This is a genomic window from Flavobacterium sp. ZB4R12 (assembly GCF_048276375.1).
Taxonomy (GTDB): Bacteria; Bacteroidota; Bacteroidia; order Flavobacteriales; family Flavobacteriaceae; genus Flavobacterium; species Flavobacterium gawalongense.
Map to the genome: position 1 here is coordinate 57,672 of NZ_JBLNKS010000017.1, position 48,777 is coordinate 106,448.

The 48,777-nt window shown below is 34.8% G+C and carries 40 protein-coding genes; 11 read left to right on the forward strand and 29 right to left on the reverse strand.

Annotation, left to right across the window (positions count from 1 at the left end; translation table 11 throughout):
• Nucleotides 1–173 precede the first annotated feature (173 nt).
• The 3 genes from ACNO7W_RS13200 to ACNO7W_RS13210 form a co-directional block, all read right to left on the reverse strand.
• Nucleotides 174–314 carry a phage integrase N-terminal SAM-like domain-containing protein gene (locus ACNO7W_RS13200; RefSeq protein ID WP_417938521.1) on the reverse strand — a complete coding sequence of 47 codons (141 nt, stop codon included), beginning with the start codon at nucleotides 312–314 and terminating at the stop codon, nucleotides 174–176.
• Nucleotides 315–907: 593 nt separating this feature from the next.
• Nucleotides 908–1,831 (reverse strand): DMT family transporter, encoded by a 924-nt coding sequence (locus ACNO7W_RS13205; protein ID WP_417938488.1) that lies wholly within the window; start codon nucleotides 1,829–1,831, stop codon nucleotides 908–910.
• Between the two features lies 1 nt (nucleotide 1,832).
• Nucleotides 1,833–2,696, reverse strand: coding sequence for an SDR family NAD(P)-dependent oxidoreductase (locus tag ACNO7W_RS13210; RefSeq protein WP_417938489.1), 864 nt, complete (start codon nucleotides 2,694–2,696; stop codon nucleotides 1,833–1,835).
• A 472-nt stretch (nucleotides 2,697–3,168) separates the two neighbouring features.
• Between ACNO7W_RS13210 and hflX the strand changes: the two genes are divergently transcribed.
• Nucleotides 3,169–4,398, forward strand: a complete 1,230-nt coding sequence (hflX, locus tag ACNO7W_RS13215) for a GTPase HflX (RefSeq protein WP_417938490.1) — start codon at nucleotides 3,169–3,171, stop codon at nucleotides 4,396–4,398.
• A gap of 269 nt (nucleotides 4,399–4,667) precedes the next feature.
• Here hflX and ACNO7W_RS13220 read toward each other — a convergent pair whose 3' ends face one another.
• From ACNO7W_RS13220 to ACNO7W_RS13250, 7 genes are all read right to left on the reverse strand, one after another.
• A complete protein-coding gene (locus ACNO7W_RS13220) occupies nucleotides 4,668–5,516 on the reverse strand; it encodes a DUF3078 domain-containing protein (protein WP_417938491.1) in 849 nt (282 codons plus the stop codon).
• A gap of 50 nt (nucleotides 5,517–5,566) precedes the next feature.
• Entirely contained in the window at nucleotides 5,567–6,079 is a 513-nt protein-coding gene (locus tag ACNO7W_RS13225; protein ID WP_417938492.1) for a DUF2480 family protein, read from the reverse strand.
• A gap of 87 nt (nucleotides 6,080–6,166) precedes the next feature.
• The gene (locus ACNO7W_RS13230; protein WP_143386920.1) at nucleotides 6,167–6,490 is read right to left on the reverse strand and encodes an SUF system Fe-S cluster assembly protein; all 324 of its coding nucleotides are present in this window, start codon (nucleotides 6,488–6,490) and stop codon (nucleotides 6,167–6,169) included.
• A gap of 69 nt (nucleotides 6,491–6,559) precedes the next feature.
• Nucleotides 6,560–6,973: a GxxExxY protein gene (locus tag ACNO7W_RS13235; protein WP_417938493.1), complete on the reverse strand. Its 414-nt coding sequence runs from the start codon at nucleotides 6,971–6,973 to the stop codon at nucleotides 6,560–6,562.
• 154 nt (nucleotides 6,974–7,127) lie between these two features.
• On the reverse strand, nucleotides 7,128–7,547 hold the full coding sequence (locus ACNO7W_RS13240) for a SufE family protein (protein ID WP_143386922.1): 420 nt from the start codon (nucleotides 7,545–7,547) through the stop codon (nucleotides 7,128–7,130).
• A gap of 23 nt (nucleotides 7,548–7,570) precedes the next feature.
• Nucleotides 7,571–8,005: a hypothetical protein gene (locus ACNO7W_RS13245; RefSeq protein WP_143386923.1), complete on the reverse strand. Its 435-nt coding sequence runs from the start codon at nucleotides 8,003–8,005 to the stop codon at nucleotides 7,571–7,573.
• Between the two features lie 142 nt (nucleotides 8,006–8,147).
• Entirely contained in the window at nucleotides 8,148–9,362 is a 1,215-nt protein-coding gene (locus ACNO7W_RS13250) for an aminotransferase class V-fold PLP-dependent enzyme (RefSeq protein ID WP_417938494.1), read from the reverse strand.
• A 254-nt stretch (nucleotides 9,363–9,616) separates the two neighbouring features.
• On the opposite strand from ACNO7W_RS13250, the gene ACNO7W_RS13255 reads away from it, so the two are divergent.
• Nucleotides 9,617–10,978, forward strand: a complete 1,362-nt coding sequence (locus tag ACNO7W_RS13255; RefSeq protein WP_417938495.1) for a serine hydrolase domain-containing protein — start codon at nucleotides 9,617–9,619, stop codon at nucleotides 10,976–10,978.
• A 36-nt stretch (nucleotides 10,979–11,014) separates the two neighbouring features.
• Complete coding sequence (locus ACNO7W_RS13260) at nucleotides 11,015–11,563, forward strand: hypothetical protein (RefSeq protein ID WP_417938496.1); 549 nt, start codon at nucleotides 11,015–11,017, stop codon at nucleotides 11,561–11,563.
• A gap of 256 nt (nucleotides 11,564–11,819) precedes the next feature.
• Here ACNO7W_RS13260 and sufD read toward each other — a convergent pair whose 3' ends face one another.
• The 6 genes from sufD to ACNO7W_RS13290 form a co-directional block, all read right to left on the reverse strand.
• Complete coding sequence (gene sufD / locus ACNO7W_RS13265) at nucleotides 11,820–13,136, reverse strand: Fe-S cluster assembly protein SufD (RefSeq protein ID WP_417938497.1); 1,317 nt, start codon at nucleotides 13,134–13,136, stop codon at nucleotides 11,820–11,822.
• Between the two features lie 80 nt (nucleotides 13,137–13,216).
• Nucleotides 13,217–13,969 (reverse strand): Fe-S cluster assembly ATPase SufC, encoded by a 753-nt coding sequence (gene sufC / locus ACNO7W_RS13270; RefSeq protein ID WP_417938498.1) that lies wholly within the window; start codon nucleotides 13,967–13,969, stop codon nucleotides 13,217–13,219.
• Between the two features lie 12 nt (nucleotides 13,970–13,981).
• Complete coding sequence (locus ACNO7W_RS13275; protein ID WP_417938499.1) at nucleotides 13,982–14,254, reverse strand: Txe/YoeB family addiction module toxin; 273 nt, start codon at nucleotides 14,252–14,254, stop codon at nucleotides 13,982–13,984.
• Nucleotides 14,245–14,442: a DUF2683 family protein gene (locus tag ACNO7W_RS13280; RefSeq protein ID WP_417938500.1), complete on the reverse strand. Its 198-nt coding sequence runs from the start codon at nucleotides 14,440–14,442 to the stop codon at nucleotides 14,245–14,247. The genes ACNO7W_RS13275 and ACNO7W_RS13280 overlap by 10 nt, the downstream gene beginning before the upstream one ends.
• Nucleotides 14,443–14,461: 19 nt before the next feature.
• The gene (gene sufB, locus ACNO7W_RS13285) at nucleotides 14,462–15,910 is read right to left on the reverse strand and encodes a Fe-S cluster assembly protein SufB (RefSeq protein WP_417938501.1); all 1,449 of its coding nucleotides are present in this window, start codon (nucleotides 15,908–15,910) and stop codon (nucleotides 14,462–14,464) included.
• Nucleotides 15,911–15,928: 18 nt separating this feature from the next.
• Nucleotides 15,929–16,258, reverse strand: a complete 330-nt coding sequence (locus ACNO7W_RS13290) for a HesB/IscA family protein (protein WP_039108447.1) — start codon at nucleotides 16,256–16,258, stop codon at nucleotides 15,929–15,931.
• 165 nt (nucleotides 16,259–16,423) lie between these two features.
• Here ACNO7W_RS13290 and ACNO7W_RS13295 point away from each other — a divergent pair, with 165 nt between their 5' ends.
• The 4 genes from ACNO7W_RS13295 to ACNO7W_RS13310 all read left to right on the forward strand — a co-directional run bounded on the left by ACNO7W_RS13295 (nucleotide 16,424) and on the right by ACNO7W_RS13310 (nucleotide 22,797).
• Nucleotides 16,424–17,284: an MBL fold metallo-hydrolase gene (locus tag ACNO7W_RS13295; RefSeq protein WP_417938502.1), complete on the forward strand. Its 861-nt coding sequence runs from the start codon at nucleotides 16,424–16,426 to the stop codon at nucleotides 17,282–17,284.
• 73 nt (nucleotides 17,285–17,357) lie between these two features.
• Nucleotides 17,358–18,983, forward strand: a complete 1,626-nt coding sequence (locus ACNO7W_RS13300; RefSeq protein WP_417938503.1) for a S8 family peptidase — start codon at nucleotides 17,358–17,360, stop codon at nucleotides 18,981–18,983.
• A gap of 186 nt (nucleotides 18,984–19,169) precedes the next feature.
• On the forward strand, nucleotides 19,170–20,780 hold the full coding sequence (locus ACNO7W_RS13305) for a S8 family peptidase (RefSeq protein WP_417938504.1): 1,611 nt from the start codon (nucleotides 19,170–19,172) through the stop codon (nucleotides 20,778–20,780).
• Between the two features lie 142 nt (nucleotides 20,781–20,922).
• Entirely contained in the window at nucleotides 20,923–22,797 is a 1,875-nt protein-coding gene (locus tag ACNO7W_RS13310; RefSeq protein ID WP_417938505.1) for a M1 family metallopeptidase, read from the forward strand.
• 71 nt (nucleotides 22,798–22,868) lie between these two features.
• Here ACNO7W_RS13310 and ACNO7W_RS13315 read toward each other — a convergent pair whose 3' ends face one another.
• Entirely contained in the window at nucleotides 22,869–23,807 is a 939-nt protein-coding gene (locus tag ACNO7W_RS13315) for an L-threonine 3-dehydrogenase (RefSeq protein WP_417938506.1), read from the reverse strand.
• Between the two features lie 313 nt (nucleotides 23,808–24,120).
• On the opposite strand from ACNO7W_RS13315, the gene ACNO7W_RS13320 reads away from it, so the two are divergent.
• The gene (locus ACNO7W_RS13320) at nucleotides 24,121–24,738 is read left to right on the forward strand and encodes a hypothetical protein (RefSeq protein ID WP_417938507.1); all 618 of its coding nucleotides are present in this window, start codon (nucleotides 24,121–24,123) and stop codon (nucleotides 24,736–24,738) included.
• On the forward strand, nucleotides 24,731–28,096 hold the full coding sequence (mfd, locus tag ACNO7W_RS13325) for a transcription-repair coupling factor (RefSeq protein WP_417938508.1): 3,366 nt from the start codon (nucleotides 24,731–24,733) through the stop codon (nucleotides 28,094–28,096). Before ACNO7W_RS13320 ends, mfd begins: the two co-directional genes overlap by 8 nt.
• A 205-nt stretch (nucleotides 28,097–28,301) precedes the next feature.
• On the opposite strand, the gene ACNO7W_RS13330 is transcribed toward mfd, so the two are convergent.
• The 12 genes from ACNO7W_RS13330 to ACNO7W_RS13385 all read right to left on the reverse strand — a co-directional run bounded on the left by ACNO7W_RS13330 (nucleotide 28,302) and on the right by ACNO7W_RS13385 (nucleotide 46,375).
• Nucleotides 28,302–29,189 (reverse strand): PorP/SprF family type IX secretion system membrane protein, encoded by an 888-nt coding sequence (locus tag ACNO7W_RS13330; protein WP_417938509.1) that lies wholly within the window; start codon nucleotides 29,187–29,189, stop codon nucleotides 28,302–28,304.
• Nucleotides 29,190–29,209: 20 nt separating this feature from the next.
• Nucleotides 29,210–31,684 (reverse strand): gliding motility-associated C-terminal domain-containing protein, encoded by a 2,475-nt coding sequence (locus ACNO7W_RS13335; protein ID WP_417938510.1) that lies wholly within the window; start codon nucleotides 31,682–31,684, stop codon nucleotides 29,210–29,212.
• Nucleotides 31,685–31,796: 112 nt separating this feature from the next.
• Nucleotides 31,797–33,956, reverse strand: coding sequence for a glycoside hydrolase family 97 protein (locus ACNO7W_RS13340; RefSeq protein WP_417938511.1), 2,160 nt, complete (start codon nucleotides 33,954–33,956; stop codon nucleotides 31,797–31,799).
• Between the two features lie 341 nt (nucleotides 33,957–34,297).
• On the reverse strand, nucleotides 34,298–35,680 hold the full coding sequence (locus ACNO7W_RS13345; protein ID WP_417938512.1) for an alpha-amylase family glycosyl hydrolase: 1,383 nt from the start codon (nucleotides 35,678–35,680) through the stop codon (nucleotides 34,298–34,300).
• A gap of 130 nt (nucleotides 35,681–35,810) precedes the next feature.
• Nucleotides 35,811–36,887 (reverse strand): SusE domain-containing protein, encoded by a 1,077-nt coding sequence (locus ACNO7W_RS13350; RefSeq protein WP_417938513.1) that lies wholly within the window; start codon nucleotides 36,885–36,887, stop codon nucleotides 35,811–35,813.
• 13 nt (nucleotides 36,888–36,900) lie between these two features.
• Entirely contained in the window at nucleotides 36,901–38,394 is a 1,494-nt protein-coding gene (locus tag ACNO7W_RS13355) for a RagB/SusD family nutrient uptake outer membrane protein (protein ID WP_417938514.1), read from the reverse strand.
• Between the two features lie 10 nt (nucleotides 38,395–38,404).
• Nucleotides 38,405–41,668 (reverse strand): TonB-dependent receptor, encoded by a 3,264-nt coding sequence (locus ACNO7W_RS13360; protein WP_417938515.1) that lies wholly within the window; start codon nucleotides 41,666–41,668, stop codon nucleotides 38,405–38,407.
• A gap of 129 nt (nucleotides 41,669–41,797) precedes the next feature.
• Nucleotides 41,798–42,967, reverse strand: a complete 1,170-nt coding sequence (locus ACNO7W_RS13365; RefSeq protein WP_417938516.1) for a FecR family protein — start codon at nucleotides 42,965–42,967, stop codon at nucleotides 41,798–41,800.
• Nucleotides 42,968–43,208: 241 nt separating this feature from the next.
• The gene (locus ACNO7W_RS13370; RefSeq protein ID WP_417938517.1) at nucleotides 43,209–43,772 is read right to left on the reverse strand and encodes an RNA polymerase sigma factor; all 564 of its coding nucleotides are present in this window, start codon (nucleotides 43,770–43,772) and stop codon (nucleotides 43,209–43,211) included.
• 276 nt (nucleotides 43,773–44,048) lie between these two features.
• The gene (locus ACNO7W_RS13375; protein WP_035669162.1) at nucleotides 44,049–44,705 is read right to left on the reverse strand and encodes an aspartate kinase; all 657 of its coding nucleotides are present in this window, start codon (nucleotides 44,703–44,705) and stop codon (nucleotides 44,049–44,051) included.
• Nucleotides 44,706–44,812: 107 nt separating this feature from the next.
• Nucleotides 44,813–45,172 carry a YraN family protein gene (locus tag ACNO7W_RS13380; protein ID WP_144064602.1) on the reverse strand — a complete coding sequence of 120 codons (360 nt, stop codon included), beginning with the start codon at nucleotides 45,170–45,172 and terminating at the stop codon, nucleotides 44,813–44,815.
• A 306-nt stretch (nucleotides 45,173–45,478) separates the two neighbouring features.
• A complete protein-coding gene (locus ACNO7W_RS13385; RefSeq protein WP_235891741.1) occupies nucleotides 45,479–46,375 on the reverse strand; it encodes a S66 peptidase family protein in 897 nt (298 codons plus the stop codon).
• A gap of 269 nt (nucleotides 46,376–46,644) precedes the next feature.
• Between ACNO7W_RS13385 and ACNO7W_RS13390 the strand changes: the two genes are divergently transcribed.
• A complete protein-coding gene (locus ACNO7W_RS13390; protein WP_417938518.1) occupies nucleotides 46,645–47,754 on the forward strand; it encodes an endonuclease/exonuclease/phosphatase family protein in 1,110 nt (369 codons plus the stop codon).
• Nucleotides 47,755–47,940: 186 nt separating this feature from the next.
• The gene (locus tag ACNO7W_RS13395) at nucleotides 47,941–48,471 is read left to right on the forward strand and encodes a 3-hydroxyanthranilate 3,4-dioxygenase (RefSeq protein ID WP_417938519.1); all 531 of its coding nucleotides are present in this window, start codon (nucleotides 47,941–47,943) and stop codon (nucleotides 48,469–48,471) included.
• Nucleotides 48,472–48,777 lie beyond the last annotated feature (306 nt).

Consider the following 48,777-nt stretch of genomic DNA (forward strand, 5'->3'; position numbering starts at 1 on the left):
ATTTTCTTCTGTTACCTTTTAAATAACCACTAACTTTGGCACGTTTTGGACGATGGATTTGTTCAATCTCCATTTTTTTGAATCCAACTGGTCTTGAAAAATAGTTTTATCGTATTTACAATTTGGTTTTGATAGAATGCCGATAAATTGTTTTTAAGGATGAAGTTAGTATTCTAAAGTATCACATCCTCGGTGATTTCGGCAACTGTCTTTTCATTGAAGAAAACCAAAAACGACTTTAATGCATTAGTATAAGTTTTTATCGTGCTGTAACTATAGCATTTGGATAGTAACCAGTGTTTAAATTTTTCTATTTGTGTCCTTACTTTCTATAGATGGAAGTTTAGGACTTTTCTTCTATATCTTGAAAATAATTTTATTATCGGATATATCGGGCAAGTGCTAAGCACCTAAAGTCAGGCTCCATCTTGCGCCTTATTGTCGTCTCATACTTGGAATCAAATCCGCTTTTTTTTAAATAAACGGCAATCCGACTTTCACTTCAGTGTTTTATAGGTTTCGCTGTTGGTACTTTTTTTGGTTTTGGCGTATTAAAGTTAGTGAATTTTTTGTTTAGGATCGTTGCTTTTCTGATAAAAATGGATAAAAAAGAAGCCAAAAAAAGACTTCCCAATTAAAATCGTAATTTAATAGTTGCAAAATTTAAAATACGATTGATGAAAATAATTATTTTTCCCGTTTGTTTTTTGGGATAATAAGTCGATTTTGCGTCAACTTATTTCAGGACGGGACATTTTAGAAAATCCAAAAAGATTGGATTATTGATAAAGCTGAATGACACCTTGTTTTGGGGAAAAATAAAACGCAAATAGCTAATTAAAAAATAGATATAAATTTAGAATCATCGAATTTTATTTTATCGGTCAATAATGACAAATAATATATTTTATTTACGGCCTTTTCTCAAGGAATAATTCACCATATACAATCCGCTTAATGTAACTGTGCCACCTATTGCAATGGCAGTTGTAAGCGATTCACCAAAAATTACAGAACCTAAAATTACTGCAATAATTGGATTGATGTATGCGTAGATACTACTTATTTCTGCAGGTAGGTTTTGAAGCGCATAGATAAAGGCAATGAAAGTAAGCACAGAACCAAAAACAACTAAATAAGCGATGGACCACCACGAAATGGCTGGAATAGAACTTAAACTGACAGATGTGCCGGTTGCTCCTGTATAAGCAAAAAGCAAAATACTGGACAGGAACATTTGTAATCCTAAACTAAAATAAGGATTAAAACTAGCTGCTTTTTTCTTAGTGTATAAAGATCCAAATGCCCAGGTTAGAGTAGAAATAATCGAAATGAAAATCCCAAATCTAAAATCAGGAATCAAGAAATCATTTAAATGGTCGTAGAAGATAACACAAACGCCACCAAAACTGACGATCAAACCAATAACGGCTAATCGTGCCAATCGTTCGCCTCTAAAAAAAGTAATAATCACAATCCATAAAGGGACAATAGCCCCAATGATAGCTCCCAGTCCGCTACTGATGTATTTTACACCCCAAGTGCTTAATCCGTTACTTAAAACAAAATTAAGAACGCTTAAAATAATGATGGTTTTCCATTGTTTCCCTTTTGGCCAAGGTGTTTTCTTGAATAAGAAAAACGAAATATACAGAAACCCGCCAATGAATTGTCTGATGGCGGCAAGTTGTAATGCAGGCATGTGTTTTACGCCTTCTTTTGAAGCAATCCAGGTGGTGCCCCAAAAAAAACTGACCCAACACAAAGCTAATATGGGTAATCCAATGGCGTTAACTTTAGACGAAAAAGCGTTTTTAATTTTAGTTCTCACGTTATAAATTTGGTTTGGTAAAAGTATAGCCCAAAACGGTTTCAATTTTTTTACTTAAAATGGTTTTCCCAATTGATGGTTTCGAATGATTAAAATTTGGTAAAGCCAAATTCAAATCAATTGCTTTTTGCGTATAATAAACGGAACGGGAAGGATGGGAGGGAGCTACTGCATTGAAGGTTTCGTTCCAAGAATTGTTTTCAATAATTTTCAGAATAATACCTATACAATCTTTCTGATGAATTAGATTTATTGGGGCATCTGGATTATCTAGGTTTTCTCTTCCCGATAAAAATTTTACAGGTTGACGATCTTCACCGATCAAACCACCAAAGCGAAGAACAGTAGTTTTGAAATGTTCATTGCTTTGCAAGAGCTGCTCTGTCTCTAGTAATTGTTTGCCGCCTTCGGTATCCGGTTTCGGAATTGTTTCTTCAGTTACAAATGGTTCGGCATCATTATAAACGGATGTGGAACTGATGAAAAGCACGTTTTTAACAGATGATTTTTCTATAAACGGAATTAAGATTGCTATTTTCTTAACGAATGTCTTCTCGAGCGCTCCCGAAGCGTCGGGAGAGAGACCTTTAGCGTTTCCTCTCAATTTGGGTGGAATATCGATAATCAAAGTCGTACTTTTCTGTAAAAAAGAGTCAATAGTCCCCGAAATACTTTTGCTGTCAAGCGCCCCTTCGACTGCGCTCAGGGTGACATTTATTAAAAAAGGATTAATCCCAGAATTTTTTAATCCTGAAATTTTCTCCACCGTAGTCGTCGATCCATTCACGGAAAAGCCATTTCCTAACAAGGCTTTCGCCAAAGGTAAACCCAACCAACCACAACCCAGAATGCTAATTTTTGTCATTTCTATTTTAAATTTTTTAAATCACGGCTCGTCATTCCATCTGGTTTGTCATCCTGTGTTTGTTCTTTGAAAGAATTGAATTGATTTGAAGTAAATTCATCATAAACGTTTCAACAGTAGAAAGGAAAAGATAAAAATTAAAACGTGTCATTGGTCAAAAGTACTGTCCACAATGCTTGCTCCTTTCTCTATCTGCGCTAAACTTGGACGATTTATTAGACATTGTAGCCTGTATTTTGGATTGATAAGTCAAAAGTAGTTTTCTTACGTTTACTCTTTTTTTCTAAAAACAAAGTTATGATAAAAACAATTATTATGCTGGTATTGACATCTCAAAATTAAGTTTTGATGTTTCCATTTGTCATAGTGCTTTCGCAAAAAAACTATCATTATTCACGCCTTCTGACTTTTTATAAACTCAGAACTCCATAAGTCCCTCACAAATCATTAAATTTGTAGCTTATTCAAAGACATGTTAGAAAAAGAAGTAATAAATTTCGAAAAAACGGCTATAGTTGGTATTGTAACTCAAAATCAAAGTGAAGAGAAACTAAACGAATATCTTGACGAATTAGAGTTTTTGACCTTTACCGCTGGGGGCCAAGTGGTAAAACGTTTTTCGCAAAAAATGGAACGCCCAAATCCCAAGACTTTTGTTGGAACAGGAAAAATAGAGGAAATCAATCTTTTTGTAAAAGAGAATGATATCTCGACTTTGGTATTTGATGATGAATTGTCACCTTCCCAACAAAAAAATATATCTAAAATTATCGATTGTAAAATCCTAGATAGAACGCACCTAATCCTTGATATTTTTGCACAACGTGCCGAAACTTCGTATGCGAGAACGCAAGTAGAATTAGCGCAATGTCAATATTTATTACCAAGACTTTCGGGAATGTGGACTCACTTAGAGCGTCAAAAAGGGGGAATTGGAATGCGTGGACCCGGGGAAACCGAGATTGAAACAGACAGACGTATCGTTCGTGATCGGATAGCTTTATTGAAAGATAAAATAAAAACCATCGACAAACAAATGGGCGTGCAACGCGGCAATCGTGGCGCCATGGTTCGTGTCGCTTTAGTAGGTTATACCAATGTTGGGAAATCAACCTTGATGAATGCAGTTGGGAAAAGCGATGTTTTTGTAGAGAACAAACTTTTTGCAACACTGGACACAACCGTTCGAAAAGTAGTCATCAAAAACTTGCCTTTCCTGCTATCGGATACGGTAGGATTTATTAGGAAATTGCCAACACAATTGGTAGATTCTTTCAAAAGTACGTTGGATGAGGTTCGTGAAGCCGATTTGTTATTGCATGTGGTTGATATTTCGCACCCTGAATTTGAAGACCATATCGCATCGGTAAACCAAACTTTATTGGATATCAAAGCGAATGACAAACCGGTAATTATGGTTTTCAATAAAATAGATGCTTACAAACCGCTGACTATTGATGAGGATGATTTAATGACCGAAAAAACGCCAAGACACTACACATTAGAAGAATGGAAATCGACATGGATGAGTCGCGTAGGTGAACAAAATGCTTTGTTTATTTCGGCAACAAAAAAAGAGAATTTTGAGGAATTTAGGGAACGTGTTTATGAAGCGGTAAGACAAATTCACATCACCCGTTTTCCTTACAATAAGTTTTTATATCCTGATTATAAAGACGCGGTTGAAAAAGAGGAAGAATAATCCTCACCCCTCCCGACGCTTCGGGACTCTCCAAAGGAGAGGGAGAAAGAGCAAAAAAAATCCCTTTTGACTATTTCAAAAGGGATTTTTTTGTCAAACGCTGTTTTTTAGAAACCATAATTACCCCACTGGTGCTCGTTTATCCACGTTCTCTGGTGCTCGTCTGTGACGAGTGCCTACTTAAATTAAAAGACAAATTGTAGCGTTTGCAACGCGGATGGCTAAAACAGGAGTAACTCTAAAGGTCTTTTTTATAAAAATGCGTTTTTTTAGAAACCGTAATTTACCCCTAAACCAAAGACTTCTCTTACCTGAACTGCTTGTATGGAATTGTCATCATATATTGCCTGTACGGCTACATTAGCCGACAAGTATTTGTTGATTCTCATAATCACATTCATTTGGTAATCGACATCAACATTTTGCGGATTTTCCAAATAATTAGAATATAAATTTAATCTGTTTTCTATGGACACATTTGTCATTACGTTAAATTTATAATATGCTGAAATACTTGCACCAAATTCAAATCGTGAAGAGTCGCCTTGTAATACACCAAAGGAAGAGCCAAATTCAGTAAAATGGGGGTGAACTAAAATTAATTTTGCGGTAGCTGGAGAAAAATTAACACTTAAGTTATTGCTTTTTTTCCACCACATTCCGGGTCCAAATTGAAAATAAGCAGGGGAGAAAAAATGAGAAATTCGTGTTCCATTTTTATCAAAGCCAGAATCCATTTGGGTCTTGAAATTAAAAAAAAGGGAATAGTACCATTCTCCTTTGGTCTTCTTACCCCAAAGCGAGTTCAATTCTAAACGATCATCCGTCTTAGCTGTTTTTTCGGCTCCTTTTATTTTGCTTAAACCGTAAGCCAGGATGAACTTATTATCCCAGACTACATCACCATTTTTATAATTGAAATCGTAATTAAGACCAAAATTTCCCGCAACGTTTGAAGTTCCACCGCCAAGCCATTGTTTGTTGTAAGAGGATTGATTAAAAAGCAAAGAAAAATTTCCTTTTTTTATCCAAAGTTTCGTGGTGTCTGTTGCCGTTTCCTGTGCATTAATAGCAATTACTACTAAAAATAACACTAAAGAAAACACTGTTTTTTTCATGTCTTTATATTTTAAATTCTATCGTCAAAGTATAAAATAAACGTAATACACTACTCTTTTTTATTCGCTTTGTACAATGGAACGGCAGAACACGCTTCGCCATACATAATACTTCGTGCAAAAGGTTGTAAATAGTGTGCTGCCAAAACATAAGCCCGCATTGGAACCGGTTTTCTGGAGCATCCTTTAATAATAATGGGCTTATTTTTATAAACGGAATAATCAATTTTAGACAACAATTCTTCATAAAGAGAAGCGTCTAAATCTTCCAAAGTTCCGTTGATGATTTTCTTTGCAAATGGTGCTAATTGAATGGCGACTAAAATAGATGCCCAAGCAGGAACAATCGCATCAGTACTGCAATTAATAGCTACATACTGATCTTGATATTGTGACCAATCGTGATTTTTCAGCTGCTCTCTGAAGTCTTTTTCTTTCAATAAAAATCCTTCTAAAAGCCATTGCGAAATATCTATTTGCGTACGAATCCCTTTTGGATAATAATCTTCGAGATCGAAGACTTCCAAAACGCTATTCGCAACTTTATTTATTATTTCTTCCATTTTTTAAATATTCAGTGTTCAGTGTTCGGTTTTTTAGTATTCAGTTAGTAACTGACCACTAAAAAACTGAACACTGAACACTTTTTGCTAAAGCATTCCCAATTCTAATTTTGCTTCTTCGCTCATTAAATCTTTACTCCAAGGCGGATCGAAAGTAATTTCTACTTCAGCATCTTTTACATTGTCGATTGATTTTACTTTTTCTTCCACTTCTCTTGGTAAACTTTCTGCAACTGGACAGTTTGGTGAGGTAAGCGTCATCAGGATTTTTACTTCGTAATCTGTGTTTACCATTACGTCATAAATCAATCCTAATTCGTAAATATCTACAGGAATCTCCGGATCGTAAATAGTCTTTAATATTTTTACGATTGATTCTCCTAATTCGGCAGTGTCTATTTGTTGTTCCATGTTTTTTAACAATTTATTTTTTATTATTTTTTTAAACCATATAAGGAAAATAAGTTCATTAAAGGTTTTTTATTCTTCCTCTAATCTTCTGTATAATTCGTTAACGTAGGTTTTTTGTCCTTCATTGTAAATATTTACAACATTATAATTTATCATTAATCCAATTGGTGATTCCAAAAGATTCATATAAGACATTAATTTTGCAACGTGAATTGGTAAAACCTTGTCAGAGGCTTTAAGTTCTAATACCAAACATTTTTCAATAAATAAATCACATCTTAAATCAGATTCTAATTCTAAACCTTTGTATTCAATTGGAATTGTTAATTCAGATTGAAAATTAATTCCTCTCAAAGATAATTCCTTAATCATACATTTATGATAAATACTTTCTAAAAGACCAGATCCTAAATGTTTATGCACTTCTATTGCAGCTCCATTAACTCGGTAAACTAAATCTTTCAAGTATTTTTTTGTAACCATATATAACTAATTTTTTTTTAAAGCAATGTGATTTTATTTAACATTATGATATTAAAAACCTTCAGACGATTTCTATGGTACAATGAAAATTTAAAGCACTAACTTAAATGACCTTAAATTACTTATATGTTTAAAAAATCTAAATGGTTTAGAATCAATTCTTCGTGTTGAATGCCAAAGCATACATTTTTATATTTTTTATCATGGATACCAATCCATTGGCACGAGTAGGGGATAAATGCTCTTTTAAACCTATTTCGTCAATAAAACTCATGTCGGCTTCCAGAATATCGGAGGCTTTTTGATTCGAAAAAGTGCGGATTAATATCGCAATAATCCCTTTGGTTAAAATGGCATCGCTGTCGGCAGTGAAAACAATTTTATCGTCTTTTTTCTCTCCCTGCAACCAAACTTTTGATTGGCAACCTTTAATCAGATTGTTTTCTGTTTTGAATTCTTCTTTTATCAAAGGAAGATTTTTCCCTAATTCGATGATGTATTCATAACGTTCCATCCAGTCGTCAAACATAGAAAACTCATCAACGATTTCTTCTTGTATGTCTTTAATTTTCATAGTATGCTGAATTTATTTCAGTATTATTCTTTTTTAGCAAATGAAGTTATTTTATTTACGAATTTCTTAATTTGTTTCGGTGGGAAACCATGATCAAAACTAGTCGTTTCATAGGCTTTGTCTTTGTAGGTGATTTTCAGATTGGCGATGGCGGCACCGTCATAAAAACGTTTTTCAGTAGGCGCTTTTAATCTTGCCAAACTATCCAATTCTACTGTTTTAAAACATTCTACTAGTTCTTTCCAGTCGGCATCAGCTATTTTTGTTGGTACCGGTTTGTCGTTTCCGCTTCTATCTTTTGAAACAGTGACCATCTGATTTTTCACTGTTATTTTTTGATAAAAACCTCTGGTATTGGCTTCATATTCAATTACAGCATTGCTAATTTCTTGTGCTTTGGCACTGTCACAACCTTTTCCAAGAAAAATAGTCAGGAACAATAAAGATAGTATTTTCATGTGTAGATAATATTTGTTTTTTATAGGAACATGGTATCGCCATTCTTCGTTATTGTTTATCTCACAGCACTTTTATTATTAGCTGTGTTCGATGATTTTCAATTGTGATTTCGAATCATGGCGATTTCATGATTTAAAATTTTTAAGACAACATGAGTTGTGCTTTTTTAATAGCTTCAACCATAACGTCAATTTCTTCTTTGGTATTATAAAAAGCAAATGAAGCTCTTATCGTTCCTGGAATACAAAAGAAATTCATAATCGGTTGTGCACAATGGTGACCCGTTCTTACGGCTATTCCTAATTTGTCAATTATCGTACCAATATCATACGGATGAATTCCTTCAATATTAAACGAAACTACAGAAGTTTTTGCTGCCGATGTTCCAAAAATCTTCAAACCTTCAATTTCCAGTAAGCGTTGCGTTGCATGCTCCAGTAATTCTTTTTCTTGTTGTTGAATGTTTTCAAAGCCAACTTCATTCAAATAATCAACTGCAGTTCCCAGAACAATTCCTCCGGCAATATTTGGGGTTCCGGCTTCAAATTTATGGGGTAAATCAGCATAAGTCGTTTTTTCGAAAGTCACTTCCTTAATCATTTCACCTCCACCTTGATACGGCGGTAATTTATTCAACCAAGCTTCTTTTCCGTATAAAATTCCAGTTCCTGTTGGACCACACATTTTATGTCCTGAAAAAGCATAAAAATCACAATCCAAATCTTGAACATCGGGTTTCAAATGCGGAACGGCTTGTGCTCCATCAATCAAAATCGCTGCTCCAACTTCATGTGCTTTGTCAATCATGTATTTAATTGGATTGACAGTTCCTAATGCATTCGAAATATGGTTTACGGTTACAACTTTAGTTTTATTCGAAAGTAATTTATCATATTCTGACATCATCAATTCGCCATCGGCATTCATTGGAATTACGCGCAAAGTCGCTCCTGTTTTCTCACATAACATTTGCCAAGGCACAATATTGCTGTGGTGTTCCAATGCTGAAACTAAAACTTCATCACCCGGTTTTAAAATCGAAGCAAAACCATTGGTAACCAAATTAATTCCGTGTGTTGTTCCCGAAGTAAAAAGTACTTCATGGGCAAATTTGGCATTGATATGATTTTGAATTTTACCACGGGAAGCTTCATAGGCATCGGTTGCTAGCTGACTCAACGTATGCACGCCGCGATGAATATTGGCATTAATTTCCTGATAATATTTTGAAATCGCATCTATCACAACCTGTGGTTTTTGCGAAGTAGCTCCGTTGTCAAAATAAACCAATGGTTTTCCGTTTACTTTCTGGGAAAGAATAGGGAAGTCGGCTCTAATTTTATTGATATCTAACATTTAATCTGCTTGTTTTTATTGTTTTTTATTGGTCAGATAGAACGCCAATAATGACAATCTTTTAAAATAATCAAAATTCTAATTTGCGTTTCTTTATTTAGAATTTTTCTAAATACAAAAGTAATAAAAACTAAATTGTTTTAGCCATGAATTAACCAATTTACTTCTGTTAATTTCGGTGTTTCATTAAAATAGAATTCTTGAATTTGTGACTAAAAAAATAATTATATTGCATTGTTTTACAATTAGCTACTATGAAAAAACTCTTCAAGTTTGTTGGTTTTGCGTCTTTTATCGGAATCTTTTATTTTGGATTCACGACCTATCCAAAACTGGATTTAATTTCTGGCTTTTCAGCCAAAAGTATCGCTTCGGGACATTTTATTGATAATCGTTCTCAGGAAATGATTGAGAAAGGCGACAATGATATCGATATGATTGATTTGGCCAACAATAAAATTGAAGCTGTCGGAAAATATGCAGCCGCTTCGGTTTATGGTTTGAAAGAGCGAAAAGCGATTTACCGTGAAGGTTTGGGAGCGACTTTGATCAACGATGATTTTGATGTTTCAAAACGATATGAAGTTCCCAAAAGAATAAAATTGAACAATAATTTGCCTTTTCCGTATGGCAATAACGAACCCAAAGACACTGTTTTTAGCAATGTTGATTATACTAAATTAAATGCGGCTGTCGCCAATGCTTTTGATGCAAAAGGCGAAATCAAAAAAAGAACCCGTTCTGTTTTAGTAATTTATAAAGGCAAAATCATAGCCGAAAAATATGATCGGGGTTTCGATAAAAACAGTAAATTATTGGGATGGTCCATGACTAAAAGTATCACGAGCGCGTTATTTGGAATCCTTCAAAAACAAGGAAAATACGATATTTACAAACCGGCTCCCATTGTGGAATGGCAAAATGACGAGCGCAAAATCATCACCACAAACGATTTGCTTCACATGAATTCCGGTTTGGAATGGGAAGAGAAATACGATAAAATTTGCGATGCGACCAAAATGCTTTTTCAGGCCGAAGATATGTCACGCGTACAACTGGAGAAACCTGCCGCATTCAAACCGAATACCCATTGGAATTATTCTTCGGGAACGACGAATTTACTTTCTGGGATTTTGCGGAAGCAGTTCAAAACATATAAGGAATACTTAGATTTTTGGTATTCGGCATTGATTGATAAAATAGGAATGAACTCCATGATTGTAGAAACCGATATGGTGGGGAATTATGTAGGCTCTTCTTACGGTTGGGCAACGACTAGAGATTGGTCAAAATTTGGGTTGTTGTATTTGCACAAAGGCAATTGGAACGGAAATCAAATTTTGGACGAAAGTTGGATAAAATACACAACAACTCCCACAAATACGTCAAACGGAAGATACGGCGGACACTTTTGGCTCAATGCGGGAGGAAGATACAAAGATGTTCCTAGAGATATGTATTACTGTAGCGGGTATCAAGGACAGATGGTTGCGATTATCCCGTCATTGGATCTAGTAATCGTCCGAATGGGTTTGACCGAAGAACCTGAATTTGATTTTAATGGAATGTTGAATGGGATTGTGGGGTGTTTGAATAAAAAAATTCTTACATATTAATTAAATTCTTATTTTTGTCAAATTATTACTTATTATATGTCTGAAAACAAAAGACCTCGAATTAAAAAAGAAATTTCTCAAGCCATTATCGACGAGGATGCCTATATTGAAAATGCATGTTCCAAAAATGCTAAAAAAATTAAGCATATCTCTGACAACATAATAACAGAGTTTTGGATTGATAAACATTATTCTATAAGAAACCAACATGGGGATGATTTTGGGAAAAGAGAAGGAATTGATATAGAAACTGTTGAAAACGTCATAAGCAAGTCGTTTAAAATGTTGAAATTCTTTAATTTCAAAAACGAAAAATTTCTTTTTGTTAATTTTCCACCAAAAAAGACTAGACCTTTAAGAATAGTTTTAAAACAAGTTTTTGATGACGACGAAATCTTAAATATTATTGTTGAATATAACTTTATTGAACTCAATGTATATGAAGTTACTGTAGTTACTGCTTTAAGAAAAGAGAACTTTACATTATCCGATGGTCAATATGGTATAGTTTTTGAATTAGATAGGGTAAAATTAATTTTTAATGTGAGAGGAAAACATATTCTTGTTGATGAATATATTTATTGAAAATAGATTTTTTATATACAAATCCTATTTCACATAATAAAAAAGTATTGTTTTCGTTAAATTAAATTACAAAGTTGCCTTAACTTTGCTTTAAATAAAGAGCAGGATAATACTCTGGGAAGTCGAAAGACAGGACAAAAATCTGGGAAGCTCTTAATAAAAAAATAAAAACTACTCTTTCGAGTGGTTTTTTTTTATATAAAAACCCGACAGATTTCTAAAGTCTGTCGGGTTTTTAAAATTAAAATTAATAATATTACAAATCAAATCCCAATTTTACGCCCAATTTATTGGCGATAATTGTGGTAATTCGTTTTTTGAGTTCCGGTATTTTGATGTTTTCGATAACAGCATTCGAGAACGCATACATCAATAATGCTTTGGCTTCTTTTTTAGGAATTCCGCGTTGTTGCATGTAGAACATTGCTGTTTCGTCTAACTGTCCAACAGTACATCCGTGAGAACATTTTACGTCATCAGCAAAAATTTCCAATTGTGGTTTTGCATTTATAGTCGCTTTGTCGCTCAATAAAATGTTATTGCTTTTTTGGAATGCATTCGTTTTTTGAGCTTCTTTCTCCACATATACTTTTCCGTTGAAAACGCCTGTAGAACGATCGGAATAGATTCCTTTATAATCCTGAAAACTTTCGCAATTTGGAGTCGAGTGCTTCACCAAAGTATAATGATCTACGTGTTGCTTTTCGCCAATAATTGTTATTCCATTCAATGTACTTGTCAATCGTTCACCAAAGTGATAAAAATTCAAGTTGTTTCTCGTTAAGTTTCCTCCAAAAGAAAAAGTATGTACTGAAACGTGGCTTTCTTTTTGTTGAGAAACGTAGGTGTTGTCAATTAGATTTGCTTCAAGCGTATCGTTTTGAATTTTGTAATAATCAACGATAGCGCGTTTTTGGGCAAAAATCTCGGTAACGGAATTCGTCAACACGGGATTCTCGTTTAAACTTTGATGGCGCTCAATAATTTGAACATGTGAATTTTCACCAACAATCACCAAGTTTCTTGGTTGAACCAAAAGAGCCGCTTCATTTCCTGTTGAGAAATACATAATCTCAATAGGTTTATCTGCCACTTTACTTTTTGGAATGTGGATATACGCTCCTTCATTGGCGAAAGCCGTATTCAAAGAAGTTAAACTTTCGTCCTTGCTGGCAATTTGATTAAAGTAAGTATCAATAATCATTTTGTATTTTGGTTTTGTCAATGCCGATGACATCAAACAAACATCAATTCCGTCGTGTGTTGTTGACGATAAATGCGAACTGAAAACGCCATCAATAAACACCACTTTATAAGTGTCTATTTCGTGTAAAAAGTATTTTTTTACTTGGTTAAATTCAACTGCATTGTCTTGTTTAGGAAATACGGTAAAGTCATTTTTTAAGATGGCACTTAGCGAAGTATATTTCCAAGCTTCGTCTTTTTTGGTTGGGAAACCTTTATTTTCAAAGTTTTTTATGGCCGAAGTTCTCACATCATGAAGTTCAGATTGAACATCGATGCGCTCTTCGAAAGCCATAAAAGACGATAGTAATTTTTCTTTTAATTCCATTATTTTATTGTTTAAAGTTTAAGGTTTAAAAGTTTAAAGTTATCTCGTGGCAACTTTAAACTTTAAACTTTAAACAAAATTTATGCTTCTTGTTCTTGTTTAATCCAGTCGTATCCTTTTTCTTCCAGTTCGTGCGCTAATGCTGCCCCACCAGATTTTACAATTTTTCCGTTGTAAAGAACATGAACAAAATCAGGAACGATATAATCTAATAGTCTTTGGTAGTGCGTGATAACGATGATAGCGTTTTTGTCGCTTTTTAGTTTGTTAACACCATTGGCAACAATTCGTAACGCATCAATATCAAGTCCAGAATCGGTTTCATCAAGAATAGCCAATTTTGGTTCCAGCATCGCCATTTGGAAAATTTCGTTACGTTTTTTCTCACCGCCAGAAAATCCTTCGTTTAGAGAACGAGAAAGAAATTTTCTGTCGATTTCCAATAACTCTGATTTCTCACGAATCATTTTTAGCATTTGGTTGGCTGGCATTTCTTCCTGACCGTTTGCTTTACGAGTTTCGTTGATAGCTGTTCTCATGAAGTTGGTTACCGAAACTCCCGGAATTTCAACTGGATATTGAAATGACAAGAACACGCCTTTATGTGCTCTTTCTTCTGGAGCCAATTCAGAAAGGTCTTCACCATCTAAAGTGATTTCACCTTCGGTTACTTCGTAGTTTTCGTTTCCTGCAATGATGGAAGCAAGTGTACTTTTTCCGGCACCGTTTGGCCCCATAATCGCGTGAATTTCTCCCGCTTTTACTTCAAGGTTGATTCCTTTTAATATTTCTTTGTCCCCAATGGAGGCGTGTAAATTTTTTATACTTAACATCTGTTTCTTTGTTTATTCGTAATGACCTTTTAATGATAAAATGTCTAATATTTCAATTGTATTTTCTTCTGTAACTTTATATATGATGCGATGTTCTTGATTTATTCTTCTTGACCATTTTCCGGAAAGTTGGTATTTTAATTGTTCCGGTTTTCCGATTCCTTCAAAAGGATGTAGTTGAATGTCTTCGATTAAAGCAGAAATTTTATTCATAATTGCTTTATTACCTGATTTTATCCAATATTCTCTGTCTTTTTGAGCTTTTTCAGAATAAATTACTTCCACAAATCTTCTAATTTAATTTTAATTCCTTTCCCCTCTTTTATACTTTGTTCTGCCTCCAAAATTTCTTTCACAAACTCGGGGTTATATGGCTTTTCAATTTTTTCAATAATTTCAAATCCAAGCGATTTTGCCAATGATTTTAACACTGGAAAATCTTTTTTCTTTACATTTTTTAAAACAATATCCATAACTATTTAGATTTAAAGGTTATCCTACAGATCCCTCAAGAGAAATTTCCAATAATTTTTGTGCTTCTACTGCAAATTCCATTGGTAACTTATTCAATACATCTTTACTGAAACCGTTTACGATTAAGGCAATAGCTTTTTCGGTTGGAATTCCACGTTGGTTGCAATAGAAAACTTGGTCTTCGCCAATTTTACTTGTCGTAGCCTCATGTTCGATTTTTGCCGATGGATTTTTACTTTCTATATAAGGGAAGGTATGTGCTCCACAATTGTTCCCCATTAATAAGGAATCACATTGTGAAAAGTTTCTGGCATTATCAGCTCTAGCGCTAATTTGTACTAAACCGCGGTAACTGTTTTGTGATTTTCCTGCAGAAATTCCTTTAGAAATAATGGTCGATTTAGTGTTTTTACCTAAATGGATCATTTTTGTTCCTGTATCGGCTTGTTGGAAATTATTGGTTACAGCAATCGAATAAAATTCGCCTACTGAATTATCTCCTTTTAAAATAACAGAAGGATATTTCCAAGTTATAGCTGAACCAGTTTCTACTTGTGTCCAAGAAATTTTTGCGTTTTTCTCACACAATCCTCTTTTGGTTACAAAATTGAAAACTCCGCCTTTTCCTTCTTTATTTCCAGGATACCAGTTTTGAACGGTAGAATATTTTATTTCGGAATCGTCTAATGCAATTAATTCTACTACTGCAGCGTGCAATTGATTCTCATCACGACTTGGAGCGGTACAACCTTCTAAGTAAGAAACATAACTACCTTCGTCAGCAACTAATAATGTTCGCTCGAATTGTCCTGTTCCAGCCTGATTGATTCTAAAATAAGTAGAAAGTTCCATTGGACAACGAACGCCTTTTGGAATATAACAGAAAGAACCATCAGAGAAAACTGCCGAATTTAGGGCAGCATAAAAATTATCTTTTTGTGGCACAACCGTTCCTAAATATTTACGAACTAATTCTGGATGCTCTTTGATGGCTTCGGAAATACTCATAAAGATAATTCCTTTCTCCCCTAATGTTTTCTTGAAAGTAGTCGCTACTGAAACCGAATCAACTACGATATCCATAGCTACATTATTCATCATCTTTTGCTCATCAACAGAGATACCTAACTTTTTATACATTTCTAAAAGTTCAGGATCTACATCGTCCAATGTTTTATTAGGATCTACTGCTTTTGGAGCTGAATAATAGGAAATGGCCTGAAAATCAGGTTTAGTATAATGTACATTAGCCCATTCTGGCTCTGTCATTTGCTCCCAAGCACGAAAAGCCTCAAGACGCCAATCAGTCATCCATTGAGGTTCTCCTTTTTTGTGTGAAATAGCCCTAACGATATCTTCATTTAAACCAATAGGAAACGTTTCTGATTCTAATTCGGTATAAAATCCGTATTCGTATTCTTTGTTTTCGAGTTCGATTTTTAAGTCGTCTTCGGTATATTTTGACATATTTTTTTATTTAATGTTTTACAGAGAAAATGATTCTCCACATCCACAAGTTCTATTGGCATTTGGGTTATTGAAAACAAATCCTTTACCATTTATTCCTCCCGAAAATTCTAATATTGTTCCGGCTAAGTACAGAAAAGATTTTTTTTCTACAGCGATAGTGATATCGTTGTCTACAAAAATTTTATCGTCTTCGCTTTTTGTTTTATCAAATTTTAAATCATAAGACAATCCAGAACATCCGCCGCTTTTTACACCAACTCTTACGTAGTCGATTGCAGCATCAAAACCATCATCTTTCATTAGATCGATGATTTTTTTTCTTGCAGTGTCAGAAACTTTTATCATAGCTTATATTGATTTTGTCTAAATTAAGCACAAAGATACTATATAAAAAGCTTTTTCCATAATCGATGCCATTTTTATAGCCAATGCCAAAATAGAAAAAAGTTATTTGGAATGAGTAATAGCAATTGAATTCCTTAACTTTGGTTCCTCTCAAAAAAGAAAAAAATGAAATTATATCCTATAGAAACAGGCAATTTTAAATTGGATGGTGGTGCGATGTTTGGCGTGGTGCCAAAAACCATTTGGAATAGAACCAATCCAGCCGATGAAAACAACTTAATTGATATTGCTGCTCGTTGTTTATTGATTGAAGATGACAACCAATTGATTCTGATTGATACCGGAATGGGAAACAAACAATCGGGGAAATTTTTTGGGTATTATTCGCTTTGGGGAACGCATTCCATGGATAAATCCTTAGCCAAATTTGGCTTTCATCGCGATGATATTACGGATGTTTTTATGACGCATTTGCATTTTGATCACTGCGGGGGAAGTGTGCAGTGGAACAAAGACAAAACGGGTTACGAACCGGCGTTTAAAAATGCTAAATTCTGGAGTAATGATAAGCATTGGGAATGGGCAACAAAACCTAATTTAAGAGAAAAACCCTCTTTTTTGTCAGAGAATATTTTGCCGATGCAGGAAAGTGGCCAGCTCAATTTTATCCAAAGACCGGAAGGTGATTTCCTTGAAAAATCGGAACTGGGTTTTGGTATTTTCTTTGCCGACGGCCATACCGAAAAGCAAATGATTCCGCATATTCAATATCAGGATAAAACGATTGTCTTTTGTGCCGATTTATTGGCAACAGCCGGACATATTCCAATTCCTTATGTAATGGGCTATGATACCAGACCACTTTTAACATTAGACGAAAAAGCAAAATTTATGAATGCTGCGGCGGATAATAATTACTATTTGTTTTTGGAACACGATGCCCATAACGAAATTATAACTGTTGAAAAAACGGAAAAAGGAGTTCGATTGAAGGAACGATTTACTTGTGACCAAATCCTAATATAGTGTTAATGCTGTTTATTTTTGTAACAAAAAGATATACTTTAGGCCAATTTTGTAACTTTTAAAAAACGTACACATGAATAGCATTAAACCCATTTACATTTCTGCTTTTGCCATTTTAGCTTTAGCAGGATGTGGCGCTTCAAAACAAGTTTCAAATACTTCGACGTTAGTTGCCGTAAGCGCACCATTAAACATTAAAAAAAATGCACCAATAAACGAAAGTGATTTAAAACGCTGGAGTCATTTAGATATAGTAAAAGATACTATTCCGGGAATGAGTGTTGATAAAGCCTATTCCGAATTATTGAAAGGTAAAAAAGGAGTAACTGTAATTGTTGGGATTGTAGATTCTGGAGTGGATATCGAACATGAAGATTTAAAATCGGTGGTTTGGACCAATAAAAAAGAAATCGCCGGAAATGGAATTGATGATGATAAAAACGGATATATCGATGATATTCACGGTTGGAATTTCTTAGGAGATATCACCAAAGAAAATTATGAATATGAGCGAATTATTAAAAATAAAAACCTCGTAGACGAAAAAACGTATCAAGATGCTAAAGCCATAAGTGATAAAAAAACAGCTGATGCAACAGCTGGGAAAACGCGTTCGGAACAAATGTTAATAGCCCTAAATGAGAGTGATGTAACTCTAGTGAGACATTTTGGAAAATCGGTTTATACGATTGAAGAGGTAAAAGCAATTGTTTCACAAGAACCGGAAATGCAAAAAAGTAAGGCCGCTATGGAACAAATGTTTTCTTTTGGGATTCCTATAGCAGACCTGAAAGTTGCTGTTCAAAAACAACTTAATGGTTTTAATACAGTCTTAAATGGAGAAAATCTAAAAACTGACTACAGAAAAGTTTTGGGTGATAATCCAGAAGATATTACAGATACAAAATACGGAAACAATAATGTTATGGGTCCGGACAAGAATAGTATTCTTCATGGAACCCACGTTGCCGGAATTGTTGCTCAAACTAGAAACAACACAATGGGTGGTGACGGAGTGGCAAACAATGTTGAGATTTTAACCGTTCGTGCCGTGCCAGACGGAGATGAATATGACAAAGATATCGCTCTTGGTATTCGTTATGCAGTTGACAATGGCGCTAAAGTAATTAACGGAAGTTTTGGAAAAAGCTTTTCTCCTCAAAAACAATGGGTTTATGATGCTATCAAATATGCAGAAAAAAAGGATGTGTTGATTGTTCATGCAGCCGGAAATGATGCTAAAGACATTGACTTTGCGGATAATTTTCCAAATGATTCTGAGGATAAAATAACTGAATTTGCTGATAATGTAATTACAATTGGGGCATTAAATTTTGAATACGGAAACAAAGTGGTGGCACGATTTTCTAATATTGGAAAAATCAATGTTGACGTTTTTGCTCCAGGAGTGAAAATTTATGCCACTACGCCAAATGATTCTTATAAATATTTGCAAGGAACATCCATGGCGGCACCAAACGCTGCCGGAGTTGCCGCACTAATACGTTCGCATTATCCAAAATTATCTGCGCAACAGGTAAAACATATTTTGATGGATTCAGGAGTGGCGATTACAACAGATGTTGTTGTTGGTGGAAAACCTAATGACATACGTTCTTTTGCTACCTTATCTAAATCAGGAAAAATAGTGAATGCTTATAATGCATTACTGATGGCTGAGAAAATGTCTAAAAAATAATAGTTCCAATTTATTTATAAATGGAAGGGCAATTTGTCCTTCCATTTATATTTTAACCCATATTAAGAACTCCTCTGATATTCATTCTTTTACTTTCGACCAAATCTTAATAGAGTGTTAATCCATTTATATTCTGTTGTAAAAAGACATAATTTAGGCCCTGCATTTAATTTTAAAAATTTATAAATGAACAATATTAAACCAATCTATTATTCTGCCGTTGCTTTTTTTGCATTAGTGGGATGTAACGCTCAAAAACAAGTTTCCAAAAGTACTGCGCCTATAGCAGTAAGTACTCCGTTGATTATTAATAAAGTTGCACCTATAAGTGATACAGATTTAAAGCGTTGGAGTCATTTGGATTTAATAAAAGATACGATTCCTGGAATGAGCGTTGATAAAGCGTATGCCGAATTATTAAAAAATAAAAAAGGAGTAAAAGTTATCGTGGGAATTGTTGATTCAGGAGTCGATATTGATCATGAAGATTTGAAATCAGTGATTTGGACAAATACCAAAGAAATTGCCGGAAATGGCATTGATGATGATAAAAACGGATATATCGATGATATTCACGGTTGGAATTTCTTAGGAGATTCAGGATTTGAAAATTTAGAAATGACTCGTATTCTGAAAAAAGCGGATGATGGATCGGTGACATATAAAAATGCTAAAGCGGATTATGAAGATAAATATAAAGAAGCATTAGAAGGGAAACAACAAGTAGATTTTCTTTTAAACACCAATAAAATAATACAAACGTACTTAAAGAAAGACGATTATACACTTGAAGAACTGAATGCAATTGTTAGTACAGATGAAGTTTTGAATAAAAGCAAAATGATTATGACTCGAGTTATTGGGCAGTCAGGTCCAAAATTTAGTGCTGATATTGAGGAATACAAAAAGTACATTTACGACCAATTGAATTATAATTTGAACAAAGATTTTAATGGTAGAAAAGTTGTTGGCGATAATCCTGATGATATAAATGATACCAAATACGGTAACAATATTGTTTATGGACCGGATAAAGAAGAAGCATTGCACGGAACCCACGTTGCCGGAATTATTGCTCAAGTGAGAAATAACAATATTGGCGGTGACGGAGTTGCAAATAATGTCGAAATTATGGCTGTAAGAGCTGTTCCTAATGGTGATGAATACGATAAAGATGTTGCTTTGGCAATACTTTATGCAGTAGATAATGGGGCAAAAGTAATCAACGGAAGTTTTGGAAAAAGCTATTCTCCACACAAGCAATGGGTTTTTGATGCTATAAAATATGCTGAAAAGAAAGATGTTTTGTTTGTACACGCATCAGGAAACGATGGGAATGATATCGATCTAGAAAAAAATATCAATTTTCCAAATGATTCTGAAGACAATAAAACGGAGTTTGTTACTAATGTTCTTACTGTTGGAGCCTTGAATAATACGTACGGAGAAACGGTAGTAGCGCCTTTTTCGAATTACGGAACAATCAATGTGGATGTTTATGCTCCAGGAATGGAAATTTACGCATCAGTGCCAAATAACAAATACAAATACGAACAAGGAACATCGATGGCTTCACCAAATGCGGCTGGAGTTGCGGCATTAATCCGCTCGTATTATCCAAAATTATCAGCAGCGCAAGTCAAAAAAATTATGATGGATTCCGGGACGCCGCTGCCAGCAACAGTTGAATTGGGAGAATCTCAAGAGAAAAAATCAATAGCTGATACTTCAAAATCAGGAAAAATGGTCAATGCTTATAATGCCTTGATTCTTGCTGAAAGAATGTCGAAAAAATAAATTAAATAGTTATTAATCTAAAGGAAGAGCGCTTGTTCTTCCTTTTGTATTAAAGAAATAATGAAATCGCCAAGATTTAAAAATACAAATCCACATAAAGAATGACGATTCCATATTCCATTAAAAAAAATATTATCCTCGTATGAAAAAATTCCTTTTACTATCTTTTATCACACTTAATTTTGGTTCCCTATTTGCCCAAAGTTCTACTTATTGGCAACAACACGTCGATTACAAAATGGACGTTACGATGGATGTGCAGCATTACCAATACAAAGGAAAACAAGAATTGGTTTATACCAATAATTCTCCTGACACTTTAAGAAAAGTCTATTACCATTTATTCAACAATGCCTTCCGGCCCGGAAGCGAGATGGATGCCAGAATCCAAAGCATCAAAGATCCAGACGGAAGAATGGTAAACAAAATAGAAGTAGACGGAAAAGAAGTCAAAGAAAGCCGAATCAAAACTTTGAAACCGAATGAAATTGGGTATTTGCGAATCTCTAATTTCAAACAAGACGGAGTAGTTGCCAATGCAAAAGAGGTTGGAACGATTCTCGAAGTTACTTTGGCGAAGCCAATAGTACCGAATTCTAAAACCATTTTTACATTAGATTTTGACGGACAGGTTCCAATTCAAATTCGTCGTTCCGGAAGAAATAATGCCGAAGGCGTAGAATTATCGATGGCGCAATGGTATCCAAAAATAGCCGAATTTGATTTTGAAGGTTGGCATGCTGATCCTTACATCGCTAGAGAATTTCACGGTGTTTGGGGAAATTTTGATGTCAATATTACTATTGATAAAGCATACGTTTTAGGAGGTACTGGTTATTTGCAAAACAAAAACGAAATAGGTCATGGTTATCAAGACCAAGGGCTTGTGGTCTCTGTTCCAAAGAAAACAAAAAACCTGACTTGGCGTTTTACAGCGCCAATGGTTCATGATTTTACTTGGGCTGCCGATAAAAATTACATTCATGATGTGGTGAAAGGACCTAATAATGTTGATTTGCATTTCTTGTATAAAAATAATCCAAAATATATTCAGAACTGGAAAAACCTACAACCTAAAACGGTTCAGTTGATGGCCATTTACAACAAAACAGTTGGGGATTATCCATACAAACAATATTCCGTGATTCAAGGCGGTGATGGCGGAATGGAATACGCGATGTGTACCTTGATTTTGGGTCAAGGCGATTTCGAAGGTTTGCTTGGTGTAACCGCTCACGAAATGGCACATTCCTGGTTTCAACATGTTTTGGCTTCCAATGAATCAAAACACGGATGGATGGATGAAGGGTTTACCTCTTTCCTTGAAGATTTTGGACTGAATGAAATGGCAGATAAGAAAATGGAAAACCCATTTACGGGAGCTTATAAAGGGTATTCCTCGATGGCGAATTCCGGAAAAGAATTGCCTCAAACCACACATGCGGATCGTTTTGATGAGAATAGAATGTACAGCATCACTTCTTACAGCAAAGGAGAACTTTTCCTGACACAATTAATGTATTTGATAGGAAAGGAAAATTTAATGAAAACCTTGAAAAAATACTACCAGGATTTCAAATTCAAACATCCTACGCCAAATGATATCAAAAGAACTGCTGAACGTATTTCAGGAGCAAATTTAGATTGGTATTTGACCGATTGGACGCAAACTACCAATACGATTGACTACGGAATAAAAGACGTAAAAGAAAATGCAGATAAAACTGTTGTAACATTAGAAAGAATTGGCAGAATGCCAATGCCAATTGATCTGACTGTTGAATATATGGACGGAACAAAAGAAAGTTTTTACATTCCGTTGCGAATGATGAGTTTCGAAAAAGAAAATCCGAATCCTTCATTAAAAAGAACGATTCTGAATGATTGGGCTTGGGCGTATCCAACTTTTGAATTTAGTATCTCGAAATCTAAAACTTCAATCAAGAAAATCACTATCGATCCAAGCGGATTAATGGCGGATCTAAAACCAGAAAATAACACGTTTGAAATAAAGTAATGTTTTATTAAAATCAAAAAAAGTCTAGTTTTAAAGCTAGACTTTTTTTTGGGGTTTGTTTTTTTTGGGAACTATTTCAAATGGTATAACATATCTACCGTCATTGATTCCAGATCAAATTTATGTTTCCAGTTCCAATCTTTTCGGGCTTCGGAATCATCAATACTCGCTGGCCAGCTGTCGGCTATTTTTTGACGAAAGTCAGGTTTGTAAGTAACAGTAAATTCAGGAATATGTTTTTTGATTTCGGCAGCAATTTCAGTTGGTGTAAAACTCATTGCGGCCAGATTGTAGGAAGAATGAATTTTAATTTGTTCAACTGGTGCTTGCATAATCTGTATCGTCGCAGCAATCGCATCATCCATATACATCATGGGCATTTTAGTTTCGGAGGATAAAAAGCATTCGTATGTTTTATCCGAAATTGCCTTGTGGAAAATATCTACGGCATAATCCGTAGTTCCGCCACCAGGAGGCGTAGACCAGCTAATTAAGCCGGGATAGCGGATGCTTCGCACATCGACACCAAAAATATTGTGGTAGTATTCACACCATCTTTCGCCAGCTTGTTTACTGATTCCATAAACCGTTGAAGGTTCCATGATTGTGTATTGTGGTGTGTTTTCTTTGGGCGTTGTTGGGCCAAAAACAGCAATACTGGAAGGCCAAAATATCTTTTTTATTTTTTTTGCTTTCGCCAAATTCAAAACATGAAACAAAGAATTCATATTTAAGTCCCAAGCAAAAGCTGGATTTTTCTCGGCAGTAGCCGATAATAATGCCGCCATTAAATAGATTTCATCGATTTGGTGAATCTCTACAAGATGCTCAATTTGATTAAAATCCAGCGCATTTACTACTTCGAAAGGACCCGAATTGACAACGTCATTATTCAGTTTTCGAATATCAGAAGCAATTACGTTTTCTGTTCCGTATATTTTTCGCAACTTATGGGTAAGTTCTGTTCCAATTTGTCCGCAAGCGCCGATAATCAATATTTTAGTACTCATTTTGTCTGTTTTGAAATACAAAGATAACGTTTTCGTAAATAACACAAATTTGATGTAAAAAGTTATAAATTTACTAAAATAGTGTTTAAAATGGGTGTAAAATTCTTAATTTTTTGTTTTTTTAAATACAAAAAGAGCTTCAGGAATATTAGATTGTTATTCCTATGCCGTAATTCGTAATTGTAAATTTACTTTGTAACTTTGTACTTTAATGAAAATTCAAATGAAATGAGCATAATGGTAATCTTATGCTAACAAGATGGAAGATGTATGCGAATTACATGCGACCTTAAAAAACAATAAATAGCTACACATGAAATACAATATAACGGTCTTCCTTTCTCTGATTTTCATTTTGTTATCGTGCCAAAATGACAATCAAAAACGCATTGCCGAAAATAAGAAAGAGATCAAAAAAAGAGAAATCATATTTAAAAACATAGAAAAAGGCTGGGTTTTTTACGACACGCCTATAACGGAGGCTTCTGAAAAAAGCATCGCTACCTGGAACGAATTGCGTATGTTTTTGGCTGAATTAGCTCAAAAACCAAAAAAAACCATTGGAGCATTTCAACAAAAATCGAAAGCACTTTCTAAAAAAGCAATGGCCTTAAATGAGAATATTCCTTTAGAGTTTAATAAACCTCAGATAAAAAGTAGAATTTCGACGTTAATCACTAAAGTACGATTGTTGGATTTATTCATTCATTTGGATAATATTCCGGATAAAAAAGTGACGCAGTTAGTTGCGGAAATTAATTTGGAATTGGTTTCCTTACAAAGACAAATGGACAAAATTGTAGAGAAAAGCAAAATTCCTGTTGAAGAAGGAGAATCTGACTTATTGAAAATGATGGATACTGCAAGAGCAATTCCTAGTACGCCTATTCCTAATACACCAATCGACCCAAATCTGCCACGCGTTGAGTAAAAAAGCCTTATATAGTATTTACGATAATTCGCCAAAAACCCAGCAAATAGTTACTCGTTTATTGGAAAATAATCAAGTAAAAATGCATCTTTCGGGATTACTCGGATCAGCACTTTCATTTGTAATTCGTTCGATTTTTAAGAAATCAGAACTTCCTTTTTTGGTTGTTTTAAACAATAAAGAAGAAGCCGCTTATTATTTGAACGACCTCGAACAGATGGTTGGCGACCAGGATGTCTTGTTTTATCCGGGTTCGTATCGTCGCCCGTACCAAATTGAAGAAACTGATAATGCGAATGTTTTGCTTCGCGCCGAAGTCCTAAACAGAATCAATTCCCGCAAAAAACCGGCGATTATTGTCACCTATCCCGAAGCATTATTCGAGAAAGTGGTGACTCGAAAAGAATTGGATAAAAACACACTAAAAGTATCCGTTGGAGACAAAATTTCTATCGATTTTATCAATGAAGTATTGTTCGAATACGAATTCAAAAGAGTTGATTTCATTACGGAACCCGGAGAATTTTCGGTTCGTGGTGGAATTGTTGATGTGTTTTCGTTTTCGAATGATAATCCATACCGAATTGAGTTTTTTGGAGATGAAGTGGAGAGTATCCGTAGCTTTGATGTTGCGACCCAATTGTCGATTTTACAACAGAAGAAAATTACGATAATTCCAAATGTGGAGAACAAAGTTTTTCAGGAAAACCGAGAAAGCTTCTTGGATTATATTTCAGAAAAAACGGTTGTTTTCATTCAAAACACCGAAGATTTTTTAGCTCAATTAGACAAACAATTTGCCAAAGCCGAAGAAGCTTTCGCAAAATTATCGCAGGAAATAAAACGTGCTGCACCGGAACAATTGTTCTTGAATCAAACGGAGTTTATAAAAAGAGCCTTAGATTTTTCAATTGTTGAATTGAGTTCTAAAGCTATTTTTAGAACCACCAAAAAATTCGAATACCACATTCAGCCGCAACCGTCGTTCAATAAGCAATTTGATCTGTTGTTGAATAACCTGAATGAAAATCATTTCAATGGCTACAAAAATTATTTGTTTTGTTCCAATGAAGCCCAAGCCAAACGTTTTCATGATATTTTTGAGACTTTGGACGAAGCGAATTCTGAAAACATTAGAAAACAATATCATACCGTTGTTTTGCCTTTGTACCAAGGTTTTATAGACGAAGAAAACCAAATTACCTGTTATACGGATCATCAAATTTTTGAACGCTATCATAAATTCAGCATTAAAAATGGGTATTCGAAAAAACAGAATATTACTTTAAAAGAATTGACGACGTTATCCGTTGGCGACTATGTGACGCATATTGACCACGGAATTGGGAAATTTGGAGGATTGCAAAAAATACAAGTCGAAGGCAAAACACAGGAAGCAATCAAACTTGTTTATGCTGATAATGATATTGTGTATGTGAGTATTCATTCGCTGCACAAGATTTCAAAATACAACGGAAAAGACGGAACGCCACCCAAAATTTACAAATTGGGTTCGAATGCCTGGAAGATTTTAAAACAAAAAACGAAGGCACGTGTCAAGCATATAGCATTCAATTTGATACAATTGTATGCCAAAAGAAGATTAGAGAAAGGATTCCAGTTTGCGCCTGACAGTTATTTGCAAAATGAATTAGAAAGTTCATTTATTTATGAAGATACACCGGATCAAACCAAATCAACCCAAGAAGTAAAAGCGGATATGGAAAGTGATCGTCCAATGGATCGTTTGGTTTGTGGGGATGTAGGTTTTGGTAAAACCGAAGTCGCCATTCGTGCTGCTTTTAAAGCAGTAGACAATAGCAAACAAGTCGCCATTCTGGTTCCTACCACGATTTTGGCATACCAGCATTACCGCACTTTTACGGAACGATTGAAAGATATGCCTGTTTCAGTTGGGTATTTAAACCGTTTCAGAACGGCTAAACAAAAAGCCGAAACGCTAAAATTATTAGCAGAAGGAAAACTCGATATTGTCATAGGAACACATCAATTGGTTAATAAAAATGTAATTTTCAAAGATTTAGGATTGTTAATTGTGGATGAGGAACAAAAATTTGGGGTGAATGTAAAAGATAAACTGAAAACTATTGCCGCCAATGTCGATACACTGACTTTGACAGCAACGCCAATTCCGAGAACACTGCAGTTTTCATTGATGGCAGCGCGTGATTTATCTGTAATTACAACGCCGCCACCAAACAGATATCCAATTGAAACGAATGTAGTTGGCTTTAGCGAAGAATTGATTCGGGATGCCATTTCTTATGAAATTCAGCGTAACGGACAGGTTTTCTTCATCAATAACCGAATAGAGAACATCAAAGAAGTCGCGGGAATGATTCAGCGTTTGGTGCCAAATGCCAGAGTTGGAATTGGCCACGGCCAAATGGAAGGAAAAAAACTGGAAGAATTGATGTTGGCTTTTATGAACGGAGAATTTGATGTTTTGGTAGCGACAACCATTATCGAAAGCGGTTTGGACGTTCCTAATGCCAATACAATTTTTATCAATAATGCGAATAATTTCGGCTTGTCTGATTTGCATCAAATGCGGGGTCGGGTAGGGCGTAGCAATAAGAAAGCATTTTGCTATTTTATTTGTCCGCCGTATTCAGCGATGACCGAAGATGCAAGAAAACGAATTCAGGCTTTGGAACAGTTCAGTGAACTCGGAAGCGGATTTAATATTGCGATGAAAGATTTAGAGATTCGTGGTGCCGGTGATTTATTGGGAGGCGAACAAAGTGGTTTTATCAACGAAATTGGTTTTGATACCTATCAAAAAATCATGAATGAAGCCATCGATGAATTGAAGGAAAATGAATTTAAGGATTTGTATCCTGAGGAAAACAATTTGGAAACCAAAGAATATGTAAAAGACCTGCAAATCGACACCGATTTTGAGTTGTTGTTTCCAGATGAGTATATCAATAATGTTTCGGAACGTTTGAGTTTGTATAACGAATTAGGCGGTGTAAAAAACGAAGAAGAACTCATCATTTTCCAGAATAAGCTGATTGACCGTTTTGGTTCTTTGCCGCCACGAGCCAATGCGTTAATGAATAGTATTCGTATCAAATGGATTGCTACCCGCATTGGAATCGAGAAATTAGTGATGAAACAAGGCAAGATGATTGGGTACTTTGTATCCGACCAACAATCGAATTATTATCAATCGAATCGTTTTCAGGATGTTTTGCAGTTTGTGCAAAAACACAGTTCTATTTGTAAAATGAAAGAAAAACAAACCCCTAACGGTTTGCGACTGCTGTTAACTTTTGACAATGTAAAATCGACAAGAAAAGCATTGGAATTAATGGAGTTGTTGGGGAAGTAGATTTTAAGATAAAAAGCTTCCAACCTCAAAATCAGGAAGCTTTAATTAAAAAATTCTTACACGATTGGCAGGGATTTTATAAATTGATAATATTATTTCTTGATCAATACTTTAAAGGTCCTAAGTAAGAATTAAACCTTTTAGTTCTGAAAAGATAAAAAAACACCTCGAGAGAGGTGTTTCAAAACAAAACCCAAATTATACTCTAAAACTTATATTGTAATAAAATCTCATTTGTATTTTTAGCACTTGCCATTGTTGAAATAGTACTCATTTCATAAGCATAACCAATGATGAATTTATTTTTTAAAATGAAATTAGCCATTGCTGCGTAGGCTTTATCTGTACGATACAATGCGCCAACTTCAAAATTATTCTGTATTTGCAAAATGGTATTGAAATCAACAGAAAATGGAGCAGCAGTAACATATCTAGCCAACAAAGAAGGTTTTAATACTAATGTACCTGCTGGATTAAGATTAAAATCATAACCACCGCTTAGATAAACTCTTGGTTTGTTGGTTTCTACTGTTGCATATCCATTATCATTTTTTGCGTTTTGGATATTTAATAATTTTGGAACCGAAAGCGATATATAGAATTTTTCGCTTTTTAATAAAGCACCCGCACCAAAGTTGGGATTAAAGGTGTGAATGGAACCAAAAGCAGGATCTGCTTCAATAGAATACAGCTCTAATCCAGCTGTATTTAGATTAAAATTAGTACCTCCTGCGTTTATACCCAAATACAAATCGGTATTTTGAGTCATTTTTACTTTATAAGATAAATTAATATCTACAGCTGTTTGTTTTTCTATAAAAGTAGAAGAATTGACTACTGCGATACCAAACCCAAGGTTATTTGCTATCGGCATTCCAAAAGAAACTGCCTGAGTTTTTGGTGCATTTGCAATTCCGCTCCACTGATTTCTAAGGGAACTTGTAATTACGGTTTGCTCATCAACACCTGCATAAGCGGGATTGATAACATTCATGTGGTATTTGTAAAAAGCGAAAGAGCCTTCTTGTTGTGCAAAAACCGAACTGCCAATTAAGAGTAGTGCGCCTGCCAATATGTAATGTATTTTTTTCATGTTATTTTTTTATTTATAAATTATTTAGCAATGTAAATCCACCCTTGTTTGTCAATAGAACCATCATCGCCTAAATCAATTTGATAGAAATAAGAACCTACAGCTACAACTGAACCGGTGTTTTTGTATTCTCCATTCCAGTCATTTTGGTAATCTTTAGAAAAATACACTTCTCCTCCTGTGCTGTTTAATATGCGAACGGAGGAATTAGGATGATTTATTAAATTATTTATAAACCAAGTGTCATTTTTACCATCTCCATTTGGAGAAAATCCTTCCGCAACATTTATTTCAACTAAATCACAAGCATCGCCAATACCATCATGGTCAATATCTGCTTGGTCTTGATTATACGTTGTAGGACAGTTATCATTTACATCCAAAACACCATCAAAATCATGGTCTTCATTATACACTTCGATTGTGAAATTTTTAGTTGTAGAACCAATAGAATTAGTAGCAGTAACAGTATAACTTATTGCAGTTGTCTCTATAGTTGGTCTTCCACTTATTGCTCCTGTACTGGTATTAAAACTCATTCCGGTGGATAAAGAAGGATTAATGCTAAAAGTCGATACCGGATTTGAAGTTACAGTTGGTACTACCGCTTCCATTACTATGTTTATTGGTAACCTAAGGTTTCCTATATAAGTTAGGTCTGTAGGTATTCCTTGTATTTCAATACTAATTGTTTTTGAAGAAAAACCATAGCTATTGGTTGCAGATACTGTGTATACTGTTGCAGATTGAATGCTTGTTGGCGTTCCACTGATAATACCAGTTGCAGAGTCCAATTGAAGTCCTCCAGGTAATGCTGGATTTACAGTATATACAAGATTGCCTAAACCTTCATTTACTGAAGGAACTAAGCTTGTAATACCTATATTTGTAACAAAAATATTAGGGGTAATATAGTTTAATTTACTTGGTGCAGAAGGGATTAAAATACTATACTCTGCGGTCGTTTTATTAAAAATAATGTTATAAACACCGGCTGTTGGCACAGTTATAGGATTAGCATCAACAATTGCGGTTCCTGATGGAAAGTCTGTTCCTCCCCAATTGTAAGGTAAGGTCCAAGCGTGATCCCCTCTAAATTTTAATGCGCCTGGTATTAAAGAAACTCCGTCAAGCGTATAAACAATTCCGTCTGTAGAGGTCATATCCGTATCGGTTACCCAAGCTCCCGGGGTAGCATCTCCAAATATACTTATGGTTTGAAAAGCAAAACTGTAAACTCCTGTAGTTTTATTAAAAGTAATATTATAAATACCTGCAGTTGGTACAGTTATAGGATTAGCATCAACTACTGCTGTTCCTGATGGAAAGTCTGTTCCTCCCCAGTTGTAAGGTAATGTCCAAGCATGATCCCCTCTAAATTTTAATGCACCAGGTAGTAAAGAAACTCCTTTAATTGTATAAATAGTACCATCTGTAGTGGTCATATCCGTATCGGTTACCCATGCTCCCGGAGTTGCATCTCCAAATATACTGATTACTTGAAAATTTACTTGCGGTACAATAAATGAATAAACTCCAGTTGTACTATTAAAACTAACGTTATATACTCCGGCTGTTGGTACTGTAATCGCAGCTCCGTCTAAAATTCCTGTACCAGACGGGAAAGCTGTTCCTCCCCAGTTAGTCGTAGGTGTCCAAGCATGGTCCTGACGAAATTTAACAGCACCAGAAATTAGTGTAATTCCATTAATGGTATAGTGAATACCATCTGTTGTTGCCATATCGGTATCAGTATTCCAACCATCGGGAGTTGCATCACCAATCAAACCTATAACTGGATAGACTACTTGTTGTAATGTAAAACTATATTCAGCTGTAGTTTTATTAAAAGTCACATTATATTTTCCTTGCACTGATGTAATCGCAGCTCCGTCTAAAATTCCTGTACCAGACGGGAAAGTTGTTCCTCCCCAGTTAGTCGTAGCTGTCCAAGCATGATCCTGACGAAATTTAACAGCACCCGAAATTAATGTAACTCCATTAATGGTATAGTGAATACCGTCTGTTGTTGCCATATCGGTATCAGTATTCCAACCACCGGGAGTTGCATCACCAATCAAACCTATAACTGGATAGACTACTTGCGGTGTTGCAATTGAATAGACTCCTGTAGTTTTATTAAAAGTAATATTATAAATACCTGCAGTTGGTACAGTTATAGGATTAGCATCAACTACTGCTGTTCCTGATGGAAAGTCTGTTCCTCCCCAGTTGTAAGGTAATGTCCAAGCATGATCCCCTCTAAATTTCAATGCTCCTGGAATCAAAGCAACTCCGTTAAGAGTATAAGTCGTTCCATCTGTGGTGGTCATATCAGTATCTGTTGTCCAGCTTCCTGGAGTCGCATCTCCAAAGATACTGATCGTTAGAAAAGCTGAATTCTGTTTTTCAACCGAAATAAGCGGTGGCTTTTTTGCATTTGCAAAAGAAATTGTCAAAAGACAAATAATAAAAAAGAGTAATTTCTTTTTCATAGTTTTTGGTTTTTAAGTTAGTATTAGTATTTATTTTTTTTGTGATTCTGTTTAATAAACCATATTACAAAACAGGTGTATTTGCAATATGGTTTATGGTTTATTCTTCAAATTAGATTTTTTTTAAATCCTTCATTTCCGTAGCAGTATCTTCTTTGATACTGATAGCAGTACCTCCACCGGGAGCAATGTATTGTTTCAAAACACTTTTTGAAGTGACTATGATCTTTTGAATCGTATAATTTTGTGGTTTTTCGTTCCAACTGGCATCTTTAGCATCCGAATAAACTGTTGCGATGTATTTTTTACCTTTTGGAAGATAATCAAAAGCAATAGTTGCTGTTCTTGCGTTTTCATCAGTGATACCACCCACGAACCATTCGTTTTTACCTTTTGCTTTACGGGCAATAGTGATGTAATCACCTGGCTCAGCTTCTAGGATATAACTATTGTCCCAATCTACTGCAACATCTTTGATAAACTGAAAAGCATCTGGAAAACGATTGTAATTATCCGGAATGTCAGCTGCCATTTGCAACGGGCTGTACATCGTCACATAATAGGCTAGTTGTTTTACCAAAGTTGTATTGACACGTTGGTTTCCACCAGTTTTGTAGTAGGTAAGATCAGTTTGAAAAATACCGGGTGTATAATCCATTGGTCCACCCATCAAGCGGGTAAATGGTAAAATAGTGGTGTGTTCCGGAGCTAATCCTCCCATAGCTTCAAATTCTGTTCCTCTAGCTGATTCTTGTGCAACCCAGTTTGGATAGGTACGGTTTAACCCCGTAGGACGTACTGCTTCGTGGCTGTCTATCATGATTTTATAATCGGCAGCGCGCTCCGCTACGTGTATGTAATGATTGACCATCCATTGTCCGTCATGATGTTCACCACGCGGAATAATTTTCCCTACATAACCTGTTTTTACAGCATCATACCCATTGTCATTCATAAACTGAAAAGCACGGTCCAAACGACGTTCGTAGTTTGTTGCAGCTCCCGAAGTTTCGTGGTGCATGATAATCTTTACACCTTTTGCGGCAGCGTACTCATGAACTGCTTTTACATCAAAATCAGGATAGGCAGTTGTGAAATCAAATACTTCTTCTTTCCAATTGTTAATCCAATCTTCCCAACCTACATTCCAACCTTCGATAAGGATGGCATCAAACCCATTTTTTGCTGCAAAATCAATGTATTCTTTGGCATGTTCCGTTGTCGCTCCGTGTTTTCCATTTGGCGTAAGCTTAGTAAAATCTTGATTTAGTTTTACATTATTCTCTTTTCCATAAGCCCAAGTACTTTTTCCAGCCACGAAATATTCCCACCAAATTCCAATGTATTTCACTGGTTTTATCCAAGAAACATCTTTGTAACTTGTAGGCTCGTTGAGGTTTAAGATTAGTTTTGAAGCCAAAATATCAGTGGCCTTATCACTTACCACAATGGTTCTCCAAGGCGTTTGAGCATCCGTTTGCATGTATCCTTTATTCCCGACAGCGTCCGGGGTAAGATGGCTGCTCATTTTGAAAGTCGTTGCATCCACGTTTAAAGACATAGCTGGATAATTAATCAATGCCGCTTCGTGAATATTGATGTATAAACCATCTGAAGATTTCATCATAGAAGGCGTTTGTACCGCCAAATTTTTGATAGGAAATTGGGAATTGATTTCAACGGTAGCTTTTTTCATCAACGAAGGAATCTCCGAAATCTTGGATGTGGTATAAGCATATTCATTCGTGTCATAATCTCCCGGAATCCAGAAAATTTTATGATCTCCTGCCAATTGAAATTCGGTATGTTCTTCTTTGATTACAAAATAATTCAAATCATTTTGTTTTGGAAATTCATATCTAAACCCCAATCCATCGTTGAACAAACGAAACCGAATTCGGATGTATCGATTGTTATTTTTGGCTTGCGCCAAAGTAACTACCAATTCGTTGTAATTATTACGAATCGTTTTTTGTTCGCCCATAACAGGATCCCAATTAACATCAACAGCCGTTTGGGTTGTGTTTGTAATAGAAAAGCCATCAATGAATGATGCTACATCTTTTGTTTCTAGGCCTAAAGTACTGGATTTGATAACCGGTTTTCCCTTGTAGGTTAATTGGTAAGAAGGCACTCCATTTTCTTTCAATTCAAATTTTAGAACAAGATTCTTGTTAGGCGAATTGATTTCTTGTGCGAGCATCCATAATGGGCTTGCACAAACGAATAGAAATAACGCATAAAGGCGTATTTTTTTAAGTCTAAAGTTCATATTTTTTATTTTTTTTATTAATAAAGAGATGCTATTCTGGTTTAATAGTGGTGCTTTAATTTAGATTATGACCGTTTTTTGAATGCACTGAATAGTTATGAATCGTTCTTGAAGAACTTTCACAGCGTTGCAGGAATGAACTGTAGTTCATCCTTAATAAATTGACGCAAAAGCACAAAGACACATAGGTTCGAAGTATTTTAAAAATTTAAACAAACTATCAAATTGCTTAAAAGCAAGAAAGTGATATGAATTAAATCTTTTGTGCCTTTGTGTTTTACGACAATAAAAATAGAATAGTGTTTTGGCTAACGAATGTTACCTAAAACTAATTTTCAGCATTAGTTTTTCAATACTTTATATTGAAATGGCAATAAACTTATTTGAGTAGTTGCTGTTATTGCAGCACCGGTAAATCCATCTTTCCAAGTCAATTTAGATAATGAAACTGGAATAGTATAATTGACTGTTGCAGAGGTTAAGTTAGATAGCACAAAGACTTTTTCAGTAGCGGTTTCCATAGTGAATGCACTTACAGCATCACTACTATACCCTTTGTAAGTCCCTTTTTTTAGCGCATTGCTAGAATTTCTGAAAGCAATAATCTTCTTATATTCTGCTAGCATATCTAAATCGGCAGTACTCCAGTCAATAGGGGTACGGGTAAAATATTCGATTCTTTTATTGTATCCTACTTCTTGTCCGTTATAGATCATAGGTACTGAATTCATGTATGCTGCAACTACAAATGCTGCAATAGATCCTTTTTTTCCGCCAAATAACTCTAACGGTGTACCATCAGAAAGGTTGACATCATGATTGGTTGTATACCTAACAATTCTATTTTCAGGATTGTAATTATTAGCATATTCGGTAGCATTTGAATCTTGTAAAGTGGTAGCAGATTTATTTTCTTTGAAAACTTTTTCCAAAGCACTGAAGAAGTTAAAACCAAAAGTATAATCAAAACCAGCAGCAAATTGATTTACTTTCGTTCCTTCTGCAAGCATTAATAGATTTTGATTTTTCTTGATTTTTCTTAAAGTGGTGATGGCTTCTGACCAAAAATTCTGAGGTACAAAATCAGCATAATCACATCTGAAACCGTCTATGTTTGCGCTGTATACCCAATAGGACATCGCATCAATCATCGCACTTCGCATTTCAAGATTAGTGAAATCTAACTGTGCGACATCATTATAATTAGTTCCTGGAGGAATAATAATATTTCCACTAGCATCTTTTTGATACCAATCTGGGTGAGCGGTAATCCAGGCGTTATCCCATGAAGTATGGTTAGCAACCCAGTCCAATATAACTGCCATGTTTTTTTTGTGGGCTTCTTCCACCAAAATACGTAAATCTTCCAAAGTACCAAAATCCGTATTTACAGCTTTATAATCTTTAACAGAATAGGGAGATCCCAATCCGCCTGCTGATTGAACTACTCCAACAGGATAAATAGGCATTAAATAAATAACATTAACCCCAAGTTCTTGAATAGAAGTTAGTTTTTCCTGAACCCCTTTTATAGTTCCTGCCTGACTAAAAGCACGAATGTTTACTTGATAAATGACGGCATCTTCTTTTTTAGGCATTTTTTCAAACCGTGTTCCATATTGTGGATAAGCCGGAGCTGGAGTTGACTCATTATCCGAAGAACTGCATGAGGCTAGTACCGAAGAAAAGATAAGTACAAAAACGATGTTGATATATAATTTCATTTTTTTGATTTTTAATAATAACCGTTATAAACTTAGAAATGGTTGCATCCCTCCTCCTTTTTAAAAAAAGAGGAATGCTTTTTAAAATTACTAACTAAACCATTTTTATGCTAAACGAGTATTCTGTTTATTAGATTTTTGTGACTGTATAAGTAGCAGTGGCAGGATAGAGACCGGTTATTGCATCTTTTTCTTGTATAGAAAACGTTACCTCATAAGTACCGGCTTCACTTATATAATGAGCGCCCGGATCGTCCAGATATACTTTCCCCTCGTTATTATTTTTTGGACCATAATTTATTGTCCAAGAGTTGTTAAGTCTGAATTTTACATTTCCAACTTTTAAAGCGCCTTTAAATTTCCATATTTTTAGTTGGTGGTCATAAGACATATTGGTAGAATTATCCCAACCTCCGTCAGTTGCATCCCCAACAACACCCCAAGAAAAAGGAGTAGCTGTCCATTTTGCAGTGTTTAGGTTTACAGTCATTTGATAGGAACCCGCTTTTGCAATTTGAAAATCGGTATCACTTCCATTAACTATATTTCCATTGGCATCAGCTCCGTAATATTGACTCCAGCTTCTTTCATTGGTGAATTTAAATCCTAAACCTTGTGTTTCTGGAAAAGTCACATATCCTTGAAAAATACCGCTATCAATTGCTTTTAGTTCTGCAGCAGTATTTACATCCCATCCTTGGTAACTTCCCGGCATATAGATTGCTCCAAACACCACTTTTTTAGCAAAAGGGGTTACGCTTAATTCTATAGGATTTGAATATATTTTTCTGTCCAAAGTTGATTCTACACGAACTACTATTTTTCCTGCAACATCAACTGGAAGACCTAATTTAATAGCCATTTTGTTAAGGTCACTTCCTGAAAAAGCTTTGCTTAATACATCTACTCCAACTTCAACACGAACTGCTTTTGACCAAGCTGTAGCTCCAATAGCATTTGCTGGAAGATCAAATTCCAATGCATACGTTACAGGTGCATTCACAGGAAATGTTACCGCAGGCCATGATAGGGTTAGTACAGATAGATTTTCGTTTTCTGTAGAAATTACGATAGCGTTTGACGAAGCCTCAATTGAACCCGAAAAATTCACTTCTTTTAAAGAGGTAAGTATGGCGTCATTTTCACAGGATACACCAAGGAAAAGTAACGCGCAAATTACGAATAACTTGTTTATATATTTTTTCATAATAGTTCTATGTTTAGTAACCTGTATTTTGTTTTATTCCTTTGTTTGCATCCAATGCTGCTGTTGGTATTGGGAACAATTTTCTGTAATTAGCAGAAACACCTCTGAAATCATTTGCTAATAAGAATTTATCAAAACGAATCATATCTTGTCTTCTGTGTCCTTCCCAATTTAACTCAAATCCTCGCTCATTATAAACATCGTCTAATGTAGGATTTGCAGCTAATATTCCAAGTCCGGCACGTTGTCTGACAGGATCTATGAATGGTTTTGCAGCAGCGGGATTACCTAGTCTAACATTACATTCTGCTTTCATTAATAATACATCAGCATAACGATAGATAGGGAAATCATTTGATGCACCACCACCGTCCATAGGTGTAACAGGATAAAATTTAGTATTACGAACACCAGCTTGTGGTGCAGCACCAGGATTGTCTAATGACGCTACATCAATAGAATAATTTACTCCTCCGCCTTGGTCTCCATAACGGAATTGTTTTTTACGAATGTCTTTATCATCGTATTTCAAAAAGAAATCTTTAGGCACAATGGTACCATTCCATCCGCTATAACCAAACAAGTTTTTGGCGTCCGGGCCGTTTAGACTTCGAACTGTAAAAATATTACGGGATACTACATTTGCAGTAACAAACATGGCTAATATGGTTTCATCATCCGGAAGTACATCTCCAAATAATTCATAGTATTTGTTTCCCATTGGACTGGAAGCATTAGCTGCACCGGAATGAAGTGAGAATCCACCACCACTTACTTTATCACAAGCTGCCAAACATTTTTCCCATTCAGGAGTACCAGTATATACTCCGGCATTCAAATATACTTTAGCTAATAAAGTGTACCCTGCCCATTTATTAAATCTTCCGTAATAGTTTCCACCTTTGGTAGCCGAAAGAGTTTCTACATTTTCGGTTAACTCTTTTACGATGAAATTATAAACCTCTTTACGGCTTGATTGTGGAATTTGATTTACAGTTATATTATTATCCGTGTAGAAAGGAACATCTCCAAAATCATCTATCAATAAATAATAGAAAAAGGCTCTCAATACTTTAGCTTCAGCAATTTTTGAAGGCTCTGCATTTGATTTTTCTAATTGGTTAACGGCTAAATTGGCATTGAAAATAGATTTGTACAACCATCTCCAAGTGTTGTTTATAAAAGAATCCGTTGGTAACCAATCGTGTTTGTATAAACGGGCAAAATCCAATTCCCAATCACCGGTTGTTCTATGAGGAATAACTTGTTCATCCGAACTAAAGCAGTTTAAGTCATACCATCCTCTGTCTGCTCCAGCATATCCTACACCATCCCAATTCCCGCCAACTTGGGCGTAAACACTTGCCAATGCTACATCGGCTCCTTGCGCAGACCCATAAAAGTCATCTGCTGTATATTTATCATATACTTTTTCATCAACATTGGTACAACCAACAAGTAATAAGAAACTTAAGCTTCCTATTAGCAATATATTTTTGATTTTCATTTTTCTTTTACTATTTAAATTTCACATTCAAACCAAAGGCAAAACTTCGGGTACGCGGATAAATACCATTATCGCCTCCAAAGCCATTACTACCACTCATATTTAATTCGGGATCAATTCCTGAATAGGGTGTAATCAACAGTAAATTATTTCCGGTAAGAGAAAGGCGAACAGATTCAATGTATTTGATTTTTTCAAAATGAAAATTGTAGCCAACAGTTACATTTTCTAATCGTAGAAAAGAACCATCTTCAAGCCATAAATCAGAACCATATTTAGAAGTGAATAATCCTAATGGAATGGCACTGTCTAAAATATTTGCTTTACCGATATTTTCTAAATAACTTAAGCTTGATCGCAAGCCATTGTATATTTTGTTTCCTCCTGATCCTCTCCATAACATAGAGACATCTAAATTTTTATATTGGAAAGTCGGGTTAAATGCATACGTATAAGTTGGTAAAGCAGAACCTTTTATCAAACGATCCGGGCTTGTATTTCCTTGGTCAATGATTCCATTTCCGTCAACATCAAGTACAGTTTCAGAATTTGCATTGTCTTTTCCGGTATGATGTAAGATGTTGAAAGTCCCAATAGGTTGTCCAGCTATCAAAAACGAACTTGGTCCCCAAGACACATTATCAGTGTTTAACGGAACTCCGTTGATACTACCGCTTAAGTTTAATACTTTGTTTCTCAATAAAGATAAATTCCCGGCAAGTGTAAGTGTCGTGTTTTCTGTTTTTATCAAATCATACCCTAAGGCAACTTCCAGTCCTTTATTTAACAGACTTCCTACGTTTGCTTTTATTGTATTGTAAGGGAATGGAGGTTGTGGAACAGTATAATCAAATAAAAGATTATCAGTAGTTGCTGTAAAAACATCGACAGTTCCTCTGATTCTGTTGTTTAAAAGAGCAAAATCTACTCCGATATTGGTTTGTTTTTTTGTTTCCCAACGTAAATCTGCATTAGCATTTTGAGTCACATTGAAATTGGTAATTTGTTGACCTCCAAAATAAGTTACTCCAGATCCACCCACTAATGAAATAGAATTTTGTGGAAATAACCCTTGCTGGTTACCCGTAACTCCATATCCACCACGTAATTTTAACTCGCTGAAAATAGTTTGGTTAGCCATAAAAGGTTCTTTGTCTATTTGCCAAGCTGCCGAAGCTGAAGGGAAATCTCCCCATTTATTATTTATACCAAATACTGAAGAACCATCTCTTCTGATACTGGCCGTAAATAAATATCGGTTTAAAAACGAGTAATTTACACGTCCTAAAAATGAAACTAAGGTTCTGTCATTTTTATAAGAACTAATATCTCCTGGTTGTACTTTTGATAAATCACCCAATTGCAACGCATTATAAGTGGCAATATCATTGATAAAACCTTTAGCTTGAGCAAAATTACCCTGATAGGTTTGATTTTGCCATTCGTATAATGCCAAAGCGTTGATGCTGTGGTCTCCAAATACTTTTTTATACGAAAGACTAATATTCATTAATCTTTCATTTTGTCTGTTGTTACTAATGTTAGCGTATCCTTTTTGGTCCATTGCATATGCATTAGTCGATTTGGCAGGAAGATAATATCCATTTGTACTATTCGTTTTTCTCCAACTTCCAAACCAACCAGCTGTTAAACCTTTGTATAAATCTAAATCAGCTTTTAGGCTTCCAAATAAATTGTCATATTGTCCTTGATTAGTAACAGTTTGTGCTGCTGCATAAGGATTTAGGTATTGAAAAATATTAGGATCTGTAAAATAACTTCCATCAGTATTGTAAACAGGATCCGTAGGGCGCATTACATAGGCATTTGTAATTAAATTAGATGTAAATGCTGCTCTTCCGATGCTTCCAATACTATTAGTTGCATTGGTAACTCCACTGTTAAGATTGAAAGTCAATTTTAATTTATCATCCATCGCCGATTGAGTGGCTTGAATTCTACCGATATATTTTTGATTACTGGTGTTGATAACAACTCCATCTTGTAAAATAGCACTTATCGAAGCTCTATAACTAAATTTATCTGTTCCTCCACCAAAAGATAACGTATGCGTTTGCGTAGCGCCACTTTTAGTAAGAATACCATACCAATCCGTATCTGAGCCATGATTAGCCGAGGCAGGAACGCCAACTAATTGCGCTTGTTGCCACCATTGATCAGCATTCAGCATGTCTAGTTTTTTAGGAATATAATCGATAGCCATTGAGCTAGAATATTCCACAGATGTTTTTCCTGCTTTATTTTTCTTGGTACTAACAATAATTACACCTGCAGCACCTCTTGAACCATAAACAGCAGTAGCAGAAGCATCTTTTAATATGTCCATCGAGGCGATTTCACTTGGAGGAATTTGGTTTAATAAATCCATATTTCCTTGAACACCATCCACAACAACTAAAGGATCATTTCCACCAATTAAAGAAGATATTCCACGAATTCTTACACTTGGTGCCGTACCTGGCTCACTACCCGTTTGGGTAATATTTACTCCGGCCATTTTACCGGAAATTAATTGTAGTGGGTTGACAACCGCACCTTGATTCATGTCTTTTGCAGCAATTGAAGAAACTGCACCTGTAACATCTTTTCTGGTAGAAGATCCATAACCTATCAATACAACTTCTTGTAAAGAAGTTGTTTCTGGGAAAAGTTGAATAATGCTATTGTCTTGATTTGCAGAAACTCTTCTTTGTTTATATCCTATATATGATATCAGAAGCATGGCTTCACTGTCTTCAACGGTTATTTCAAAATTTCCGTTAGCATCAGTAATAACTCCTTTTTTTGTTTTTTCTTCAATGATGGATGCACCGGGAAGAGGCATTCCATTTTCATCAGATACTTTACCTTTGATAGTCTTTTTTAGATAAAACTTCTCATCTGTTTTTTCAATAAGAGGTTTTTTCAAAATAATTTGAGTATCCCGAACTTTAAAATCCGTACCAGTTCCTTTGAATAGTTTATCTAAAACTACATCAATTGTTTGGTCCTTTACACGGATAGAAATGATACGATTTAAATCAATATCATTCATTTTGTAAATAAATCGAAAATCTGTTTTTTGCTCAATGGTTTCGATAACCGTTTCCACGGTTGTGTTGTTTAATTCTAAACTTACTTTTGTTTTTTGGGCATAAGTATTAGCTCGAATATTAAACATGGCCACCAAAAGAAGGAGAGTAGTTAGTTTCAATTTTAGGTTATTTTGGAACAATGGGAATTGTATCCCACTATTCTTTGGTTTTTTTTTCATAATTTTGTAAATAGATTGTATTTAATCAGTTAGGTTCAATCACTTATTCAATCGGAAATTGTTCGCAGCTCTTTCCGATTTTTTTATGCTTCAATAGTTAACTCGTCATTTTTCATTAGTTTTTAAGGGTTATTTAATTAGTATCTCATTGTTTTTTATTGTGTAATTAATGCCGTGAACATCATTAAAGTAACTCAGTACTTTCTCTATTGGTTCATCACCAAAACTGGCATAAAATTTCTCATTAGCCAATTTCTTGTTTTGGTTAACAATTGTAACATTGTAATGTCTTTCCAGTTTTTTTGTTATATCGTTAAAGCTCATGTTTTTAAATGTCAATCGCCCTTCCATCCATGAAGTATAAACATCAGTAATAACAGGTTTAGTTTCAATATGATTGTCTTTTCTATTAAAACTACCTTTGTATCCGGGTTTAAGAACGGTATTTTTATTGGCGTCAAATTTCTCATTTGCAGTATATAAACCTACAGAACCTTCTACTAAAACTACATCTGTTAAATTATCTTCAGGATAACTGGAAACATTAAAATGAGTTCCCAAAACACGAATGTTCAAATTATCTGCATTGACTATAAAAGGGTGTTTTTTATCTTTTGTCACATCAAAAAAGGCTTCTCCGTCCAGAAAAACCTGTCTGTTTTCACCGGCAATAAATCGTACAGGATATTTAAGTGTGGTTCCTGAGTTCAGATGTACAATTGTCCCGTCAGATAATTCCAATTCAAATCGTTTTCCGTATGGAATTTTAATGGTATTGTAAACTAGTTTTTCTAAAGGGGTTTCAGTATCGTAGGCAATTTTATTTCCATTATGATTAGCTACAACATTTCCTTCGGAGTCGGTTACTTGGGATTTTTTACCGGCTGAAATAATTTGAACATCACCGTTTGCTAATTGCAAAGTGATTTCATTGCTATTTATAATTGGATCATTTTTTTGTTTGAAAAAACCGTGTTGATAAGACCAGCCAATGGATAACAAAACAATAATCGATGCTGCAACAGAAATGTATTTGAACATTGGAAACTTTTTGGTTTCAATCGCTGTTGATTCCGTTTCTTTTGCGCTAATTAATATTTTAGAAAATATTTTATCTGCAGTCGCTTCATCCATTTCTGGAATTTCGTCAACTAGTATTTTTATGTCTTCAACTGCTGGGAAATCATTAGTAAGTCTGTTTTTTCTGTAATAGTCAACAACTTCATTACTTTCTTCCAAATTGCATTGGTTTAAAATAAATTTATGAAGTAATTTTTGTATTTCTGAATTTTCATTCATTTCGAATTGGGTTTTTTGATCCTGTACTATATAATACAGTTGAAGTGGAGTTGACTACTACTCAAACGTTATAAATTTTTTAACTTTAACATAAAATAATTTAAAAAAAAATAGCTATAAGACTTGTAATCCCTTGTTATTACTGATGTCGGTTGATTTTTACGAAATAAAATTTTTTTAAAAAAAAGCCAAAAAAAATCACCCATAAAGAGTGATTGAGGTCTTAATTTTTTATATTGATTTATAAGATGCCATCATGACCTTTAAAAAAAAGGCGTATTGATTCCAGTGCTTTACTCATTTGGCTTTTTACGGTATTTACAGAAATGCCTAATTCATGGCTGATTTCTTCATAGGTTTTACCTTGTTTGCGCGACATTTTAAAAATAAGTTTGCGTTTGGGAGGCAGTTGTTTGATGGCTTGTTTTTTTAGTCTTTTGCAATCGGCTTCTCGAATGGAATAATCACCCTGATCATGAGATTTTTGACTTTTGTAGAAAATCTCTTCTTTTAGAAGTTCATCATTGGCGGCTTTATTCAAAAAATTAAAGGCTTGATTTCTGGCAATGGTGAACAAATAGGATTTAAAGGATTGCTCTAAATTCAAGTTTTCTCGATTCAACCAAACTTTCAAAAATACTTCTTGAACATTTTCTTCGGCTAATTCTTTTGACTTCAGAATACTAATGCTATAGCCATAAATATCTTGGTAATAGAAATCAAAAAGGGAACGAAATGCTTTTTCGTTGTGATTTTTGAGTTCACTAACCAATAATTGTTCGCTATAGTTTTTTGTTTCTGACATTAATTTGGATACCCTTTATTTTTTTGGGATTATAATAAGACACTCTCAATTCTAGCCTCTTAATTGCCTGATGAATTAGCAAATATATAAAAATATTATTCGCATCGATTCCTTTAAGTCAAAAAGGATTTTTAATTTATTCACAAAACTTTGGAGATAAGTAGTGCGGTTTGAATAAAAAACGGGATTCCGTTTAACTCGAAAATAAAATTTGTAATAAAAAAGCTTCCAGTCTTCAAAAAAGGCTGGAAGCTTTAAAATATAGAAAAAGAAATATTAATTCTTTAAATCCTTAATTACTTTAAAAGCGACATCTACTTCATTTTCGCTTACCAAAATTGTAAACTCATTTGAAGTCGAAATTACTTCGTTAATGATAATTCCTTCCCAAGCCAAACGCTGAAAAATGAAATAGTAAATACCGGGAACTACGATATTTTCTTTAGGTAATTTTACCGTAATCGAAGCCAGATTGTCCAGTTTTTGAATCAATTTTTCGTTGGCAAAGTGCTTGTCCACTAAATGGTTTATCGTATTACTTACCACAATATTGGTTTCGTTTACGCCTCTTGATGAGGTATAAAAAATGTCTGGGAAAGCATTCAAATCGGTAATTAATTCAGCTTGTTTGTTTAAAACGGTATCTGATGCTGCAAAAGTATAATCGGTTAGTTCAGAACGAACTGTGATTTCTCCGATGTTTTTTATTACTTTATTTATTTTATGATTTAATCTAAAATCCAACTCTTCCGTAAGTCTTTTTAGAGACATAACGACTGCTCCTTGTTTTACTTCTTTACCAAATTCAGATTCCAATTCTGTCATTATATTTCGGGACAAGGAAGTCAAATTAATGATTCCAAGAGATAAAGCATTTAATAGAAAAGGCTTTGTTTTGATGTAATTTTCTACAATGGATGAAACAGTTTTCATAATGTATTAGGTGTTTTTACTTAGTTTTTACTTAGTTAGAGTGTCAAAAATCTCCGCAAAGATAGATAAAAAACAATTTGTTACAAATATAACATTAGTTTTTTTTGTTAAAAATGATAAAAAGCATCTATAAGGTGTTCAATTACAAAAGATTTGCCTTCTTTATGGATGGCAATGATGTCAAAACGGACTTCAATATCGATATTTTTGTAAATTACGTATGCATTTACGGCTTTTACGAGCAGTTGAATTTTTTTTGGTTTTACAAAATCCTGTGGTAAACCAAATTCCAAGGATGAACGGGTTTTTACTTCAACAACGGCGAGTATGTTTTCTTTTTGGGCAAGAATGTCAATTTCAGCCTTTTGGAAAGTCCAATTGGTTTCAAGTATAGTATAGCCGTCTTTTTGCAGGTATTCTACAGCCATTTCTTCTCCAAATTTTCCCAGTTCATTGTGTTCAGCCATAAAAAAGTGTTCAGTATTCAGTCGCAGTATTCAGTTCGTAAACATCTGCATCAAAAATCGTTAATCAACAATCAAATATTCAGTGTTCAGTCGCAGTATTCAGCTCGTGAACATCTGCAATCAAAATTCGTTAATCAACAATCAGCAATCAAATATTCAGTGTTCAGTCGCAGTTTTTTAAACTTCTACAATCAAAAATCGTTAATCGACAATCTTAAATCAAAAAAAGTGTTCAGTCGCAGGTGTTTAGATCGAAAAACTTCTGCAATCTAAACTCGTTAATCAACAATCAACAATCAATCTTTTTTATTCAAAAATAACGCTACTAGAATTTTCATTCAAATGCATAGTTACTTTACTTCCCAAAATCAAGGCTCTGTTATCATGAATATGTCCCGCCGGAAAATTATAAATAACAGGGATGTTGTATTTTTTAGTGACATCATCTATAATTTCAAGAGCATTTTTTCCCCAAGGAATATCATTGTCTTTCATTTTTGACATGGATCCGACAATAATTCCCTTAATACTTTCCAGGCAACCATTGCGTTTTAAGTTCATCATCATACGATCAATATGATATAAATATTCGTCCAAATCTTCTATAAACAAGATTTTATCGGCACAATCTATAGCCGATTTGGAACCAAATAAGCTATACAAAATAGATAAATTCCCGCCAACCAATTCACCGGAAGCATCACCAAATCGATTCATTGTATTTGGTTCAATCGCATATTTTAAGGATTCCCCAAACATGGCTACTCGTAAGGATTCAATGGCTTCAGGAGTTGCTTTTGGGATACTGATGGGCATAATACCATGTATAGATTTGAAACCCATCGTGTTCAAATGATTGTGCAAAACAGTGACATCGCTAAAACCAATAATCCATTTTGGATTTTGTTTAAAGTTGGTAAAATCCAATAAATCAACCATTCGTACCGTACCATAACCACCGCGAACACACCAGATTGCCTTAATGTTTGGATTGTCTAATTGTTCCTGGAAATCGGCGGCACGTTGTTCATCCGTACCCGCCAATTGATTATCATCTAAACCAATACTTTTTCCAATGACGACTTCCAATCCCCAACTGTGTAACAGATCTATTGCAGGTTTAAGGTTGTCGTCTATGTTTTTTCTGGCTGTTGCCAAAATGGCTATCGTGTCTCCTTTTTGTAAAATAGGTGGTGTTATCATTAGTGTATGGGCTTGAGAATTGAAAGATTGGAAAACAAAAATAAGAAATAGGAATTTATATAAAACATAATTTCTGTTTATAAAAGTAAATCGGGTAGCATGCATATTTGTTGCTTTTTTCTAAAATAAATCCAATAATGAGGTCTTTAATGATTAAAACAAAGATAGACAATTACAAAATAATTCTAAGTTACATCTTCAAATGACTATTTTTACAATAAACGACAAAATTAGGGAATACAGCTATGACTGAAAATAAATTTGTACTTATGAGAATTACCCGCCTGATTCCTTTTTTATTTTTATTTTTTCCAATGATAAAATCGGATGCTCAGCAAAAAAAATATCTGATTCATACGGTTGCATTCTATAATTTCGAAAATCTTTTCGATACGATTAACGACCTTAAAACTAATGATGAGGAATGGACGCCAACAGGAATGCAGCGTTGGACATTTCAAAAATACCAAAAGAAATTGGAGAATCTGGCAAGAGTTTTATCCGAAATAGGTTCTGCCGAAAATCCCGATGCGCCCACATTTATTGGAGGTTGTGAAATTGAAAATAGAGGTGTTCTGGAAGATTTGATCAAACAACCCAAACTGATTGGTAAAGATTATGGAATAATACATTTTGATTCACCGGACAAAAGAGGAATTGATGTGGCTTTATTGTACCAAAAAAAGCAGTTTCAACCCACAAATTACACTAGTATTCCCTTGTATGTTTATAAGAATAATACAAAAACGGCAGCAATTTTAAAAACGGAATCTGAAGAAAAAACCGATGATGTTATGCAAATAAGCACACAAAATTATCGGATTTATACTAGGGACCAACTTTTAGTAACTGGATTTCTGGATGGTGAAGAGATTAATGTTATTGTCAATCATTGGCCATCGCGATCAGGAGGTGAGAAAAAATCAAGCCCTTTTAGGGAGGCTGCAGGTGCTTTGAACAAAAAAATAATAGATTCCCTGCAAAGAATAAAACCAAATGCAAAAGTCATTACGCTTGGGGATTTAAATGACGGACCCTACAATAAAAGCGTTAAAGTGGCGCTTGGCGCAAAAGCAAAAAAGGCCGAGGTGCTCCCGCTTGGAATTTATAATCCGTTCGAAGAAATGGCCAAAAATGGAATGGGAACTCTCGCTCATCGGGATGCCTGGGATATTTTCGACCAAATCATGGTCTCACAATCCTTATTAGTAGCGGATTATTCTTCTTTTCGGTATTGGAAAGCAGGAATTTACAACAAATCATTTCTCATACAAACCAGTGGTCAATACAAAGGATATCCATTGCGACATTCTGCTACCGAAGTGGGATTTAGCGATCATTTTCCAGTTTATATTTATTTAATTAAGGAAAAAAGGTAGTTTGCGATTATTTATTCAACTTAATAGTTTGACTTTTTTTCTAACCATTTAAGGCATTTAAGAAAATGTAAATTAGTAGTCAACATCATTATTTATTACAATTTATATGACCTTATATTTCTTATAGGATTAAATGATTTCATCTATTTTTTAATTTCATAACTTTACATTTAAAAATTAGAAAAAATGGCAATAGCAAAACCTTTCAACCTCAATAAATGGATAGATGAAAATCGTAATCTGCTTAAACCGCCAGTTGGCAATAGAAATTTGTACAGAGAATCCGGCGATTATATCGTCATGATTGTTGCGGGTCCTAATGCCCGAAAAGACTATCATTATAACGAAACGGAAGAATTATTTTACCAACTCGAAGGTTCCATAAAAGTGATTATTCAAGAAGATGGTGAGCGCAAAGAAATGGAACTTCATGCTGGCGATATGTACCTTCATCCTGCCAAAATTCCACATTCTCCGGTGCGTTCCGAGGGTTCAATAGGTTTGGTAATCGAAAGAAAACGAGCTGGGAAAGGCTTTACAGACGGATTGATGTGGTTTTGCGATAATTGCAACCATAAATTACACGAAGTCTATTTTGAATTGCATAATATCGAAAAAGATTTTCTGCCTCATTTTGAACATTTCTATAATTCAGAAGCATTGAGAACGTGTGAAAAATGCGGAACTGTTATGGAAACCGACCCAAGATTTGTTTAATCTGAATTAATTTCAGATTCTCTTTGCTTGGTGTCGATCATTTCGATTGCAAGAGAAATGTCACCCTGAGCGAATTCGAATGGAGGAGCTATTTAGCTTCGCTGAATCGTCGATTTCCCGCTGTGCGTTATATCTTTTCCTCCTTAAAGAAAGGAGAAAAAGGATGCCACTTCCATCCTACCGTGTGGGCACAAATTTTTATACATTAGAATAGAACACAGATTTGACAGATTAGACGGATTGTCACAGGTTTTTTTGATTATAACATGAAAAAGCCAACATGATTATGACATTTCGGGACACGAC

Coding starts and splice junctions, on each gene's coding strand:
- ACNO7W_RS13305 (WP_417938504.1), top strand. CDS start 19,170: ATGAACAATATTAAACCAATCTATTATTCTGCCGTTGCTTTTTTTGCA.
- sufB (WP_417938501.1), bottom strand. CDS start 15,910: ATGTCAAAATATACCGAAGACGACTTAAAAATCGAACTCGAAAACAAA.
- ACNO7W_RS13240 (WP_143386922.1), bottom strand. CDS start 7,547: ATGAAAATTAAAGACATACAAGAAGAAATCGTTGATGAGTTTTCTATG.
- ACNO7W_RS13370 (WP_417938517.1), bottom strand. CDS start 43,772: ATGTCAGAAACAAAAAACTATAGCGAACAATTATTGGTTAGTGAACTC.
- ACNO7W_RS13395 (WP_417938519.1), top strand. CDS start 47,941: ATGGCAATAGCAAAACCTTTCAACCTCAATAAATGGATAGATGAAAAT.
- sufC (WP_417938498.1), bottom strand. CDS start 13,969: ATGTTAAGTATAAAAAATTTACACGCCTCCATTGGGGACAAAGAAATA.
- ACNO7W_RS13340 (WP_417938511.1), bottom strand. CDS start 33,956: ATGAACTTTAGACTTAAAAAAATACGCCTTTATGCGTTATTTCTATTC.
- ACNO7W_RS13260 (WP_417938496.1), top strand. CDS start 11,015: ATGTCTGAAAACAAAAGACCTCGAATTAAAAAAGAAATTTCTCAAGCC.
- ACNO7W_RS13320 (WP_417938507.1), top strand. CDS start 24,121: ATGAAATACAATATAACGGTCTTCCTTTCTCTGATTTTCATTTTGTTA.
- ACNO7W_RS13230 (WP_143386920.1), bottom strand. CDS start 6,490: ATGGAACAACAAATAGACACTGCCGAATTAGGAGAATCAATCGTAAAA.
- ACNO7W_RS13355 (WP_417938514.1), bottom strand. CDS start 38,394: ATGAAAATCAAAAATATATTGCTAATAGGAAGCTTAAGTTTCTTATTA.
- ACNO7W_RS13235 (WP_417938493.1), bottom strand. CDS start 6,973: ATGGTTACAAAAAAATACTTGAAAGATTTAGTTTACCGAGTTAATGGA.
- ACNO7W_RS13315 (WP_417938506.1), bottom strand. CDS start 23,807: ATGAGTACTAAAATATTGATTATCGGCGCTTGCGGACAAATTGGAACA.
- ACNO7W_RS13300 (WP_417938503.1), top strand. CDS start 17,358: ATGAATAGCATTAAACCCATTTACATTTCTGCTTTTGCCATTTTAGCT.
- ACNO7W_RS13345 (WP_417938512.1), bottom strand. CDS start 35,680: ATGAAATTATATATCAACATCGTTTTTGTACTTATCTTTTCTTCGGTA.
- ACNO7W_RS13350 (WP_417938513.1), bottom strand. CDS start 36,887: ATGAAAAAATATATAAACAAGTTATTCGTAATTTGCGCGTTACTTTTC.
- ACNO7W_RS13390 (WP_417938518.1), top strand. CDS start 46,645: ATGAGAATTACCCGCCTGATTCCTTTTTTATTTTTATTTTTTCCAATG.
- ACNO7W_RS13220 (WP_417938491.1), bottom strand. CDS start 5,516: ATGAAAAAAACAGTGTTTTCTTTAGTGTTATTTTTAGTAGTAATTGCT.
- ACNO7W_RS13365 (WP_417938516.1), bottom strand. CDS start 42,967: ATGAATGAAAATTCAGAAATACAAAAATTACTTCATAAATTTATTTTA.
- ACNO7W_RS13290 (WP_039108447.1), bottom strand. CDS start 16,258: ATGATAAAAGTTTCTGACACTGCAAGAAAAAAAATCATCGATCTAATG.
- ACNO7W_RS13280 (WP_417938500.1), bottom strand. CDS start 14,442: ATGGATATTGTTTTAAAAAATGTAAAGAAAAAAGATTTTCCAGTGTTA.
- ACNO7W_RS13255 (WP_417938495.1), top strand. CDS start 9,617: ATGAAAAAACTCTTCAAGTTTGTTGGTTTTGCGTCTTTTATCGGAATC.
- ACNO7W_RS13310 (WP_417938505.1), top strand. CDS start 20,923: ATGAAAAAATTCCTTTTACTATCTTTTATCACACTTAATTTTGGTTCC.
- ACNO7W_RS13330 (WP_417938509.1), bottom strand. CDS start 29,189: ATGAAAAAAATACATTACATATTGGCAGGCGCACTACTCTTAATTGGC.
- ACNO7W_RS13380 (WP_144064602.1), bottom strand. CDS start 45,172: ATGGCTGAACACAATGAACTGGGAAAATTTGGAGAAGAAATGGCTGTA.
- sufD (WP_417938497.1), bottom strand. CDS start 13,136: ATGGAATTAAAAGAAAAATTACTATCGTCTTTTATGGCTTTCGAAGAG.
- hflX (WP_417938490.1), top strand. CDS start 3,169: ATGTTAGAAAAAGAAGTAATAAATTTCGAAAAAACGGCTATAGTTGGT.
- ACNO7W_RS13210 (WP_417938489.1), bottom strand. CDS start 2,696: ATGACAAAAATTAGCATTCTGGGTTGTGGTTGGTTGGGTTTACCTTTG.
- ACNO7W_RS13385 (WP_235891741.1), bottom strand. CDS start 46,375: ATGATAACACCACCTATTTTACAAAAAGGAGACACGATAGCCATTTTG.
- ACNO7W_RS13245 (WP_143386923.1), bottom strand. CDS start 8,005: ATGAAAATACTATCTTTATTGTTCCTGACTATTTTTCTTGGAAAAGGT.
- ACNO7W_RS13295 (WP_417938502.1), top strand. CDS start 16,424: ATGAAATTATATCCTATAGAAACAGGCAATTTTAAATTGGATGGTGGT.
- ACNO7W_RS13250 (WP_417938494.1), bottom strand. CDS start 9,362: ATGTTAGATATCAATAAAATTAGAGCCGACTTCCCTATTCTTTCCCAG.
- ACNO7W_RS13360 (WP_417938515.1), bottom strand. CDS start 41,668: ATGAAAAAAAAACCAAAGAATAGTGGGATACAATTCCCATTGTTCCAA.
- ACNO7W_RS13335 (WP_417938510.1), bottom strand. CDS start 31,684: ATGAAAAAGAAATTACTCTTTTTTATTATTTGTCTTTTGACAATTTCT.
- ACNO7W_RS13225 (WP_417938492.1), bottom strand. CDS start 6,079: ATGGAAGAAATAATAAATAAAGTTGCGAATAGCGTTTTGGAAGTCTTC.
- ACNO7W_RS13375 (WP_035669162.1), bottom strand. CDS start 44,705: ATGAAAACTGTTTCATCCATTGTAGAAAATTACATCAAAACAAAGCCT.